Below are 57,671 nucleotides of genomic sequence, written 5' to 3'. Positions count from 1 at the left end.
TTCAAATGGACTTTAAAATCACACAAGATGGGACGCTGAAAAAAGGTGATGTTCTCCGTATTCCAGTTAAATTAACAAATAATGCGTATGGTGCCTATTATTCAAATCTTGGTTCTGGAACATCAGAGCGTATCGAGGGTGTTGGAACAATTAAATTTGTGCACTCAGATCCAAATAATCTGGCCTATGAAATTACATTAGACCAAAGTTTCCAAGATATGCCTCAAAATACTGAAAAGACGGTATCGGTCACTCAAAAAGCAGCGACTATTGGGAAATTTACAGCAAAATCAAGTTATGAAAATATTATTTTAGAAATAAATGGCAATAAGTTTACTTTTAAACCAACACCAAGAACATTTGAGAAAGCACAGGCGCCTTTTGCTGTTTATAATAGTGCAAGTAGCGATAGAGCAAATTCAATAAAAATAGGCACTTCAACTGGGGATGCAAATTATTATAATAATTTATTGTCAAGCGATGGTATCAACCCTGGACAAACAGGAATTCCAAATGGTGATATCATTTCTGTCCATCGTATAAAACCAGGTAATGGGTCAAAAATTGTTAGTATCAAACCAGACCTTAAAAGATATACTTCTACTTTAGCAATTAGTGAGGATGGAAAATATCTTGTTAAAGGAGATACTTCAACTTCTATTAGCATCAATTCAGACCCAGATAACAAATTAGTTGAACTGCCAGCAAATTCAACTGATGAAGAGATTGTTAAGGCATTAAAACAAGCAGGTAAAAACTCTTCGGTTGTTATTGATAATGGAAATGGGACCTACACAGTTGCTATTAATTTAGGAAAAATGACAGGAAATGGTGCTACTACCTATCATGATATTTGGCCAACTGACGACTATGCTCAAATGGGCGATCAGTATCAAGAAATTAATAGAACAGAAGAGGTTAACAGAAAAGTTAGTAGTATTTTAAAAGATGCTAACGTTATTCAAGGTACAGGTCATTCAACTCGGATTACTTTTGCGGATTCATCAATTGAAAATGCTCTAGGTGAAGGGTCTAAGAGTTTTAGTTATAGTGTTGATGACAATGGTACTATAAAAAAGATAAAAGAGGAAAAGCTTTCTGCAAAAACAACCCCATCCGTTGCGCGTGCTGTGGGTCAGAAGAAGATTACAATACACTATGTCGATACAAACGGCAAGGAAATTGAAACTCAGGACTATAAATATGGTTATCCAGCAGGAGGAACTGCCACTCCAACCCCTGATTATAACGCTAATCCAAAAACAATTACAGGCTACACACTTGTAACAGCTGATACGGCAATCGCGTCGTATGGTACACAGTTAAAGACTACTAAACAAATTCCATTCACTAGCAACGACCAAGAATTTTATTATGTCTATTCAGCCAAAAAATCTAGTGCCAAAGTTACGTATATTGACGATGATACTAACGGAGGAAAAGTTCTTGAAACGAAGGATTTGAATGGTTTTTATGGGCAGACTGATCCTTATCGAACAGCTGAAACCATTAAGACGTATACCGATCAAAATTATGAACTTGTTTCAGACAATTATCCAACAAATGGTGTAACCTATAATGAAAATCTTCAAACCTTTGAAGTTCATTTGAAACACAAAAAGACTTCAGTAGCAGAAGAAAAGACGGTTAAGGAAACTATCCATTATACATACGAGGGCGGTGCACCAGCAGCTCCAGACCACACTAGTAGCTTAAAATTCACCAGAACAGCAACAACTGACCTTGTTACAAATGTTACAACTGGTGATTGGACAGCGGAAAATGGAACAAGTTTTGCGGCCGTAACATCACCAACAATCAAAGGTTACACTCCAGATTTAGCGGAGGTTCCAGCAGTTGACAATATTACGGCTAACAGTGCCAATATCGAAAAGACAGTCGTTTACAAAGCTAATCCAGCTAGTGCAAAGGTAACTTATATCGATGACACAACAGGAGAAACGCTTGAAACGAAGGATTTGAATGGTTTTTATGGGCAGACTGATCCTTATCGAACAGCTGAAACCATTAAGACGTATACTGATCGAAATTATGGACTCGTTTCAGATGGTTATCCAGCAACTGGTGTAACCTATAATGAAAATCTTCAAACCTTTGAAGTTCATCTACGTCATAAGGGAGCTGCAGTTCAAGAAACAAAGACAGTCACAGAGACCATCAAGTATGTTTATGAAGATAACACAGAGGCAGCGGATACGAAGGTTCAGACTTTGAAGTTCTATCGGATTAACAACAAGGATCTGGTGACTAATAAGATTGTCTATAAGGGTCCTTGGTTCCCGTCTACCGGAACCTTCCCAGAGGTAGTTTCTCCAAAGATTGATGGTTATACACCAGATAAGGCAACTGTAGCAGCCGTTGAACAGATTACGGGAGATAGCGCAGATATTGAAGAAACGGTTACCTATAAAGCAGATAAGCAAAAAGTAACCTATACCATCATTGACGACACTGCCCAAAAAACGCTGAAAGATAAGGAAGTACTTACCAGCGGAGGCTCTGATACTCCTCTTCCAGACAGTGCCCGAGAAAAATATGATTTAATGGTGAATGCTTATCTAGCTCAAGGTTATGAATTGGTTTCTAAAGACCAGCTTCCAGCTAAGTTCGACCTTGACAGTAGCCACGATCAAAATGTGGTTGTTCACTTGAAGCATGGTACAACTGATATCCAAGAAAGCAAGGATGTAAACTTGACTGTTCGTTACCACGGTGCTGGGGAACAAACACCAGCAGATAAGGTGCAAACAGCGACTTGGACTCGTACAGTAACAAAAGATAAAATCACAGGCACAGAGGTTTCAACAACACCTTGGACAAGCGACAAAGTAAACTATGATGCAGTCCCATCGCCAGTGATTCCAGGCTATAGCGTAGATGTCGAGACAGTTCCGTCTGAAGCAGTTACCCAAGAGAATATTGTTAAGGATGTATATTACACAATCCAAACGCAAAAAGTTACTTACACAGTTGTAGACGAGACAACCGGTCAAACTCTGGAAAACCAAGTGGAATTGACAACAGGTGAGTCAGGTGCAGCTCTTCCAGCCGCAGCACAAACGAAATACGATACCATAGTCGCGGGTTACTTAGCACAAGGTTACGAAGTGGCTTCTAAGGATGAATTGCCAGCCCAATTTGACACCGACAGCAGCGTGGACCAAAACGTGGTGATTCGCTTGAAACACAAAGTGTCAACTTCTACAGAAACCAAGACTGTAACGCAAACGATTAACTACGTCTACGAGGATGACAATACACCTGCAGCTCCAGAGAAGAAAGCTAGTTTGACTTTCACTAGAGAAGTGAAAACAGATGAAGTGACGAAGGATGTTACACCGGGGGCTTGGGCACCATCTACTGGCACCTTCCCAGAGGTAGTTTCTCCAACTGTTGATGGCTACACACCAGATAAGGCTAAAGTTGACGCAGAAAACGTAACTGCTGATCAGGCTGACATCAAGGTTACGGTAAAATACAAGGCAGATAAGCAAAAAGTGACTTATACAGTTATTGATGATACAACTAATACCACTTTGGAAGATAAGCAAGAGCTTACAAGTGGGAACTCTGATACCCCTCTTCCAAATGGTACAGAAGCGAAGTATGATTCAATCGTGGACGCCTATCTAACTCAAGGTTATGAATTGGTTTCGAAAGACCAGCTTCCAGCTAAGTTTGACCTTGATAGTAGTTATGACCAAAATGTAGTGGTTCATGTGAAACACAAAGTGTCAACTTCTACAGAAACCAAGACTGTAACGCAAACGATTAACTACGTCTACGAGGATGACAATACACCTGCAGCTCCAGAGAAGAAAGCTAGTTTGACTTTCACTAGAGAAGTGAAAACAGATGAAGTGACGAAGGATGTTACACCGGGGGCTTGGGCACCATCTACTGGCACCTTCCCAGAGGTAGTTTCTCCAACTGTTGATGGCTACACACCAGATAAGGCTAAAGTTGACGCAGAAAACGTAACTGCTGATCAGGCTGACATCAAGGTTACGGTAAAATACAAGACAGATAAGCAAAAAGTGACTTATACAGTTATTGATGATACAACTAATACCACTTTGGAAGATAAGCAAGAGCTTACAAGTGGGAACTCTGATACCCCTCTTCCAAATGGTACAGAAGCGAAGTATGATTCAATCGTGGACGCCTATCTAACTCAAGGTTATGAATTGGTTTCGAAAGACCAGCTTCCAGCTAAGTTTGACCTTGATAGTGGTTATGACCAAAATGTAGTGGTTCATGTGAAACATGGTACAAGCTCTAGCCAAGAAAATAAAGCAGTAAGCATGACCGTTCGTTACCATGGTGCAGGTAGCCAAACACCAGCTGACCAAGTACAAATAGCGACTTGGACTCGTACCGTGACGACAGACAAGGTGACTGGCTCTGTTGTGAACACCACAGATTGGACAAGTGACAAAGCCAACTATGATGCTGTGCCATCGCCAGTGATTCCAGGTTACACAGTGGATATTGCGACCGTTCCATCAGAAGCAGTTACCCAAGAAAACATTGTTAAAGACGTTCATTATACTGCTCAGAATACAGCTCAAACCCAAAAGGTTACCTACACAGTTGTAGATGAGACAACCGGTCAGACTCTGGAAAATCAAGTTGAATTGACAAACGGTGAGTCAGGTACTTCTCTTCCAGCTGCTGCTCAAACGAAATACGACACTGTGATTGCAAGTTATTTGGCACAGGGTTACGAAGTGGTTTCCAAGGATGAATTGCCAGCTCAGTTTGATACCGACAGTAGCGTAGACCAAAACGTGGTAATTCGCTTGAAACACGAAACTGTTTCAGTTGAGGAAACCAAACAAGTAAGCATGACTGTTCGCTACCATGGTGCAGGTGGTCAAACCCCAGCAGACAAGGTACAAACAGCGACTTGGACACGTACCGTAACGACAGACAAGGTAACTGGCTCTGTTGTGAGCACGACGGATTGGAGAAGCGACAAGGCAAACTACGATGCAGTTCCATCACCAGTGATTCCAGGTTACACTGTGGATGTTGCGATTGTTCCATCAGAAGTTGTTACCCAAGAAAACATTGTTAAAGATGTTCATTATACTACGGTTCCAGTAGCACCAGAAGTCCCTAATACTCCTGATACTCCAGTTAAACCAGGGGCACCAACGACACCGTTCACACCAGAACACCCAGCACATACTCTCCCACGAACAGGTGAATCTCAGGTTGGTTCAAGCCTTGCGACGCTGACAGGTCTAGGCTTGCTTCTATCAGTTCTTGGTTTGGCAGGACGTCAGAAAAAAGAGGACGAATAACTTTTTATGAGTTGTAAAAAGTCAGTTCTTTCATTGAAGAAATACTAGAAATAGTTTAAAGATGAATGATTTAGTGGAAAAATGAGCCCCGCAGGGAACCTCAGTTAGTTGACTTGTGGGGCTTTTCCCTTGTTTTGAGGAATGAGACTCAGAAAGGAGCAAGTGCAAATAGAGACTTTTGGTCGCTGAAATAGAAGCGAGGCGAAATCACTAAATGATTCCGCCTCGTTTCTATTTTAAATCTTGCACGGAGCTTATATCTTTCGGTTTTCCTTACTGTAAAAGGTTCCTGCTAAAAGACCGAGAATAGCTGGTGCTACCGCAATAAGTGTTAGTGAAACCCATTCTGCTGTAATAAACCGTTCACCAAAAACGACAAATGGAATGAGCCAGTTAAAAATCCCTGTAAATGGGAAGAACCATTTATAACAAACCCTTCTTTTACCAGCAGAAAAGCCACATAACAATTCGACACTAGGAGCCAAAAGGTAAAAATAAAGCAGGCTGTAGCCCATCTCTTCCCCTATAATCCTACTTAATCCCCAACAATAGCACGAGGGCATAAAAGGCGTCTTAATCAATTGTTTCGTGTTCAACCTCCTGTCCCAAATCCGGTATAATCATTGTTTCAATAATGTTTTCGACAAGCGAAGTAAATTGCCAAAAGAATAAAGGTAGGGATATTTGCAAGCAAAAAAGTTAAGGAAATCAGACAGAAAATCTCCCACCAGGTTATGTTGTTAGTTAAGGCCAGAGAGAAGATTGTCAATAAAGAAAAGCAATAAGTTATGCCTGGCAGTATGAAACCCAGCCACTTACTTTCTTTTTTGGAGAGAAAAATCTGTAATAGGATTCCTCCAGTCAGGATTGGCAATATGATAAATGAAACAATTACGGTTCTCATTTGTTTCAACTCCCTCCATCATTTTGATATTCAGACGTTACTATGTCAGATGAATCAAAGGAATAGATGTATTGGAGCTTATAAGCACAGTTTCTTTACCTACAGTCTCCAGAATACCCATTTCATATTGGAAATAACACTAAATGAAGTAAAAGTCAATCCATGGGTTATGGTTTAAGAGAGATGGAAGATGGTTTCCTCATATTTCTGAGCTGGAGTAGCTGTTCTTGAAATGATCTCCAAACCGTCTATATAAGATATTTGGAACTGACTATTACCCCCATTTTCTTTTCGGAGTTATCTCTGAGAGCAGGGGGTACAATAGAAAAAAATGACTTGGAAGTGATATAATGAAGCTACAGAGACAGTTTGGAGGTATGACCATGAAAAAGTTACTACTGGTCCTAGGTGCTAGTATGCTAGTCTTATCTGCCTGCCACAGAGTGACAGAGGATGGTGTAACTAGTCCGTCAATACCAAGGGAGCAACAAACCAAGGAAACAACCAACTATTTTCACTATTTAGCAGATTCCTATCAAAAGGCTCTTTCGCACGAAAAAGAAGTCGAGGCTGCAACTGTTCAATCACCGATGGCTGCCACACTTGCAGCCATGGAAGAACTCCAGTTATCTAATCCGACTGATCAAGCCTTGATTATGAAGAACTACTCAGATTTTCAGAAGCTAATCCAATACAACACCGAAAAGTGGGAAGAAGAGTTTGCAAGTTGGGCTTCTTCTATGGGGCAGTCCTATCATAGACTAAAGCATAGAAACTTTGATGAAAAGAATGACCTCATCAAAAAATTAGAAACAACAACTGTCTCTCAGAAAAGTGTCAAATGGAATGTTTTTGGAGTATCGAGTGACAATGCCTATGATTACTTGGTTTTGGATGCCTACTATGACAATCAGGACAAACATTTCTACCTATTTACACTGAAGGGTGGGCAAGCGCAGGTCTTGCATACCGATAAGACACTGGAAACTATCCCTACTGCAAATTTTGAAGAGACTGAGAATACAGATTTAGCGCAACGTTTTAAGGAATTTCTATTAAAAACAAGTGTAACTACAGAGAGCGAGCCAGATACAGATAATAGTTCTTTAATAGACAAGATAAAAACAGCCATGGAATCCTATTCGGATAGTAAAGGTGAAAGATTTAAGTCAACTAACTTAGCAACATATGGTCACTACTATGGACTAGCAGTGCCAGACCAGATAATGCAATTTGGACAAGTAGATGGGGTGAATTATACTTTTAAATGGTATGGGTATATTGCAGGTTCAGGTTCTGGGCGGTTTGAACTCCTAGATTGCTATGTGAATGAAGCAGAGACAGAGGTGATTCTCTTTGGCTACAAGGATGGTAACCCTGCTCTTTTACACACCGAAGGAAGACCAGAGATTGATAAAAATGAATCAGGGGCTATCATAAATGCCCAGGTTCATTTTGTCGAGTTTCATCACCCAATATTAGAACAAGTTTTCAATTAGTAAAGAGGAAATACATTTATCGTATGCAGAGTGTTTCTCGTGAAACCTATTTCTTATAAAAAACTTCTCCACATAAAATAATTTGTGGAGTTTTTTCTATAATTAGTAGTTTAACCTAGCCATCAATTAGGAGTATACTAATAATGTAATCGTTATCAAACCTAAAAATTCGATGAAATCAGTTTTTAGGAATAAAAAGGGAGGAAATTATGAAAAAGTTTTCAAAGACCTTGAGAGATAACTGGATCTTTCTCTTGATGGTTTTACCAGGGGCACTCTGGTTGATTCTATTCTTTTACATTCCAGTATTTGGGAATGTGGTCGCCTTTAAAGACTACCATATGACCAGTAATGGTTTCATAGATAGTATTGTGAATAGTAAATGGGTCGGGTTAGATAATTTCAGATTCTTGTTTAGTTCAAAAGATGCCTTTATCATCACTCGAAATACCGTTCTTTATAATCTCGGCTTTATCTTTATCGGTTTGATTGTATCAGTAGGGATTGCCATCATCCTCAGCGAGCTTCGCTCTAAGAGAATGGTTAAGATTTTCCAAACGTCTATGTTGTTCCCTTACTTCCTGTCATGGGTTATCATCAGTTTCTTTACAGATGCCTTCCTAAACATTGACAAAGGGGTCTTCAACCATTTCCTAACATCCATTGGCATGAAGGAAGTCAACTTCTACGCTGACTTAGGCATTTGGCCATACCTTCTCCTTTTCCTAGGTATTTGGAAAGGCTTTGGATATAGCAGTGTCATGTACTATGCGACGATCATGGGGATTGATCCAACCTACTACGAAGCAGCAACAGTGGACGGGGCTAGCAAGTGGCAACGCATTCGCAACGTAACCATTCCTCAGTTGACTCCGCTTGTAACAGTCTTGACCATCCTTGCAGTCGGAAATATCTTCCGCGCAGACTTCGGTCTCTTCTATCAAATCCCACACAATGCTGGTCAGCTTTACAATGTAACCAACGTTTTGGACGTATATGTCTTTAATGGTTTGACTCAGACAGCAGATATCGGTATGGCTTCAGCAGCCGGTCTTTACCAATCCGTTGTCGGTTTGATTCTGGTTATCCTATCAAACTTGCTTGCAAGACGAGTCGATCCAAACTCAGCTTTGTTCTAGAAAGGAGGAGAATATGGCAGAAAAGAAAATTAAAAAAGAAAAAATCGATAATGTCGGCATTCACTCCTTCAGTAAGAAAGCAGATATCTTCTTTAGTATCATCTCTGGTTTAATCGCTCTTTCTTGTATCTTGCCCTTTATCTTCGTTATCATCATTTCGGTGACAGATGAAAAGAGCATCCTCCAGTATGGATATAGCTTTTTCCCTTCGAAGTTCGGTGTAGATGGATTCCAGTTTCTAGCTCAGTTTAAAGATAAGATCCTCCAAGCGCTCTTTATCTCAGTTTTTGTAACTGTAGTCGGAACAGTGACCAACGTCTTCATTACAACTACTTATGCCTACGCCATCTCACGTACAACCTTTAAGTACCGCAGATTCTTTACGATCTTCGCTCTTCTTAGTATGTTGTTCAATGCTGGTTTGGTACCAGGCTATATCGTGGTTACTCGACTGCTTCAACTTGGTGATACCGTTTGGGCCTTGATTGTTCCAATGCTTCTCTCACCATTCAACATCATCTTGATGCGTTCCTTCTTCAAGAAGACCATTCCAGAAGCCATTCTCGAGTCCGCTCGTATCGATGGTGCCAGCGAAGCTCGGATCTTCTTCCAGATCTGTTTGCCATTGTCACTTCCAGGTATCGCAACCATCACGCTTTTGACAGCTCTTGGTTTCTGGAACGACTGGTTCAACGCCCTTCTTTACATCAAGAGTGACAACTTGTATCCATTGCAATATTTGCTCATGCAAATCCAACAAAATATGGACTACATCGCAAAAGCAGTCGGTCTATCTGGTCAACTGGGAGTTGCTCTTCCAAAAGAAACAGGTCGTATGGCTATGGTTGTCGTTGCAACCCTTCCAATCGCGATTCTATATCCATTCTTCCAACGCTACTTTGTAAAAGGTTTGACCATCGGTGGTGTGAAAGAATAGCACTTGCTGAGAAACACCGTTTCTCTCTTCCCAACTTCATCTTAGTGACTGAAGTTACAAATCATTAAATCGTTTATAAGTTTAAAAACAAAAAAAGGAGTTTTTATCATGAAAAACTGGAAAAAATATGCTTTTGCATCTGCTAGCGTAGTCGCTTTGGCTGCTGGTCTTGCTGCTTGTGGAAACCTTACAGGTAACAACAAAAAAGCTGCTGACACTGCTTCAAGTGAAAAACCTGTTCTTAAAATGTACCAAATTGGTGACAAACCAGACAACTTGGATGAATTGCTAGAAAATGCAAACAAAATCATCGAAGAAAAAGTCGGTGCTAAACTGGATATCCAATACCTCGGATGGGGTGACTACAGCAAGAAAATGTCCGTTATCACATCATCTGGTGAAAACTATGACATCGCCTTTGCAGATAACTATGTTGTAAATGCTCAAAAAGGTGCTTACGCTGACTTGACTGATTTGTACAAGAAAGAAGGAGCAGAGCTTTACAAAGCACTTGACCCAGCTTACATCAAAGGAAACACTGTAAACGGTAAGATCTATGCTGTTCCAGTTGCAGCCAACGTTGCATCATCTCAAAACTTCGCCTTCAACGGAACTCTTCTTGCTAAATACGGTATCGATATTTCAGGTGTCACTTCATACGAAACACTTGAACCAGTTTTGAAACAAATCAAAGAAAAAGCTCCAGATGTAGTGCCATTTGCGGTTACGAAGAACTTTATCCCATCTGATAACTTTGACTACCCAGTACCAAACGGACTTCCATTTGTTATCGACCTTGAAGGAGACACTACTAAGATCGTAAACCGTTACGAAGTGCCTCGTTTCAAAGAACACTTGAAGACTCTTCACAAATTCTATGAAGCTGGATATATTCCAAAAGACGTAGCAACAAGCGACACTTCATTTGACCTTCAACAAGATACTTGGTTCGTTCGTGAAGAAACAGTAGGACCAGCTGACTACGGTAACAGCTTGCTCTCACGCGTTGCTAACAAAGACATCCAAATCAAACCAATCACAAACTTTATCAAGAAAAACCAAACAACACAAGTTGCTAACTTTGTCATCTCAAACAACTCTAAGAACAAAGAAAAATCAATGGAAGTGTTGAACCTCTTGAACACTAACCCAGAACTATTGAACGGCCTTGTTTACGGTCCAGAAGGCAAGAACTGGGAAAAAGTTGAAGGTAAAGAAAACCGTGTACGCGTTCTTGATGCCTACAAAGGAAACACTCACATGTCAGGTTGGAACACTGGTAACAACTGGATCCTTTACATCAACGAAAACGTTACAGACCAACAAATCGAAGATTCTAAGAAACAATTGGCAGAAGCTAAAGAATCTCCAGCACTTGGATTCATCTTTAACACTGACAGTGTGAAATCAGAAATCTCAGCAATTTCTAACACAATGCAACAATTCGATACAGCTATCAATACAGGTACTGTAGATCCAGATAAAGCTATTCCAGAATTGATGGAAAAATTGAAATCTGAAGGTGCCTACGAAAAAGTATTGAACGAAATGCAAAAACAATATGACGAATTCTTGAAAAACAAAAAATCATAAGATCGATTGATTTCGTGTATTCATTCCTAATTCCTAAAAATGTGATCACTGCCTTTCTTAGTTTCCTAGGGGAGGTAGTGATTTTTAGGATGTAAAAATGAAAAGAGTAGTTCTAAGAGTTTTGGAGATGTGATACACATGTATCTACAGGAGGTCCATTATGAAAAAATATCGTCTTCTTTTCAAAATGAGTGCTGTCTTCTCTTATCTATTTTTCGTATTTGGCCTTTCTCAGCTGACGTCTATTGTTCAAAATTATTGGCAATTTTCTTCTCAGGTAGGAAATTTCTTCTGGATTCGAAATATCTTGAGTTTGCTATTTAGCGGAGTCATGATTTGGATTCTGGTTAAGACAGGCCATGGTTATCTCTTTCGCATTCCAAGAAAAAAATGGTTCTGGTATTCAATCCTGGCAGTCCTAGTAGCGGTAGTTCATATATCTTTTAATATTCAGACAGCTAGATATGTTCAGTCAACTGCGGAAGGTTGGGCTCTACTGATTGGTTTTAGTGAGACTAATTTTGCCGAATTGGGTATCTACATATCCCTGTTCTTTCTGGTGCCACTGATGGAAGAGTTGCTCTATAGAGGATTACTTCAACACGCCTTCTTTAAACATTCAAGATTTGGTCTTGATTTGCTCCTTCCTTCTATTTTATTTGCTCTCCCTCATTTTTCAAGCCTGCCTAGTCTGTTAGATATCTTTGTCTTTGCAACATTTGGAATCATCTTTGCTGGTTTGACCCGCTATACCAAGAGCATTTATCCTTCCTATGCGGTGCATGTGATCAATAATATTGTAGCGACATTACCATTTTTGCTGACTTTTTTACATAGGGTGTTTGGGTAAAATACTGGCGAGAGTTAGGAATTATAGTGTTTCAATTTATAAGCGAATTTCAGGAGGGAAATGAGTATGACACCATTAAAATGGTTTGCTGGAGGAAGTGAAAGACGTTGTGAAGCCATGACTATCATTGATCATCTACTGGAAGATATAAAGGATGAGCATCAATTTACTCCCTTGAAAAATCAGTTAGTGATCTATAAAAAACGATTAGAGGACGACGGGACCTCTGTTCCATTTATATTGAGCCAAATGAATGTTGACATCTCGCGTGTATTGATTGAAAACAAGCTAAGTTTGTCAGAAAGTCAAGCTGAGCAGATCAAAAAATTGAGAGAATTATCTGTTATTCGGTATGGTTACTGATGAAGTGCAGTAGCAGGTCTCTCTATATAATTTCCGGTCAAATAAATTGCATTCGTTTTCTCAAGTGGGTATACTAGAATAGTTGAATGAAAAATTCTGAAAATTTAAGAATAGAAAAGAGAACAAATCTTATGGCAAAAGATATTCGTGTCTTACTTTACTACCTCTATACTCCAATTGAAAACGCAGAGCAATTTGCGGCAGACCACTTGGCTTTCTGTAAATCAATCGGCCTTAAAGGCCGTATCCTAGTCGCTGACGAGGGAATCAACGGAACCGTTTCAGGTGACTACGAAACAACTCAAAAATATATGGACTACGTTCACAGTCTCCCAGGCATGGAAGACCTCTGGTTCAAGATTGACGAAGAAAGTGAACAAGCTTTTAAGAAGATGTTTGTTCGCTACAAGAAAGAAATTGTCCACCTTGGTTTAGAAGACAACGACTTTGACAACGACATTAACCCACTTGAAACGACGGGTGCTTACTTGTCTCCAAAAGAGTTCAAAGAAGCACTTCTGGACGAAGATACAGTGGTCCTTGACACACGTAACGATTATGAGTACGACCTAGGACATTTCCGTGGAGCTATCCGCCCAGACATCCGCAACTTCCGTGAGTTGCCACAATGGGTCCGCGACAACAAGGAAAAATTCATGGACAAACGTGTCGTAGTTTACTGTACAGGTGGCGTTCGCTGTGAGAAATTCTCAGGTTGGATGGTTCGTGAAGGCTACAAAGATGTTGGCCAATTGCACGGAGGAATCGCAACTTACGGTAAAGACCCAGAAGTTCAAGGTGAACTTTGGGATGGGAAAATGTACGTCTTTGACGAGCGTATCGCAGTCGATGTCAACCATGTTAACCCAACCATCGTAGGGAAAGACTGGTTTGATGGAACACCATGTGAACGCTATGTCAACTGTGGAAATCCCTTCTGTAACCGTCGTATCCTAACATCAGAAGAAAATGAAGACAAGTACCTTCGTGGATGCTCACACGAGTGCCGTGTTCACCCACGCAACCGTTATGTTTCAGAAAATGAATTGACACAAGCAGAAGTGGTGGAGCGCCTAGCTGCTATCGGTGAAAGCTTGGATCAGATCGCTTCAGTATAAAGCAAACAGCCTTCAGGGGCTGTTTTTCTATGCTTTTTATCTAAAAATCTAAAGTTTGTTTCTGTATCTTTCAGGAAAATAGGGTATACTGTATGTAAACGATTTCAAAGGAGGCCAGTTATGGCGAAAACATTTTTTATCCCAAATAAAGATAGTATTCTAGGACAACAGGAGGTCTTGACTGCCAAGTCCATCTTGGCCTTGGTGGAGGGCTTGGAGTCGCATAGTTATGATGCAGTCTATCTCCGTCAGCCCCTCAATCGTCTCGAATACATGGAGTGTGGGATTGTAGGCCAGTCGCAATTTCTTTTCAAAATCAACTATGCGGATAGTCGAAAAGGCTATCAAGTGGTGATTCCAGATTTTCTTACTAGAGCAGACTGGGAGATTGTAGAAGTTCTCCTCCAAGCCCTATCAAACAAGTTGGGGGAAGCGGTAGAAGGGCTAGAAGACTTTGACTTTGAAGCTTATTTCCGACAAACGGTCAAGCAATATTTAGCGGATAAGGCGGTTCGTTTAGTATATTGCCAAGGACTCTTGGCCCCTATCTATCTCAACAAGGAATACCTCGAGAGCTTTTTGGCTGAGGATGGATTGGCACGTTTTGAAGAGCTGGTCAAGAAGGTTCAAGGCTCTGATGCCTACCTTGCCAGTGTGAAATTTTACCCAGACGCCCAAGGCAAGGTGCACGGTATCTACCACCTAGCCCAGGGAGTCAAGACGATTTTGCCAAAGGAACCCTTTGTACCAGTGCCTTATACCGAGCAGCTGGCAGGCAAGGAGCTTGTTTGGGAGATTGACCTAGTGACGATTTCTGGTGATGGGTCCAAAGCAGAAGACTATGAAGTCATTGCTCGCTTAGATTATGTAAAATTCCTAGAGTCACTACCAGAAGCATTTTACCACCAACTAGATGCCAATCAATTAGAAGTACAAGCCATCCTAGGACAAGATTTTGAAGGATTGGCAACCATCAAGTAGACACTGTTCAAAAAAGAGTAGACATAAAAATCCCTGTCATTAACAAATGGCAGGGATTTTGGTTAAAAGAAGGTCAGGATGCGAAGGTAGTCAACTGTCAGCGCTAACTCTGCAATGAAGAATGGCAAGAGAATAGCACCATCAAGTAAGACAGCGAGCAAGAATCGATAAAATGGGTCGAGGCTACTGGTCTTACTTGGCTTGCTAATCACAAAGAGATTGCCAAGAGCAAAGATGGCCATGCTTAGAAGAGTGAGGATGCTAGCGAATCGCAAGCCACCAAAGAGTGCAAAGAAACTTGCTAGAGCTGTTAGGACAAGTGGGATAGCAAAGAGTCTGCTATACCGATCGAAAGCTTCTTGGAATGTGAAGTCGCTCTCCTGATCCAGCACACGTCGGACAGTAAAGCCTCCCAAAATGATGGAAAAGTAAAATAGAGCGCTAGCGACCAGAATCGAAAGTCCAGCAAAGAGATCTAAAGGTGGGAGCTGATTAGGAGAACTATTAGCAATAGAGACCATATAGCCATAGTAGAGGCGCTTGATATGATAGATACTAAAGAAAAGGTTGATTGACGACAGCAAGGTGAGTAGGGCAAAGACACTGTAACGATGCTTTTGGTCCGTAGTCTTGCTGGCAGTTGGTTCTTGGATGGCCTCCAGCAGCCAAGACCAAAATAGTGCGATTTCTTCCTTTAATCGGGTAGTTTTACGAGGGTCAATATCTGGGATATAGGGGCTTTCTAAAGCCTTGCTGAGGATACTTTTCTCTTTTACAGTTTTTTCTTGCTTGTGTCCCTCTTCAGCTTTCCCTTCTCCCTCTTCCTCGGTTTGGACTTCTTCTATCGTTTCGGGAGCTTCCTCCTCATGCCTTTCCGACTCTTTAGATAAGATAGGAGTTTTTTCGCTTGCTTGTAGTTCGGTCTCTACAGTTTCCGAAGTCTCTGGTTGGTCGGGCTGGATTTCCGATTTCGTCTGAGCTGATTTCTTCTCAAGATCGGCGCTTTCAAACCATTCTTGTGTCATGGTGGAACCTCCTTTTTAATGGTCGTTTTCTATTTTTAGATTAGCAGATGAAAGCGTTTTTGTCAATGATTGCTAGGTGGAGCAGAGTACTCTTCTTCCTTGGGGAGGTAGATATCCTGATTGGCTTTTATAATGAGCAGGTCCTTGACATCTGCTTTTTCCGTTTTATAAGGGTTGGCAAGTTCATTCTCTTTTTGTTTAGGATGCTCTCTTTGTGCTTTACGATAAATACCGCCGTGCTTAGAAGACATATCTAGATTGATTCGATCGAATTCTGTCTTAGAAAGAAAGAGTCTTAAGTCGTTATAAGAGTCTAGTTCTACCTTACCGCGGACCTTGATATTTTCAGCATAGATGTGTGCTCCCTCCGTCTTGACCTGACTATCTGTCAATTCGGCATCAAAGATATTGATGATATGAGATGCCGTTAGTGTGCTGTTCTTGATAGAACTTTCTGTTAGTCTTAAGAGATAGCCTTTTGTTTTGATGGTTGCATTTTCAAGGTTGGCTTGACGAATATTAGTTTGTCCACGATTGGCTGAGACGGTGATAGCTTGCAGCTTTCTTCCTTTAGGTAGGGAGAGAACGACTTCGTCAAAACGATTAGAATAGTTGCTGGCGATACGAAGTAGGCTTTCGATTCCTGAACCGAGAAAACGATGTTGGGAGGCTTGTTTGTCAGTGACGCTCAGTGTTTTGTCACTCATGCCAGTAGTCAGATCGTGACGACCAGACACGGAAGGATGATAGGTGATGTGGATCTTGTCATCTACAGACTCTGTGATGGTTAGGCTATGTTCCTCAAGGGCTAAATCAAGTTTTTCCACTTCATTTCCAAAGGTCACTTCTTCGATACGATTGTCATAGACGGGGTCTTTTGACATGGCAAGTAAACTTTGAATACCATTGGACTGGGCGCCTACAATGATCATGATAAAACCAAGGATTGTAGAAACCACACCAAAGATGAGAAATCCTTTCGTCAATTTACGCATGTCTGTCACCTCTCTTTCCTTTTTTAAGAATCCATTGCACCAAGCGGACGACCAGAAGTCCAAAGAAACGAGCTACATAGGAGATGCCTAGTAGAACAAGAGAAGAAGCACCGATAGCAAGCAAACCAGCCCCGAAAATCAAGATAAAGGCAGATTTGGCTTCGACCAGGACGCTAAAACTCTCTACAATAAAGAGTCCACCCAGTAGGATACCCGTCACCGAAACGGTGAAAAAAGCTAGAATGACGGAGACAGCCGCGATAAAAAGCCCGATGATGGCCATGAGGATGCCGATCCCGACCGGAATTCCGATAGGGGCTGCTAGTAAGGCAAGTAGGGCAATGTGTAGCAGTTGACGGTCATTCTTTTGAGCAGGGGCTTCATTAACTTTTTTATCGAGGAGGTTAGAGAGGACATCATGAGCTGCTTCTTTTGGTGTTCCCAGACTAGCAATGAGTTCTTCTTCGCCCTCTGAACCTGCATCGTCAAATAGTTCCTTAAAGTAGTCCATAGCTTCGATGCGGTCAGCTTCAGGTAGTTTATGGAGATAGGTTTCTAACTGAGTCAGATAGTCAGTTCTTGTCATGGCGGATACTCCCTTCTATGATGCCGTTGACGGTGTCGGTATAGAGCGTCCACTCTTCCTTTAGAGTAACGAGCTGCTCTACGCCCCGATTGGTTAAGGAGTAGTATTTGCGCATACGCCCCTGAAACTCTCTAGAGTAGGTGGTCAGAAAGCCACTGGCTTCCAATTTTTTGAGAATGGGATAGAGCGTAGATTCTTTGATATTGGCGATGAGTTTAATGGTTTGACTAATCTCATAACCATAAGAATCCCCCTGCTCCAGTACAGCCAAGATGAGAAACTCAATCAAGGCAGAGGATGTTGGGAAGTACATGGGAAACCTCCTTTATATTATATAAAAATTTTATATATACTCTTTTCAAATATATTGTATCTCAATATGAAAGCCCTGTCAAGAAATATGTATAAAAATTTTATATATAAAAAACTCCTAGTAAAAACTAGAAGTTTAGAGGAACTAACATCAGCTATTTCACAGAAATTTATATTTTAAAGATAAGCTAGAATAATGATTTATAATCTAGGATATTATCTCTTATGCCGTCTAGCAAAGGGATAAACTCAGTAAAATCGAATTCTTTATAATTCTTTAGAACATACTTTGAAAAAATTTCTTTTCCATAATGATTATCACCACCATCTTTATGAAATTCCTTTCCTTTTAAAATAGGTAGTGAATTTTGAGACGATGAAAATAATAAATCTTCAATATCAGAGGACTTACCGTCATTCATGTGAGGCATTAAAGGTGTCGCCATTATATATAGGCTATCCTTTTTATTAATTCGCCAAGGTTTATCTCTTCTAACTTTTTCTAAATTGTCTGAAATTTTCTCTTCTAATTTTATATTCTTTGAATCTTCCAAGTCTTTATTCTTTGGGATCATTAAGTCTTTTGCATGACTCGCAAATAAAAATAAAGCCGATTTATCATTGCCATTTCTATTATTCGATTCATTATCAAATAAAAATATTGTTGGATAATTGGGAAGACTATTGGTTAATTGTTTGAAATAAGTAATGTAGTTTGTGTATAAAATTCTTTCTTCTGAATTTAGTGCAAAAAATTTTTTTTCTTTTTTTCTCATTATAGTAAAATTTATCAGAAAAATAATTATACCAAAATTTAAAACCTTCTCCCCCTTCTGGAACATTAAAAAGGTATTCTATCGTATTGCTACGATTCAGAAATTCAATTTTAAATATAAAGTTATTTCCCTCTTTTTCAATAAGTTCCGGATACTTTTGATAAAGATTTTTTAAAGCTGCTTTAATATATCGTGGATCGGTCTTTCCCTCTGTTACAATTATTGGTTTGTCATTCCCGAAAAAATATTTATAAAATAGAAATTTTTTGTACTCTTTTTCTCTAGAATTAAATAAAGACATGTACGTTTTCTTTTCTTCTTTACCGATACTGTAAAATTCTGTAGGTAAATTATATGTATGATGTTTGGTGTTGTGTAACAATTCTTTTTGTAGGTCTTTATTATAAAAGATATACTTCCAATAATATTTCGACTCTGATTTTCTTGATGAATTTCTTCCTAATAAATATTTTTGCGAATCTAGATTATTTTGCATCAAAGATTTTTTATAAAGTAAATAGTTGTTGTATTGTTCTATTTGAAAAATAAAAGCAAAGCGTCCCGTTAGTTGATTGATCGTTCCTGGTGTTTTATCTATTTCAAAAGCTCCATCTTTGTATAATCGAAAGGCCATTGCGCGAGTATTTTTTACGTATTCTCTTTTTACATTTATTTTTTTGTTGACAACCAGTCCAGTAACTTCTTGACGCTGCATGTTATTACTCAATCGTGTTTTTTTAGGATTGATTTCAAAACCAGATGAGATTATTAAGTCTTCTAATTCCGTTAAAAAGTTTTCTAATTCTTTGCTTGCTCTCAATTTATTAGAGTTTAATTCACGATTTGTTGAAAAAGTCAAATCATCGGCATATCTAGAATATGTAAAACGATATTTTTTAGCAATTTTGACAATCCGATAATCTAATATTCTAGTGATTAAATTTGTGATGATAGGAGAAGACGGAGCTCCTTGCGGTAGCTTACCTTGATAACACGCAATTTGTGCGATTACAGTAGCAATTTCTGGTGAAACGGCAAAATCCCTGTCTTTTATAAAGAAACCTCTTACTCTTCCGAAATTAAAAGAATCAAAAAAGTTTTTCAAGTCAATGTTCAGAATGTATTTCTTGTTTCGATGCATCTGAGAGTTGGTAATAATGCTTTTACCCTTTTCAAATGCGTGAGACAGAACAGGTGTTTTAAAGTTCTTATCCTTAGATTTAGATTCTATGCTTTCAAGGTAACATTCCCACAAAACATTAGACAATTTTTTCTGAAGGAACTTCAACTCTTTTTTGGGGGCATGTATAACTCTTTCTCCACCATTCTTTTTAGGGATAGTGAAAGAGTTATATAAATTATCAGTTTTTATATTGTACAATAAATAATTGATGTATTTGGCACTTTTCAAGCCAAGTAGCTTAGCAAAATCATCCTTTGTCTGTAGTTGATTAAATTTGGTCATCATTTTTCCTCATACAAAAAGCGTATGATAACTCTTACGCGAACAAGATTGCCAGTAGAAATCCTAATGAATCCTGAAGCTAATAACACCAGATGAAGCCAAACACTCCTATAACGTTGTTGTTAATACTTGCGAACACACAAGTCAAAAATCTAATCATACGCAACTTTATTCTATCACAAAATAACCTGTTAATCTAGAATTAAGACATCTTAGACTATAAATTTTTATCAACACCTCAAAAAACCAGACAGAGTCTGGCTTTGCATTGTTTATATCTGAGAAGTATTTTAGAATAATTAAAGAATCTTATCAGCCCGATCCACCATAAAGAGTGAGACGGTCATGATGATATCGATGACTAGAAGGGCAAGGACAGCTGGGATCCAAGATTGGAAAAGTTCAAAACTGTAACCAAACAAGGTAGGACCAAAAGCTGCTAAGATGTAGCCCCCTGTTTGCGCTAGTCCTGATAGCTGAGCCGTCTTTTCAGGCGAACTGGTTTTAAGAGAAAAACAAACCATGAGGTAGGGGAAGAGGGCGCTGCAGGCCGTTCCAATCAAGAGGTGGACGACTAACCAGTAGAGGAAACTGCTACTTGGATACAAGAGCATGGCAATTCCTGTCATCCCAGCGATAGAGATAATTGTTAGCATGATTCGACGGTGGCCGTCTGACAGATGAGTCGTCAGACTTGGAACAGTCATTGAAAAAGGAATGCTGATCAGCGAGAAGATAGAAGCGAGGAGGGCCGCATCTTTATTAGAAAGACCAGCACTAATAGCAATCGTTGGCAGCCAGGTCATGTTCGTATAAAAGAGCAAGGACTGAAGACCACCAAAGATAATGATGGCCCAGACATCTTTACTTTTTAGAATGTTTTCTTTGACTTGCTTTTCTTTTTGGCCTTCTAGGTAGTGGTTGTGGCGATGATTTGGCAACCAGATTAGCAGAGTGACCAGACAGAGAAAGCTGAGAACGAGGATCAGTCCTTTCCAAGAACTGGCTTGGGTGATAGGGACGGATAGATAAGAAGCGATGGCTGTCGAAATTCCCATGGCAGTGACATAGAGAGTTGTTAGGAAACTGATTTTTTGAGGTTGATTTGCCTGGATCATACTTGGGAGGAGTACATTGAAAATGGCGATGCTCGCTCCGATGATTAGAGTTCCTAGATAGAGAAGGGGAAGATTGAAAATCCGAATGGCAGAGCCAACAGTTAAGAGGAGGAGACAGTAAGTGAAGAGGTGTTCCAACCCGATTTTTTGAGCCAAGCGGCTTGCAAAAGCAGAGAAAAGAGCAAACATCAAGAGAGGGAGACTGGTTAAAATCCCAAGAGAACTAACCTCCACTCCTAGTCCTTGAGCGATATCTCCTAAAATGGTTGGAAGAGCAGTGAAAGGAGAGCGTAAAACAGTCCCGATTAAGACAATTCCTAGGATAAAAAAGAGTGATTGTTTTTTCATAAAAACCTCGAATAGATGATTTTATTAACAGCTTATTTTAAGGTTTTTTCTATATAATGTCAAGTAATGACAGCTAAGAAAGTTCGATTGATTTAAGCGAGAATAGAGTGAAAGGAGATACATTTCTTTACTAGAATTTTCCTTGATTTGATATAAAAATAGGAAAGTGAGAAAATTTGTGATAAAATAGTGGAAGGAAATCTATATATTGGAGAAAAACGGTGCCTGAAAAGCAAAAAATCAGCGTCTTGATGTCGGTCTATGTAAAGGAAAGCCCGACGTTTTTGAGAGATGCTATCAAAAGTGTTCAAAATCAAACCTTGAAACCGAGTGAACTTGTTCTTGTTGAGGATGGGCCCCTCACGCCAGAGCTCTATCAGGTGCTAGATGAAGTGGAAGCTCAGTCAGACATTCCAGTGAAACGGTGCCCCTTAGAGCAAAATCAAGGTTTAGGCTTGGCTCTTCGATACGGTGTTTTACAGTGTCAGTATGACATTATTGCACGGATGGATACGGACGATTTAGCCGTTCCGGATCGTTTTGAGAAACAGCTTCAGCTAATGGAGAAAGAAGATCTCGATCTCTTAGGTGGGCAGATTGCAGAGTTCATTGACAATCCAGATGAGATTGTGTCTTATCGTCGTGTTCCAACTCAGCACGCAGACATTGTGGCTTATCAGAGAATGAGAAGTGCTTTTAACCATATGACAGTCATGTTCAAAAAGGACATGGTCCTCAAGGCGGGCAACTACGAAGACGGGCTTTATATGGAGGATGATCTCCTTTGGCTCAATATGATTACGGCAGGTGCCAAGACTGGCAACCTAGATCAAATCTTGTGTAAGGTTCGCGTAGGTTCCGGGATGTTTGAGCGTCGAGGTGGCTTGCGTTACCTTAAATTCTATCGTCAAGCTCGCCAACGGATGCTGGAGCGAGGGCAAATTTCTTACATGGAATATGCTAAAAGTATATTCATTCAGGCAATTGTTGCACTTTGTCCAGGTTTTGTACGTCAGTTTATCTTTGTCAAACTTTTAAGAAAGAGCAAGTAAGACCTGATAGATTGAACGATTCGGGTTATCATAACAATAGTATCATCTGACTCTTTTAAGGGGGAGTAAATTCCTATGAATAAAAAACTAACAGATTACGTGATTGATCTGGTTGAAATTTTAAATAAACAGCAAAAACAAGTATTTTGGGGGATATTCGACATTCTGAGTATGGTGGTTTCCATCATCGTATCTTATATCTTGTTTTATGGCCTTATAAATCCTGCGCCTGTGGATTATGTGATCTACACTCTTTTAGCCTTCCTTCTCTATCAAATCATAATTGCATTTTGGGGGCTGAATGCTAGTATTAGTCGCTACAGTAAGATTACGGATTTTATGAAAATCTTTTTTGGAGTGACGCTCAGTAGTGTTCTTTCTTATGGAATCTGCTATGCCTTTCTTCCATTATTTTCTATCCGTTTCATCGTGCTCTTCATTTTGTTGAGTACCTTCCTCATCTTGCTTCCTCGCATCACCTGGCAGTTGATTTATTCCAAACGTAAAAAGGGTAGTGGAGATGGAGAGCATCGCCGTACCTTCTTGATTGGTGCGGGAGATGGTGGCGCCCTTTTTATGAATAGCTACCAACATCCAACCAGTGAGCTTGAGATAGTGGGGATTTTGGATAACGATGAAAAGAAAAAAGGGCAAAAACTGGGTGGAGTCCCAGTCTTAGGCTCTTATGACAATCTACCTGAATTGGCCAAACGTCACCAAATCGAGCGTGTTATCGTAGCAATCCCTTCGCTTGATCCATCAGAGTATGAACGTATCTTGCAGATGTGTAATAAACTAGGTGTCAAATGTTACAAGATGCCTAAAGTTGAGACAGTTGTTCAAGGTTTACATCAATCGGGTAGTGGTTTCCAAAAAATTGATATCACAGACCTCTTGGGCCGTCAGGAAATTCGCCTTGACGAATCACGTCTGGGTGCAGAAATTACAGGTAAGACCATCTTGGTGACAGGAGCTGGTGGTTCGATTGGTTCTGAAATTTGTCGCCAGATTAGCCGCTTCAACCCAGAGCGTATCGTCTTGCTCGGTCATGGTGAAAATTCAATCTACCTTATTTATCATGAGTTGATTCGTAAATTCCAAGGGATTGATTATGTTCCTGTCATTGCAGATATTCAGGATTATGATCGTCTTTTACAAGTGTTTGAACAGTACAAACCAGCTATCATCTACCATGCTGCAGCACACAAACATGTTCCAATGATGGAGCGCAATCCAAAAGAAGCCTTCAAGAACAATATCCTCGGGACCTACAATGTTGCCAAGGCTGTTGATGAGGCCAAAGTACCTAAGATGGTCATGATTTCGACTGACAAGGCGGTCAATCCACCGAATGTTATGGGGGCGACTAAGCGCGTGGCAGAGTTGATTGTTACTGGCTTTAACCAACGTAGTAAATCAACCTACTGTGCAGTTCGTTTTGGGAATGTTCTCGGTAGCCGTGGTAGTGTGATTCCTGTCTTTGAACGTCAGATTGCTGAAGGTGGTCCTGTAACGGTGACAGACTTCCGTATGACCCGTTACTTTATGACCATTCCAGAAGCTAGCCGTCTGGTTATCCATGCTGGTGCTTATGCCAAGGACGGAGAAGTCTTTATCCTTGATATGGGCAAACCAGTCAAGATCTATGACTTGGCTAAGAAAATGGTCCTTCTAAGCGGGCACACGGAAAGTGAAATTCCAATCGTTGAGGTCGGTATCCGACCAGGTGAAAAACTCTATGAAGAACTCTTGGTTTCGACCGAATTGGTTGATAACCAAGTCATGGATAAGATTTTCGTTGGTAAGGTTAACGTCATGCCTCTAGAAGCCATCGATCAGAAGATTGAAGAATTCCGTTCACTCAGCGGAGATGAGCTCAAAGAAGCGATTATTTCCTTTGCAAATGAGACAACCCACGTTGAGTAAGAGTGTCCAACCAATTAATTATAAATAGAAAGCCAAGGTTCTGTTTGTACAGAACCTTGGCCTTTTTACTCTGTAATTTCAAATCGTTGTATTATTTATAGTTGCTTAATGATGTCGTCAATGGTATGGGCAATCCAGTCAGGTTGATAGCTGAGTAAATCAGCCTCTTCTCCAAATCCCCAAGTAACAGCGAACTTTTTAATGCTAGTTTCTTGGGCTCCAATCATATCAAACTTGGTGTCCCCGATGATGAGGACTTGGTCTGCAGGGAGTTGATGCGTTTGCAAGGCGTAACGGATGACATCCGCCTTGTGTGGCGTTTCAGGACTAGAGCCGTAAATGCCATCAAAGAAATGATGGATTCCCAGATTTTTAGTCATATCATGAGCAGTAGGAGTATTCTTGGTTGTAGTGATGTAGAGAGGGTAGTTTTGTGAAAGTGCTTGAAGCAATTCCGTCATTCGGGGGAAGAGCTGCGCTTCGTGGATTCCTTTTTCCTTGTAGTAAGAACGGTAGATTTGAACAGCCTCCGAGATTTGCTCCTTGGGAAGACACATTGCAAAACTACTTTCAAGTGGCGGTCCCATGAAACCACGAATGGTTTTAGCATCAGGAGTCGGAACTCCCAGTTGTTCAAAGGTATGGGTAAAGGAATTGTGGATCCCGATAGAACTGTCAACCAGAGTTCCGTCTAGATCAAAAAAGATTGCTGAGATAGAGGGCATAGTTTCTCCTAATAGATAAGCTTATTCTCCGAAGATTTCTTTTTGTAGGCGGCGACCAGTAGGAGTGGCAGCGAGTCCACCCTCAGCCGTTTCACGAAAGGCAGTTGGAAGGCTGGATCCGACCTGGTACATGGCATCGATGACTTCGTCAACAGGGATCTTAGATTCGATACCTGCTAAGGCCATATCTGCCGCTATAAAGGCAAAGCTGGCTCCCATGGCATTTCGTTTGACACAGGGAACCTCAACCAGACCAGCGACAGGGTCACAGATGAGACCCAGCATATTTTTAATGACAAAGGCGATGGCTTGGCTAGCCTGATAGGGGGTTCCACCTGCAGCCAAGGTCAAGGCTGCGGCACTCATGGCAGAGGCAGAGCCGACTTCGGCCTGGCAGCCACCTTCAGCACCTGAGATAGAGGCGTTGTTTGCGATAACCAATCCAAAGGCACCAGCAGCAAAGAGGAAATCCAGCTGTTCTTCGTGGCTAAGGTCTAATTTTTGGATAGCGGCAGTGAGAACGGCTGGCAAACAACCAGCACTTCCTGCGGTTGGGGTGGCACAGACCAAACCCATTTTAGCGTTGTGTTCGTTGACCGCGATGGCATTACGGGCTGCTGATAGGATGGTAAAGTCAGACAAGGCCTTGCCACTTTTGAGATGGCGGTCTAGTTTGGCAGCATCGCCACCCGTTAAGCCACTACGGGATTTATTTTCACTGAGACCGAGCTCAACAGAGGCTTTCATGACTTCTAGATTGCGTTCCATGAGGAGGAGAACTTCTGGCCGTTCTCGACCGGTTAATTGATATTCTGTCGCAATCATGAGTTCTGCGACATTTCCTTGGAAGTCTAGATCTGCCTGCTCGACCAATTCTTTGATAGAATAAAACATGTTTCCTCCTACTTAAAGAAATTGACATTGTGGAGATGAGGGATTTTTCGAATTTCTTCAATCGCCTCTTCGCAACTTCGACTATCGACTTCGATAATCATAATGGCTTTTTCTCCAGCTTTTTCTCGAGTCACATTCATCTGAGCGATGTTGATATCGAAACGAGAGAGGGCTTCAGTAACATGGGCAATCATACCTGGAACATCCTGATGCACGATGATGATGGTCGGTGTGTTCATGTTGAGAGAGACAGCAAAGCCGTTAAGCTCCGTAACTTGGATATTTCCCCCACCGATAGAAATACCTGTCACGCTAATGGACTTATGGTCATTCTTTATAGTGATTTTGGTGGTGTTTGGGTGAGGAGCGTTGCTGTCTTTCTGAATGGTCCAGACAATCTTGATACCACGCTTATGGGCAATCTCGAGACTATTTGGAATGTTGGGGTCATCCGTATCCATACCTAAAATACCAGCGACGAGAGCAAGATCCGTTCCATGACCACGGTAGGTCTTGGCAAATGAGTTAAATAATTGGAATTCTACCTCTGTTGGCGTATCGTCAAAAATGGATGAGACGATTTTCCCGATACGAACGGCACCAGCTGTATGGCTACTTGATGGGCCAATCATGACAGGTCCGATAATATCAAAGACAGATTGAAAACGAAGTGAGTGCATCTGTTTCCCCTTACAAAGATTCTTGTTTCTATTATATCAAAGAATGAAGTTCTGTGCTTATTTCCCTTATAAAACTGAAAAAATGGATAAAAATAGTATAAAATCTTGTCTTTTATGACAAAAATATCAATGTTTCAGTAAATATAAAATATTTTTGTAATATTTCTACATAAAACCGTTAAACAACGGTAATATTTAAAAGGTATCATAGATATATTCAATGGAAGGAGAATTTTTAGATATGTCATTAACAACTAAAAAAATCAAAACAACTATCGCAGGAGTAGCAGCTTTACTTGCTTTCTTTGCCCCAGCTCTTGCATCTGCACAAGAAACTGTAACTTACACCGTTAAATCAGGTGATACTCTTTCAGAAATTGCTGAGAAGTACAACACGACTGCTGAAAAATTAGCAGCAAAAAACAATATCAAAGATATCCACCTTATCTATGTTGACCAAGTTTTGGTCATCGAAGGGACAGCTTCTACTGCAGCTCCAGCAGCAACAACGGAAGAAACAGCTCCAGTAGCTACAGAAACAGTTGAAGAAGCTCCAGCTGCAACTACAACTTATGAAGCACCAGCAGCAGAAAGCAACACTGTAGCAACATCTACTGTAAGTGGTTCTGAAGCAGAAGCCAAAGAATGGATCGCTCAAAAAGAATCAGGCGGTAGTTACACAGCTACAAATGGCCAATACATCGGACGTTACCAATTGACAGATTCATACTTGAACGGTGACTACTCAGCTGAAAACCAAGAACGTGTAGCAGATGCCTACGTTGCAGGACGCTACGGCTCATGGACAGCTGCCAAGAACTTCTGGCTTAACAACGGTTGGTATTAAGAATACAAGAGTCCTTTAGGGCTCTTTTTTGTTTCTCTATAACAAAAGGTGTAACGATCTTCTCAGTAATGCTCTATTTGTATAATTTCAACAAAATCCTTCAAATTGTTTTAAAATTCAAATAGTATAAATAAGCTTATTATATGTAAAAATATATCATATAATAAGCTTTTTCTTGATTAAAATGAAATAAAATACAGTTTTTTCTTGACAAATGAGAACGAGAAGAGTATTATTTATACAATAATAAAGTATAAAAATAAAAGGAGGCTCTTCTATGAATAAAGTGAAGAAGGTGTTGATGACGATGTTTGGTTTGCTTATGTTTCCCTTATTATTTGCTTGTAGTAACACTCAATCCCAAGGTGTTGAAGCCATTAAGGCTAAAGGAAAATTGGTGGTGGCCCTAAATCCAGAGTTTGCTCCATTTGAATACCAGAAATTGGTCGATGGGAAAAATCAGATTGTAGGTTCAGATGTTGAACTAGCCAAAGCCATCGCAAAGGAACTAGGTGTAGAAGTGGAGTTCTCTCCAATGAGTTTTGACAATGTACTGGCTAGTCTTGATTCGGGCAAGGCCGATCTTGCCATATCAGGAGTTTCTAAGACGGAGGAGAGAAGTCAAGTTTACGATTTTTCAATTCCCTACTACACTTCTAAAAATAAGATTATCGTAAGAAAATCTGAATTAACGAATTACCAATCTGTGAAGGATTTGGCTCAGAAAAAGGTTGGAGCGCAGAAAGGTTCTATCCAGGAGACTTTGGCCAAAGAAACCTTACAGAATTCTTCTCTCGTTTCACTTCCTAAAAATGGAAATTTGATAACAGATTTAAAATCTGGACAACTAGATGCGGTTATCTTTGAGGAACCAGTGGCGAAAGGATTTGTAGAGAATAATCCAGACCTAGCCATTGCTGAGTTTGATTTTGACAATGCTACAGAAGATTCCTACGCTGTTGCGATGAAGAAAGACAGTAAAGAATTAAAAGAGACGGTTGATAAAATCATCCAAAAGTTGAAGGATTCTGGGGAATTGGACAAATTGATTGATGATGCTTTTAAAGCCTCTATCGAAAAATAGAAAGAAGGAAGAGAAATGAGTAAGGAAAAAGTTATTTTAGCCTATTCAGGTGGATTGGATACATCAGTTGCTATTACATGGTTAAAAAAAGACTATGATGTGATCGCTGTTTGTATGGATGTGGGCGAAGGAAAAGATCTGGAATTCATCCATGATAAAGCTCTCAAGGTTGGGGCTGTAGAGTCTTATGTCATTGATGTTAAGGAAGAATTTGCGAATGACTATGTTTTAGTGGCCCTTCAGGCTCATGCCTACTATGAACAAAAGTATCCCTTGGTATCTGCTCTGAGTCGCCCTCTTATTTCAAAAAAACTCGTTGAAATAGCTCATCAGACGGGGGCAACCACAATTGCCCATGGTTGTACAGGTAAGGGAAACGACCAAGTTCGGTTTGAAGTCTCTATCGCAGCTTTGGATCCCAATCTAAAGGTAGTTGCGCCTGTTCGTGAGTGGAAATGGTCTCGTGAAGAAGAAATCCAATATGCCAAAGAAAACGGTGTTCCAGTTCCTGCTGACCTTGACAATCCTTACTCTGTCGATCAAAATCTTTGGGGACGTGCAAATGAATGTGGTGTTTTGGAAAATCCTTGGAACCACGCGCCAGAAGAAGCATTTGGAATCACATCTTCGCCAGAAGAGGCGCCAGACAGTCCAGAATTTATTGACATTGAGTTTAGCTGCGGGGTGCCCATTTCCCTCAATGGAGAAAAGATGAAAGTGGCGGCTTTGATTCAAAAGCTCAATGAAATTGCAGGCAAACACGGTGTTGGTCGTATTGACCATGTTGAAAATCGCCTAGTCGGTATTAAGTCAAGAGAGATTTATGAGTGCCCAGGTGCTGTGACTTTATTGGCAGCTCATAAGGAGATTGAAGATTTGACTCTTGTGAGAGAAGTGGCTCATTTCAAACCTATTATCGAAAATGAGTTGTCCAATCTCATCTATAATGCCTTGTGGTTTAGCCCAGCAACTCAGGCTTTGATTGCCTATATCAAGGAGACACAGAAAATTGTCAATGGAACTGCAAAAGTTAAACTCTATAAGGGGAATGCTCAGGTAGTGGCTCGGAAATCTCCAAATTCTCTTTACGATGAAAATTTGGCGACCTATACTAGTGCGGATACTTTTGACCAAGATGCCACTGTTGGATTTATCAAGCTTTGGGGGCTTCCGACTAAGGTTTATTCAGAAATTCAGAAAAATGTTGAGTAGTGACGCGATAGAAAGGGACGACAGGATATGTCGAAAAATACAAAATTATGGGGTGGTCGATTTGAAGGCACTGTGGAAGAGTGGGTAGAACAGTTCGGTGCGAGTATTTCCTTTGACCACCAGCTGGCAAAATTTGATTTGATGGGTTCCTTAGCTCATGTTCAAATGCTAGGACAGACTGGCATTTTAAGCTTGGAAGAGGCAGAGCAGATCCAAGATGGTCTGAAAGCTTTGTTGCGAGATTTAGAGGCAGGAGGGCTTCATTTTGATATTGCAAATGAAGATATTCATATGAATATGGAAGTGTTGCTGAAAGAGAAAATCGGTCCTCTGGCTGGGAAATTGCACACGGCTCGTTCTCGGAATGACCAAGTCGCAACGGATATGCACTTATATCTAAAGGAGCAACTTGGCCATGTCTTGGATAAGTTGGCGAATCTGAACAGTGTTTTGCTGGATTTGGCTGAAAAACATGTGGAAACCATCATGCCAGGCTATACCCATTTACAGCACGCCCAACCGATTAGCTTTGCCCACTATCTCATGGCTTATTACAATATGTTCCAAAGGGATAGCGAGCGCTTTGCATTTAACTCGAAACATACGGACCTATCTCCCCTGGGTGCGGCTGCTTTGGCGGGGACAACTTTTCCAATCAATCGTCAATTATCGAGTGATTTATTGGGTTTCCAACAACCCTATACCAATTCCTTGGACGCAGTGGGTGACCGTGATTTTATCTTAGAATTTCTGTCAAATGCCAGCATTTTGATGATGCATATGAGTCGTTTTTGTGAGGAAATCATCAATTGGTGCAGTTTTGAGTATCAGTACATCAGCTTGTCTGATAGCTTTTCAACGGGTTCGTCTATCATGCCCCAGAAGAAAAATCCTGATATGGCCGAATTGATTCGAGGGAAGACAGGAAGGGTTTACGGGAACTTACTTGGACTATTGACCGTCATGAAGTCTTTACCTCTGGCCTATAATAAGGATTTGCAAGAGGACAAGGAAGGCATGTTTGATACAGTAGACACGATTTTAAATTCTCTGGAAGTGTTGGCGGGTATGCTATCGAGCATGCAGGTTAATAAGGCCAAAATGCAGCAATCTACAGAGAATGATTTTTCGAATGCGACCGAACTGGCAGATTATTTGGCTGAAAAAGGCCTCCCTTTTAGAGAAGCGCATGAAATAGTAGGGAAATTGGTTCTAGACTCTATCAAGCATAGTAAAAATATCCAAGATTGGGATTTGGAGGAGTTGCAAGTCTACCATCCCTTGATTGAAGAGGATATTTATATCTACTTGCACCCAGAAACCGCTGTTCAGAGACGGAATTCCTTAGGAGGAACCGGCTTTGAGCAAGTGAAATACCAGATAGAACAAGCGAAGAAAGAACTTAAAGGGGAAAATTGATTCGTTTGCAAAGTAAGAAAGAGAGGTTGAGATGATTTATCAGCCTCTTTCTTGTCTTCTTCTTTAAAGCATGCTATAATGAATCTTGCTCAAGCGACCTTCAATCGTTGAAGCACACACGACCTTCAATCGTGAATAAACGAATAGATGGGAGACTTACCATGAGTGATAACTCTAAAACACGTGTTGTTGTGGGGATGAGTGGTGGTGTTGATTCGTCGGTGACGGCTCTCTTGCTCAAGGAGCAGGGCTACGATGTGATCGGTATCTTCATGAAGAACTGGGACGACACAGATGAAAACGGCGTCTGTACGGCGACCGAAGATTACAAGGATGTGGCTGCGGTGGCAGACCAGATCGGCATTCCTTACTACTCTGTTAATTTTGAAAAAGAGTACTGGGACCGCGTCTTTGAGTATTTTCTAGCGGAGTACCGTGCAGGGCGCACGCCAAATCCAGACGTTATGTGCAACAAGGAAATCAAGTTTAAGGCCTTTTTGGACTATGCTATGACCTTGGGAGCAGACTATGTGGCGACTGGGCACTATGCTCGAGTAGCGCGTGATGAGGATGGTATCGTTCACATGCTTCGTGGCGTGGACAATGGCAAGGATCAGACCTATTTCCTCAGTCAACTTTCGCAAGAACAACTCCAAAAAACCATGTTCCCATTGGGGCATTTGGAAAAGCCTGAAGTACGAAAACTAGCAGAAGAAGCAGGTCTTGCGACTGCCAAGAAGAAAGATTCGACAGGGATTTGCTTTATCGGAGAAAAGAACTTTAAAAACTTTCTCAGTAACTACCTGCCAGCCCAGCCTGGTCGCATGATGACTGTGGATGGACGCGATATGGGTGAGCATGCAGGTCTCATGTATTATACAATCGGTCAGCGTGGCGGTCTCGGTATCGGTGGGCAACACGGCGGTGACAATGCCCCTTGGTTCGTTGTCGGAAAAGACCTAAGCAAGAATATCCTCTATGTCGGTCAAGGTTTCTACCATGATTCGCTCATGTCAACCAGCCTAGAGGCCAGCCAAGTCCACTTTACTCGTGACATGCCAGAAGAGTTTACGCTCGAATGCACGGCTAAATTCCGCTACCGTCAGCCTGACTCTAAGGTGACTGTACATGTCAAAGGAGACAAGGCAGAAGTCATCTTTGCAGAACCGCAACGCGCGATTACGCCAGGACAGGCAGTTGTCTTTTACGATGGCGAAGAGTGTCTAGGTGGCGGTTTGATTGACAATGCCTACCGCGATGGACAAGTTTGTCAGTACATTTAGATTGACAAATTTTCTCAATTTGCTACAATAATAAAAGCAATAGAAATGATGGTCAAAGCTCATGGATGTTGCAGGCTTTTTTGTCCTGCACTTCTTACGAGTTTTGACTGTTTTTGTGTCGTTTAAGGGAAAGGATAAAAATGACTCAACAAGACTTTCGGACAAAAGTGGGAAATACAGTTTTTGGTGTTCGGGCGACAGCCTTGATTCTCCAAAATGGCAAGCTCCTAGTTACCAAAGACAGGGGCAAGTATTACACTATTGGCGGTGCGATTCAAGCCAATGAAAGCACGGAAGACGCGGTAGTCCGCGAAGTGAGGGAAGAACTGGGTGTCAAAGCTCAAGCTGGTCAGCTAGCTTTCGTGGTTGAAAATCGTTTTGAACAGGACGGTGTTTCCTATCACAACATTGAGTTTCATTATCTGGTGAACTTGCTTGAGGATGCCCCATTGACCATGCAGGAAGATGAGAAAAGGCAGCCTTGTGAGTGGATTGATTTGGATCAGCTCCAGAATATCCAGCTCGTTCCAGCTTTTTTAAAAACAGCCCTACCAGATTGGGACGGCCAACTAAGACACATCCATCTTGAGGAATAGGAGAGAAAATGACTTATAATTTTACGGAAGAATACGATATTATTGTAATCGGTGCGGGGCATGCTGGGGTGGAGGCATCTCTAGCTGCTAGTCGTATGGGCTGCAAGGTCTTGCTAGCGACTATCAACATTGAAATGCTGGCTTTCATGCCTTGTAATCCCTCTATCGGTGGTTCTGCTAAGGGGATTGTCGTGCGTGAAGTCGATGCTCTGGGTGGTGAAATGGCTAAGACCATTGACAAGACTTACATCCAGATGAAGATGCTTAACACAGGGAAGGGGCCAGCTGTTCGCGCCCTTCGTGCGCAGGCTGACAAGGAACTCTACTCTAAGGAAATGCGCAAGACAGTTGAAAATCAAGAAAATCTGACCCTTCGTCAAACCATGATTGATGAGATTTTGGTGGAAGATGGCAAGGTTGTCGGTGTGCGTACGGCGACCCATCAAGAGTATGCTGCCAAGGCTGTTATCGTGACCACAGGAACTGCTCTCCGTGGGGAAATCATCATCGGAGATCTCAAGTACTCATCAGGTCCTAACCACAGCCTAGCTTCTATTAACCTTGCTGACAATCTCAAGGAACTGGGCCTCGAAATTGGTCGTTTCAAGACAGGAACACCTCCACGTGTCAAGGCTTCTTCTATCAATTACGACGTGACAGAGATTCAGCCAGGGGACGAAGCGCCAAATCACTTCTCATATACTTCACGTGATGAGGACTATGTCAAGGATCAAGTGCCATGCTGGTTGACCTATACCAATGGTACCAGTCATGAAATTATCCAAAATAACCTCCATCGTGCGCCTATGTTTACAGGTGTGGTCAAGGGAGTGGGACCTCGTTACTGTCCATCTATTGAGGACAAGATTGTTCGCTTTGCGGACAAGGAACGTCACCAACTTTTCCTCGAGCCAGAAGGGCGCAATACAGAGGAAGTCTATGTTCAAGGACTTTCAACCAGTCTTCCTGAGGATGTCCAACGTGACTTGGTGCATTCCATCAAAGGTTTGGAAAATGCTGAAATGATGCGAACAGGTTACGCCATTGAGTATGACATGGTCTTGCCTCACCAGTTGCGTGCGACACTTGAAACCAAGAAAATCTCAGGACTCTTTACTGCTGGTCAGACAAATGGGACGTCAGGTTACGAAGAAGCTGCTGGTCAAGGGATTATCGCTGGTATTAATGCGGCTTTGAAAATCCAAGGCAAGCCTGAATTGATTTTGAAACGAAGCGACGGTTATATTGGGGTCATGATTGACGATTTGGTGACCAAGGGAACCGTTGAACCTTACCGTCTCTTGACCAGCCGTGCTGAATACCGTCTCATCCTCCGTCATGACAATGCCGATATGCGTTTGACAGAGATGGGGCGCGAGATTGGCCTTGTGGACGATGAACGTTGGACTCGCTTTGAGATTAAGAAAAACCAATTTGACAATGAGATGGCTCGTTTAGATAGCATCAAACTCAAGCCAGTCAAGGAAACCAATGCTAAGGTTGAAGCGATGGGCTTCAAGCCGTTGACTGATGCCGTGACCGCCAAGGAATTTCTCCGTCGACCAGAAGTCTCTTACCAAGACGTGGTGGCTTTTATCGGGCCAGCTGCAGAGGACTTGGATGACAAAATTATCGAATTGATTGAAACAGAAATCAAGTACGAAGGTTATATTTCCAAAGCCATGGACCAGGTTGCCAAGATGAAACGCATGGAAGAAAAACGCATTCCAGCCAATATCGACTGGGATGATATTGACTCGATTGCGACAGAAGCCCGTCAGAAGTTCAAACTTATCAATCCAGAAACCATCGGTCAAGCTAGCCGTATTTCGGGAGTAAATCCAGCAGATATTTCTATTTTGATGGTGTATCTGGAAGGTAAAAATCGTAGTATTTCTAAAACTCAAGAAAAGAAAGCATAGAGAAAAACAGCTCCGAAGATGGGGCTGTTTTATAATTTATTCTTCATCTGGTGTGAGGATCATCGGGATGATAATCGGTTCACGTTCTGTATTTTCATAGAGGAAGGGGCGAATGGCGTTGACAATGGCGCCATTGACAGATTGGACGCTGGCGTCCTTGTTTTTCAGTGCGATACGAATAGCATTGAAGAGGATGCGCTGGCTTTGGCGAATCAAGTCGCCAGACTCTCTCATGTAGACAAAGCCTCGGCTGAGGATGTCTGGGCCAGACAGAATCATCTGCGATTTGAAGTCAACAGTTGCGACTGCTAGAACGACACCGTCTTCAGATAGATCACGACGGTCTTTGAGGACGGCTGCACCGATTTCGCCGATACGATTTCCATCGACATAGATGTCTTGGGCGTTGAAATGGCCTGCAATACGAGCAGAGTTAGCAGTAAGGGCAAGCACATCACCATTGCTCATGATAAAGATATTGTCCTTCTCGACACCAGTATCCACCGCTAGTCCAGCGTGGACTTTTTGCATACGATATTCACCGTGGACAGGCATGAAGTATTTGGGTTTAATCAAGCGGAGCATGAGTTTTTGCTCTTGCTGACCACCGTGTCCAGATGTATGGATATTGTTCACTTTACCGTGGATAACTTCGACACCAGCTTCAGAAATAGTGTTAATCAATTTGTTGACGCTAGTGGTGTTTCCAGGGATTGGGCTAGAAGAGAAGATAACGGTATCGCCGGGTTGGAGTTGTACCTGACGGTGGGTTCCGTTGGCGATACGAGAGAGGGCTGCCATAGGCTCACCCTGACTACCTGTACAGAGGATGAGAATCTCGCCTGCAGGGTAGTCTTTGATTTCATTTGGCTCGATAAAGGTTCCCTTAGGAGCTTTGATGTAGCCAAGCTCGATTCCGTTGACAATGGCTTTTTCCATAGAACGTCCAAAGACCGCAATCTTACGCCCAGTCTTAACAGCGGCATCCGTTGCTTGCTGGAGACGGAAGATATTTGAGGCAAAGGATGCAAAGATGATACGTCCTTCAATGCCTTGAATGATCTTCATGATGGACTGGCCAACGACTTTTTCAGAGTTGGTAAAGGTTGGCACTTCTGCATTTGTCGAGTCAGAGAGGAGACAGAGCACGCCTTCTTCCCCAAGGGCTGCCATACGGTGCAAGTCCGCAGGTTCTCCAACTGGCGTGAAGTCGAACTTGAAGTCACCCGTACAGACGATTTTTCCTTGAGGAGTATGGATGACAATCCCCAAAGGCTCTGGAATGGAGTGAGTGGTTCTAAAGAAAGTTGCCTTGAGATTTTTAAAGGTCAACTCAGTGTTGTGGTTGATTTCGTAAAGTTTGGCGTTGCGCAAGAGGCCGTGTTCTTCGAGTTTTCCACGGATCAAAGCCAGGGCAAGCGGTCCAGCGTAGATAGGGACATTTGCTTGTTTGAGCAGGAAAGGAATCCCACCGATGTGGTCCTCGTGTCCGTGTGTGATCAAAACAGCCTTGACGCGGTCAATATTGTCTACGATGTAAGAATAATCAGGAATGACATAGTCGATACCAAGCAAGTCATCTTCTGGAAATTTAATCCCAGCATCGACGATGATAATCTCGTCTTGGTATTCAATTCCGTATGTGTTTTTCCCGATTTCTCCCAGACCACCGATGGCAAAAACGCCGACTTCTTCAGGTTTAAGAGTATAGGCCATATTAGAACTCCGTGATTTCGAAGACGCCAGTTTCTTTTTCGTAATCTAGCAATTTGTCAGACAAGAGTTCGATATACTCGATGTTGTACTCTGGGCGGTTTTCTTCGACAAGTTGGCGAGCAGCGATACGGCCCTCAAGTTCTGAGCTGGCATCGATGTCTAGGTAAAGTGCGCGTGTTGTTTCACGACGTGGGCTACGTTCTTTTGTTTCTTGATAAAAAACTTTGTAAATCATATAGTTCCTTTCTATTTACAGGTCAGCTTATTCCAAACTTTTAGTATAGATTTGCTTGATTTCATTCCATTTTGTGTCTAGATTGACCTTGATTCGTTACAATTATTTCAATTATACCACAAAATGAAAAATTAGTAAAAGACGGAAATGGAGAAAGTAGGGAGGGTAAGAAGGAGCAAAAAGACAGGTAGGATTTGGTCGGAGAGCACTTAGGTGTTATAATGGAAAGAGAAAGGGAAGTTTATGGATGGGAATATTCCCTATAGCTTTTAAAACAAGGAGGATTAAGAATGTTTAGTTTGTTTGAATTTGCAGTAGGGGTTCGCCTCTTGATGTTTATAGTCTTTGTAGCCTGTGTCTATGGGGGGAATGCCCTGTTTGTGCATCTGGAACACCGCAAAACAAAATTCCTTTGGAAGCTTGCTTTTGTGACGCTTTATTCGATTTTTCTCCTCCTTGTAACCTATGTTGTCTGGTTTGTTTTTTACTTTGGTTTAAATGCTTAAGCTTCAGTACTCATCTAAATATAGAGAAAATCCACCTCGTCTTGATAGATGGGATGGACTTTTTCTATTTTTAGGTGCTATCTTTATTGTTATGACGATGTTCTCTCGTATCGAAAATCGAATTGAAACATATATGCCTGATCCAAATTTTTTACGAAGAACCTTTCAATTTCCTTGTTCACTTTTCTATTCCAAAAGCTACAACTTTTTTTAAATTTTTGTGCAGAATTGTTTTTCTAAGTGACAGGCCCTTTTGTTTCAAAACAAAGAAAATTTCCATGCGCTGGCTTTTGTAGTATAATAGTAAACAGACAAAAAGATAGGAATGTGTTATGAAAGTATTAGCTTTTGATACGTCTAGCAAGGCTCTTTCTCTCGCTATTTTAGAGGATAAGCAGGTTCTTGCCGAGACCATAATCAATATCAAGAAAAATCACAGTATTACTCTCATGCCTGCCATCGATTTTTTGATGGCAAGTTTGGATTGGACACCCAAGAACTTGGACCGCATCGTGGTGGCAGAGGGACCTGGTAGCTACACAGGTTTACGAATTGCGGTAGCAACTGCCAAGACCTTGGCTCATACTCTGAACATCGAGTTGGTTGGTATGTCAAGCCTCTTGGCTCTGGTGCCACGCCAACAAGAAGGCTTACTTGTTCCCCTGATGGATGCACGTCGCAACAATGTTTATGCAGGGTTTTATGAAAATGCTCAGCCTGTCTTGCCAGAAGCGCACTTGTCTTTTGCGGAAGTGCTAGAGCAGGTCAAGGATGCTGAACAGGTAACCTTTGTCGGAGAAGTTGGAGCCTTTGTGGAACAAATCCAAGAACAACTACCACAAGCCAGCTACCAAGAAACCTTGCCAAATGCAGCCAATCTAGCTCTTTGGGCCTGGGATAAGGAAGCAGACTCCTTGCACGACTTTGTGCCCAATTACCTCAAACGAGTTGAGGCTGAGGAAAACTGGCTCAAGAACCACACCGAGTCTGGCGGGTCCTACATTAAACGCCTATGATAAAGATCAAACGAATCCAACAGCAACCTGACTTGGCTCAAGCTATCTATGCTGTTATGGTAGATGTTTACCCAGTCAGCCCTTGGACGCTGGAACAAATCCAAGCAGACTTGTCCCAAGATCAGACTTGGTATGCTCTGGCTTACGATGGGGGAGAAGTGATTGGCTTTCTAGCCGTTCAGGAGAATCTTTTTGAAGCAGAAGTCCTACAAATCGCTGTCAAAAAAGTCTATCAGGGTCAGGAAATTGCGTCAGCCTTGTTTGCTCAATTGCCGACAGATAAGGAGATTTTCCTTGAAGTCAGAAAGTCAAACCAACGAGCGCAAGCATTTTACAAGAAAGAAAAGATGGCGGTCATCGCTGAGCGAAAGGCCTACTACCATGACCCAGTCGAGGACGCCATTATCATGAAGAGAGAAATAGATGAAGGATAGATATATTTTAGCATTTGAAACATCCTGTGATGAGACCAGTGTCGCCGTACTGAAAAACGATGATCAGCTCTTGTCCAATGTCATTGCGAGTCAAATTGAGAGTCACAAACGTTTTGGGGGCGTAGTGCCAGAAGTAGCCAGTCGTCACCATGTTGAGGTTATTACAGCCTGTATCGAGGAGGCACTGGCAGAAGCAGGAATTACCGAAGAGGACGTGACAGCTGTTGCAGTTACTTATGGACCGGGCTTGGTTGGAGCCCTGCTAGTTGGTTTGTCAGCTGCTAAGGCTTTTGCTTGGGCGCATGGACTTCCGCTGATTCCCGTTAACCACATGGCTGGTCACCTCATGGCAGCTCAGAGTGTGGAGCCTTTGGAGTTTCCTTTGTTGGCACTCTTGGTCAGCGGAGGACACACCGAGTTGGTCTATGTGTCAGAGGCTGGCGATTACAAGATTGTTGGGGAAACGCGAGATGATGCGGTTGGTGAGGCCTATGACAAGGTCGGTCGTGTCATGGGCTTGACTTATCCAGCCGGTCGTGAGATTGATGAGTTGGCCCATCAAGGTCAGGATATTTATGACTTCCCTCGTGCCATGATTAAGGAGGACAATCTAGAGTTTTCCTTCTCAGGTTTGAAGTCTGCCTTTATCAATCTTCACCACAATGCCGAGCAAAAGGGAAAAAGCTTGTCTACAGAGGATTTGTGTGCTTCCTTCCAAGCAGCTGTCATGGATATTCTTATGGCCAAAACCAAGAAGGCTTTGGAAAAATATCCTGTTAAAACCCTAGTCGTGGCAGGTGGCGTGGCAGCTAATAAAGGCCTCAGAGAACGCCTAGCAGCTGAAATCACAGATGTCAAGGTCATTATCCCATCCCTGCGCCTATGCGGAGACAATGCAGGAATGATTGCCTATGCCAGCGTTAGCGAGTGGAACAAAGAAAACTTTGCAGGCTTGGATCTCAATGCCAAACCGAGTCTCGCCTTTGATACCATAGAATAAAGAGTCAGCTAGAGGCTGGCTTTTTAACTCCGAAAAATGTCAGAATATTTTGACATAACTGTAAAAATGATGATATAATATGTAAAAATTAGGAGGTGCTCAGATGATTGAGAGAATGGAATTGGGAGAATTTTACAAGGAATTGCGGCTGGCGAGAAAGCTCAAGCAGTCAGATGTGGCTTGTGAGGGTCTAACAGCATCCCAGCTATCTAAGTTTGAACTAGGGCAGTCTATGCTGTCTGCGGATAAACTGATACTAGCTATCCAAGGGATAAATGTGACCTTCGATGAGTTTGGACACAAGCTTAATAATTACCAGGAATCCCCACATATGCGAATCGGTCGAAAGGTTGTAAATCGTTTTGCCCATCAAGATATAGCTGGCTTAGAGAAACTATTAGAGGAAGTCGAGCAAGAACAGATGGCACATACCTATCGTCGTTTAAATGCTATTGTGATCAAAGATGCCATTCATTCCTTGGATAAAAACTATCTGCTAGAAGAGGAGGATAGCGAGTTTTTGACTACTTACCTCTATGCTATTGAATCTTGGACCTGGTTTGAACTCTATCTTTTTTGCAATACCATGCCCTTCTTGAGTAATCAAGATCTGATCTTTTTATCAACCTCCTTACTCGAAAAATCCAAGGAATTTAAAGAGTTAGTACACAATCAATTGTATATGAAAAGTGGTTATCTGAATATCATCTCAGAGCTCATGGAGCGCAAACTTTTTTCCTATATCCCAATCTTTGAAGCCGAGTTGGGGAGCATGCTCCGACCATATGATGTTTTCGAGAAAGTATCATTGCAGTTTTTAAAGAAATTGAGCATTTTCCTTCAAACCAAAGGAAGCAATCAAAAAGAGATTGAAAACTTTATCCAATCTCTGCAAGTATTAGAAAATCCCCAATTAACAGCCCTTTTTGAATTACGCTTCCAGCAATACAAAGAACTCATCGACTAATCCACTATCGCAAATGAGAGATTTCTATGAGAAAAAATGTCAAATATGCGATTTTCTAAAATGAGCTAATTTCCGTGTTATACTATCCTTATTTCATAGTATAGGAGAAAATAGAATGAAAAAGATAATCTCACGTCACTACTTTATTATGGCTTTTCTACTAGTTATTGCTGACCAGAAGTTCAGTGGTCTAGTTTTACGCAGCAACCTTGTTACTGGTCTATCTGACTTTACCTATTATCTGTCGGATATGATGTTGAATTTTCTTGTGGTTTTATTTGCTCTTATTGCTATGATTTGGTCGGGAAAATGGCAACAAATCAACAGTAGAAAGTTTAAAGGATCCTATCTTGTCTATTCATTTTTAGCTCTGCTTGCTTTTGTTATTTGGAATTTCGTTACCTTTTTTCTTTTCCCACCTACTCGAAATGAAATTTCTTATCAACATGCTGCTCCTACTTTTACAGGAGCTACGGCATTTTTAATGTATTTTTTCTATCCTGTAATTGCAGGTCCCATTTTTGAAGAGATAATTTATCGTGGGTTGGTGATGACCGCTCTGGAAAAAGGGAAGAAATGGGGACTGGATGTGCTCGGTTCGGCTGCTTTGTTTGGAATCTTGCACATTAGTAATCATGGTTGGGTTTTGACAGACTTTTTCTCATATATGGGTGGTGGTCTCATATTTGCAGTCTTATTTAGAGTGACAAAGTCCATTTATTGGCCTATTGGACTGCACATAGTCTACAATGGCATTGGTCAAATTTTATCGTTGCTGTAATTTTAGGTGCTCAGTAATATCGGTCTATCTTGCGGGGGAAAAGTTCCCATTTGAACTCAAAAAGGAGTTGCGATGAAAGTATTTATTCAAAATAGAGATTTTAGGCAATTAACCATCAACCAGTGGATTTCGACGGTTGGGGATACGATTTTTTATCTTGCTTTTTTGAATTATGTGGCAGATGCTTCGTTTGCCCCCTTGGCAATTTTACTCATCACGATTTCAGAGACTGTTCCTCAAGTTCTACAAATCTTTCTGGGAGTTTTGGCGGATTTTCAACATCATCGTGTTCTAAAATATACAATTATTAGTTTTGCAAAATTTTTGCTTTACTCTATAGTTTCTTTATCACTTTCAGGGCAATCCTTTTCCTTGTTATTAGTAGCATTTATTTGTCTGATTAATCTTTTATCTGATACATTGAGTTATTTTTCAGGCGCCATGCTCACTCCGATTTTCATTAGAATTATTGGGCAAGACCATCTGGCAGAAGCTATTGGATTTAAACAGTCAACTGTTAGTTTAGTTCGGACAATCAGTAATATTCTAGGAGGGATTTTACTAGGAATTCTTTCCATTCAGTTTATTTCCTTGCTAAACGCTCTTACGTTTCTGATAGCATTTGTAGGTATTCTCTTCATAAAAAATGATCTTTTGAAAGTTGAAAAAACAATTAGCTATCAAGAAGGTCTTTCTGTAAAATCGTTTTGCCAGCATTTGTTCCAATCATCGAAATTGATCGGGAATATGGATAGAGTGATCTTCATTTTATTTATCGTCTCTATCAGCCAAGCTGTGATCAATGTCACTGTTCCTATTTCGACTCTTTTTTTAAGAAACCAACCTTTTTTGAATTTACAAACTGGTCAATCTCTCGCTTTGTTATCAACACTAGAATTATCAGCACTTATTGTCGGAAGTCTTGTAAGTGGCTATCTGAAAAATACGATTTCTATAAAAATAGCTCTATATGCCTCAGTTGTCATCCAGTTACTCCTTCTAGTAGGATTTGCCACAAGTCATTTTGGTTTGATTTTGCTTTTCAGCTCCTTGGATGCCTTCATCGCAGGGTTACTCTCTCCTAGATTGCAAGAACTCGTCTTTAAACAAATACCTGAGGAGTCAATGGGAGCGGTTCAATCCTCTATTGGTGCTATTACGGTTGTTTTACCAAGTCTATTCACAATTGTTTTCGTAACAATTGCTACAAGTTTTGGAACCCTAGCGGTCAGCTTTATTCTATTGCTATTACTCCTAACCGCATTTGTCATGCTCTTGAATATTCGTGAGAGCATTTAGCGGAAAATTTGTATAATAGGTGTTTGAGACTGGATTGCCAGTCTTTTTATGATGGCCAAAATCAGCAGACTTTTTTCTCTTCTTTGAATATGTTATAATAGTCAGTGCTGTGGCTGTGATGACGAACAGACTCAATTGGAGAGAATATGAGGAGAAAGATGAAAGAAAAAGGATTCTGGGAAGGTGCACAGGCAGCCATGCCAACGGCCCTTGGTTATGTCAGTATCGGACTGGCCTGTGGGATTATCGGTGCGCCCTATGTGACACCTGTTGAGATGGGCTTGATGAGCCTCTTTGTTTATGCTGGGAGCGCCCAGTTTGCCATGTTGGCCTTGATTGCGGTCCAAGCGCCTGTCGCAGCTATTGCTATGACGGTTTTTCTAATCAATTTGCGTCTCTTTTTGTTGAGCTTACACGCATCGACCTATTTCCGTCATACTAGTCTCTGGCAAAATATCGGCATGTCCAGTCTCCTGACAGATGAAACTTACGGGGTTTTGATGGGAGAATTAGCCCATACAGACAAGGTCAATCCTATGTGGATGCACGGGAACAATCTCAATAGTTATATAGCCTGGTTTATTGGGACAGTTGCGGGGACAGCTTTAGGTGGGCTTCTTCCAAATCCTGAGGTCTTTGGATTAGACTTTGCCCTTGTTGGGATGTTTATCGGGATTTTTACCTCGCAATTTCAGATTATGCAAAGACGGGTTCCTGTACGGAATCTGCTGCTGATCCTAGCCGTTGTTGCGGTGTCCTTCTTTTTGCTCTTGACAGTGGTGTCTCAGTCGCTAGCTGTTCTTTTTGCGACCTTGCTAGGTTGTACCATGGGGGTGGTCTTAGATGGTCAGTAAATATCTTTTGTTAGCCGTTATATTTTCAGGCCTAGTGACTTGGATTCCCCGCATGATTCCCTTCATCTTGGTTAAGTACAAGGGGTTGCCAGCTATCGTTGAGCGTTTTTTGAAGTTCTTGCCTGTTTCCATTATCTTTGCCTTGATCCTTTCAAGCGTAGTGACTGGCAAGGTTGGCAGCCTTCCTCAGATCAAATGGTTGGACTTTTTAGCAGTCTTTCCAACGGCTTGGGTAGCCTTTCGCTACCGCAATCTAGTGGGTACGGTTCTTTTTGGAGTGGTCTTGGTTGCAGTCTTGCGTTTGGTTTTTTAAATCAGTCATAGAAAAAACTTATCACCGATATAGATATCATATAATGGCGTAAATTTCTTTTTTCTGTTAAGATAATACAGTATTCTATTTTGGAGGAAATGACATGAAAAAAATCGTTAAATATTCATCTCTTGCTGCCCTAGGGCTTGTTGCCACAGGTCTACTAGCAGCGTGCTCAGGTGGAGATAAGAAAGATGCAGCATCAGGTGAAGCAACATCAGGTAAAAAAGAAATCGTCGTAGCAACTAACGGTTCACCAAAGCCATTTATCTATGAAGAAAATGGTGAATTGACTGGTTACGAGATTGAAGTGGTTCGCGCGATCTTTAAAGACTCAGACAAGTATACTGTCAAGTTTGAAAAGACAGAGTGGTCAGGGATTTTCCCAGGACTTGATAGTGACCGTTATCAAATGGCTGTTAACAACCTTAGCTATACCAAAGAACGTGCAGAAAAATACCTTTACGCAGCTCCAACTGCTAAAAACCCTAACGTTCTCGTTGTGAAGAAAGACGACGATAGCATCAAATCGCTCGATGATATCGGTGGAAAATCTACTGAAGTCGTTCAAGGAACAACCTCAGCTAAACAATTGGAAGCATATAACACAGAACATGCAGACAATCCAACGGTTCTTAACTACACCAAGGCAGATTTCCAACAAATCATGTCTCGTTTGAGTGATGGACAATTTGACTACAAGATTTTTGATAAGATTGGTGTTGAGACAGTTATCAAAAACCAAGGTTTGGACAATTTGAAAGTCATCGAACTTCCAAGCGACCAACAACCTTATGTTTACCCACTACTTGCTAAAGGTCAAGATGAGTTGAAATCATTTGTGGACAAACGCATCCAAGAACTCTACAAAGATGGAACACTTGAAAAATTGTCTAAACAGTTCTTCGGGGACACTTACCTACCAGCAGAAGCTGATATTAAATAATCGTATGAAATCATCCAGTCTGAGAAAGGCGGATGATTTCTCAATTTTTAGGTATATAGTTTCAAACTATATGTCTGCCTATCTAATAACAATTTGCTAAATCAAATAAAGTATGAGATACTAGTACGGTATTATTTTTAAAGGAGATAGAATCATGAAAATCAAAAAATGGCTCGGTGTAGCAGCTCTTGCTACAGTCGCAGGTTTGACTCTAGCAGCTTGCGGAAATTCAGAAAAGAAAGCAGACAACGAAACAGTTGTTAAAATCGCAACAGTTAACCGTAGTGGTTCTGAAGAAGCACGTTGGGACAAGATTCAAGAGTTGGTTGAAAAAGATGGAATTAAATTGGAATTCACAGAGTTTACTGACTACTCTCAACCAAACAAGGCAACTGCTGACGGCGAAGTTGACTTGAACGCTTTCCAACACTACAACTTCTTGAACAACTGGAACAAAGAAAACGGGAAAGACCTTGTAGCGATTGCAGATACTTACATCTCACCAATCCGCCTTTACTCAGGTAAAAATGGAGAAGAAAACAAGTACACTAAAGTGGAAGAAATCCCAGATAACGGTGAAATCGCCGTACCAAACGATGCAACAAACGAAAGCCGTGCGCTTTACTTGCTTCAATCAGCTGGTTTGATCAAATTGGATGTTTCTGGAACTGCTCTAGCAACAGTTGCTAACATCACAGAAAATCCAAAGAACTTGAAGATTACTGAATTGGACGCTAGCCAAACAGCTCGTTCATTGTCATCAGTTGATGCTGCCGTTGTAAACAATACCTTCGTTACAGAAGCAAAATTGGACTACAAGAAAGCACTCTTCAAAGAACAAGCTGATGAAAATTCAAAACAATGGTACAACATCATCGTTGCGAAAAAAGATTGGGAATCATCACCTAAAGCGGATGCCATCAAGAAAATTATCGCGGCTTACCACACTGATGAAGTGAGAAAAGTCATCGAAGAAACATCAGACGGTTTGGACCAACCAGTTTGGTAATAAGACACAGGGAGGTGGGAGAGAGTTTCCACCTCTTGCTTTTGTATAGAGAGTTGATTTTAAAGAGGAACTTGTTGTCGTTTTGAAGACGCAAGTACGTAGTAGAAAGAGAGAGAAAATGGTTTTTCCTAGCGAACAAGAGCAGATTGAAAAATTTGAGAAGGATCATGTGGCCCAACATTATTTTGAAGTCTTGCGCACCTTAATTTCCAAGAAATCAGTCTTTGCCCAGCAGGTTGGACTCAAGGAAGTCGCAAACTATCTGGGTGAGATTTTCAAGCGTGTGGGGGCTGAAGTGGAGATTGATGAGAGCTACACGGCTCCCTTTATCATGGCGCATTTCAAGAGTTCGCGTCCGGATGCCAAGACCTTGATCTTCTATAACCACTATGACACTGTGCCGGCGGATGGTGACCAGGTGTGGACAGAGGATCCTTTTACCCTTTCTGTGCGAAATGGCTTTATGTATGGGCGTGGGGTTGACGACGACAAGGGCCATATCACGGCTCGTTTGAGTGCTCTGAGAAAGTATATGCAGCACCATGATGACCTGCCTGTCAATATCAGCTTTATCATGGAGGGAGCGGAGGAATCCGCTTCTATGGATCTAGATAAGTATTTAGAGAAACATGCAGACAAACTTCGTGGGGCGGACTTGCTAGTCTGGGAACAAGGGACCAAGAACGCCTTGGAGCAGCTAGAAATCTCTGGTGGGAACAAGGGGATTGTGACCTTTGATGCCAAGGTAAAAAGCGCTGATGTCGATATCCACTCTAGTTATGGTGGAGTTGTGGAATCAGCTCCTTGGTATCTCCTTCAAGCCTTACAGTCTCTTCGTGCTGCAGATGGTCGTATCTTGGTCGAAGGCTTGTACGAGGATGTCCAAGAGCCGAATGAACGAGAATTGGCCTTGGTGGATACTTACGCCCAACGAAATCCAGGGGAAATTAGTCGCATTTATGGTTTGGAATTGCCTCTCTTACAAGAGGATCGTGTAGCCTTCCTAAAACGTTTCTTTTTTGAGCCAGCCCTTAATATCGAAGGGATTCAGTCAGGTTATCAAGGGCAAGGGGTTAAAACGATTTTGCCAGCAGAAGCTAATGCCAAGTTAGAAGTTCGTTTGGTTCCTGGCCTAGAACCTCACAATGTCCTGGAAAAAATTCGGAAACAGCTAGACAAAAATGGCTTTGATAAGGTAGAATTATACTATACCTTGGGAGAGATGAGCTATCGAAGCGATATGAGCGCACCAGCCATTCTCAATGTGATCGAATTGGCCAAAAAATTCTATCCACAGGGCGTTTCAGTCTTGCCGACTACAGCAGGGACAGGACCTATGCATACGGTCTTTGATGCCCTAGAGGTACCAATGGTGGCCTTCGGTCTAGGAAATGCCAATAGCCGAGACCATGGTGGAGATGAAAACGTGCGAATCGCCGATTACTACACCCATATTGAATTAGTAGAGGAGCTGATTAGAAGCTATGAGTAGAGATATTATCAAGTTAGATCAGATCGATGTGACTTTTCACCAAAAGAAAAGAACCATCACAGCGGTCAAAGATGTGACTATTCACATCCAAGAAGGGGATATCTACGGAATCGTTGGATATTCTGGAGCAGGGAAATCAACCCTTGTACGGGTGATTAACCTCTTGCAAAAGCCATCTGCAGGAAAAATTACCATTGATAACGACGTCATTTTTGATGGCAAGGTGACCTTGACAGCAGAGCAGTTGCGTCGTAAGCGTCAAGACATTGGGATGATTTTCCAGCATTTTAACCTGATGAGTCAAAAGACAGCAGAGGAGAATGTGGCCTTTGCCCTCAAACACTCTGGGCTCAGCAAGGAAGAAAAGAAAGCAAAAGTAGCTAAGTTGTTAGACTTGGTTGGTTTGGCAGATCGTGCTGAAAACTACCCTTCACAACTATCAGGAGGGCAAAAACAGCGTGTAGCCATTGCGCGTGCCTTGGCCAATGATCCAAAAATCTTGATTTCAGACGAGTCAACTTCTGCCCTTGACCCTAAGACAACTAAGCAGATTTTGGCCTTATTGCAAGATTTGAACCAAAAATTAGGCTTGACCGTTGTTTTGATTACGCATGAAATGCAGATTGTCAAAGACATTGCCAATCGTGTAGCAGTTATGCAGGATGGGCATTTGATTGAAGAGGGAAGTGTCCTTGAAATCTTCTCAGACCCTAAACAACCTTTGACCCAGGACTTTATTTCAACAGCTACAGGAATTGACGAAGCCATGGTTAAGATTGAGAAGCAAGAAATCGTAGAACATTTATCTGAGAACAGTATCTTAGTGCAGCTCAAGTATGCAGGGGCTTCGACAGACGAACCACTTTTGAATGAATTGTACAAACATTACCAAGTAACGGCCAATATCCTTTATGGAAATATCGAAATTCTCGATGGCACTCCTGTTGGAGAATTGGTTGTGGTCTTGTCAGGTGAAAAAGCAGCGCTAGCAGGTGCTCAAGAAGCTATTCGTCAAGCAGGCGTACAGCTAAAAGTATTGAAGGGAGGACAGTAAGATGGAATCATTGATTCAAACCTATCTACCAAATGTCTATAAAATGGGCTGGGCTGGTCAGGCAGGCTGGGGAACAGCCATCTACCTAACCCTTTATATGACAGTTCTTTCCTTCATTATCGGAGGATTCTTGGGGCTTGTTGCAGGTCTTTTCCTTGTCTTGACAGCGCCAGGTGGTGTTTTAGAGAATAAGGTCGTTTTTTGGATTTTAGACAAGATTACCTCTATTTTCCGTGCGGTTCCTTTCATCATCCTCTTGGCAATCATGTCGCCACTTTCTCACTTGATTGTCAAGACTAGTATCGGTCCAAATGCAGCCCTTGTGCCACTTTCTTTTGCGGTCTTTGCCTTCTTTGCCCGTCAGGTGCAGGTGGTCTTGGCTGAACTGGATGGCGGTGTCATTGAGGCGGCTCAAGCGAGCGGAGCGACCTTCTGGGATATCGTGGGTGTTTACCTATCAGAAGGTCTTCCAGATTTGATTCGTGTGACGACAGTGACCTTGATTTCCCTTGTTGGGGAAACAGCTATGGCGGGAGCAGTTGGTGCTGGTGGTATCGGTAACGTGGCCATTGCCTATGGCTTCAACCGTTACAATCACGATGTGACTATCTTAGCAACCATCATTATCATCTTGATTATCTTTACGATCCAGTTCTTGGGAGATTTCTTGACCAAGAAATTAAGTCATAAATAAATGGAAGGAGCCCAACGGGACTCCTTTTTGTTTTCTCACCGAAATGCAAGAAGAGTAAAGCTTCTTTTTAGAAATATGCTATAATAAAGAAAGGTCCCTCAATTAGCAAATCGGAAAGTTTGCTGTAGGAGGGATGATAATGTAAAGGAGTCTAGCTGGTATGAATTATTTCGAGGGAAATGAGTTTTTCCTTCTCTTATTTGTAGTTTTACTAATTGGTTTTGTGGTAAACTTTTTTGAAAAACGTAAGGACTACTATATTTTGGTGCTCTCTCTCTTATTTGCAGGAGCTATCTATGGTAAGAGTCGAGCGATGATGGTCTATTTGCTCGCCTTTATCGTTTACCAGTATTTTCTGGTTTTTCTAGCACAGCGGATAGAGGCAAAGTGGCTGAAACCACTGGTTTTCCTTTCCATTCTTCCTTTGGTGATCAATAAAGTCTTTGCCCTGACTTCTCTGCATTTGTTGGCCTTTATTGGAATTTCTTACATGTCCTTTAAGACCATTCAGATCATGCTAGAGATATCGGATGGCTTGATCAAAGAAAAAATCAGTGTAAAAGATTACTTACAGTTTTTGCTCTTTTTCCCAACAGTTAGTGCTGGTCCGATTGATCGGAGTAGGAGATTTTTAAAAGAGATAAACGAGGTCATGCCTCGAAAAGAGTATCTAGAGTTAGCAGGGGACGGTGTGTATCGTATCGTTCTAGGCCTTCTTTACAAGGTTGTTTTATCAACCTATGTTTACCAGATGTTACTCACTCTAAATAATACTGGCACAGTCGTTTACTCAATCAAGTATATGTACCTTTACACCCTGTATCTATTCTTCGACTTTGCAGGCTATAGTCTAATGGCCGTTGGAAGTAGTAATATTCTAGGTATTCAGACACCGATGAACTTTAACAAACCTTTCTTGAGTGTTGATATCAAGGATTTCTGGACTAGATGGCATATTACCTTGTCGACCTGGTTGAGAGATTTTGTATTTTCAAGAGTATTGATGCAGGTTATCAGGAAAAAATGGTTTAAAAACAGGCTACACAATGCAACCTATGCCTATATGGTCAATATGTTGGTCATGGGTTTTTGGCATGGTCTTAGTGTTAGCTACATTCTTTATGGTTTTTACCATGGTGTCTTGATGGCTGGATTTGAAGTGTATCAAAAGAAAAGCAATTTTTATAAGAAAAATAAAAATAAAAACTGGTATAAGCTACTAAGTTGGTTTGTAACCATGAATTTGGTTATGATTGGTTTCTTTATCTTTTCAGGTGAACCCTATAAAATCTTACTTACGATTTTAAAGAGATAAGAGATTGAAAAGAAGTCTGCCAGACCGAAGGGATAGGATAAAACGAGATGATTAAATTAAAAGCATTTTTACTATCGCTTGTGCTCGTAATTGCGACGCTTGCCCTTTTAAATGTGACGTATGTCAAGAAGATTGATGATTATTATAAAGTCAAGGATAACAGTATTCGTTATAGCACCTCGTATGAAAAGTATAAAAGTAGAGATATTATAACAAGCAATATCACCCCCAATACACTGGTTCTAATGGGTTCTTCAGAGTTGGTTGCGACGATAAATGAAGACTATCATCCAAATAAAATTTTTAACTACAACGATTTTAATATCATGCAGATTGGGACCAGTTATTCTCAAAACATCATTCAGGCTTCTACTTTAGCCTCTATTGAAGGATCTATGAGTAAGCGAAAAGTAGCTATAGTAGAGTCTGTTCAGTGGTTTGAAAAAGATGGGACTCATCAAGATGCCTTTTTGAACAAGGCTTCTCAGGAACATATTTTTCACATGCTAGATAATGACAAGATTAGTAAAGAAACGAAAGAAAAACTAATCAATCGCATTATCGAGATTACCAAGGGGAACAAGCAACAAAATGACATCTACAAAAAATACAAAAGTTATTTCATAGATGGAAAAGGAACCATTGTTGATAAAAAACTATTAGAATTAGATAACGCGATGTATTCCTTTAAGCTCAAACGAAAATTTTATGAAAATCATGAGAAATCAGATTATCCCTCATCAGGAGATAAAACCCCAGACTATGATTGGCAGAAAATGACGAATCAGTTTGTGGAAGAGGTCAAAAAGAAAACAGACAATAATGACTATGCTGTTGATAATAACTACTACAATACTTACTTAAAAGATCGCTATGCATCGCTGAAAGATTCCAATAAAGATTTGAGCTATCTGGAGTCACCAGAATATTCAGATATGGAACTCTTCTTGACAGTTGCCAAAGAATTGGGCATTGAAGTTGAGGTTATTATTTTCCCAGTAAACGGGAAATGGAACGACTACACTGGTGTCTCAAGAGAAATGCGAGAAAAAACTTATAAAAAAATAGAAGATGTCGCAAAAAGCCATGGTGCAACGGTACTAAACTATGGAAACAGAGAGTATGATGATTACTTTTTATTTGACGTGATGCACGTTGGAGTGAAAGGATGGATGGAAGTTGAAAAAGAACTTTACAAATTTGCAAACCAAGCTAACTAACACACACCGTTTAATCTTGTGGACGCTATTTTTCTATACGGTTATCTTGAGCATCGTGATTTACTGTTTTGTGACCGATTTTTCGAATATTCAAGAATTTATCTATAGTGAATTTTAGGATTGTATACAAAAAGGCCCTGGAACTAGGCATTGCTAGTCTTCAGGGCCTTTAGCTTATAGTTTATCAGCTATTTTTTGACTTAGAAATTGGCCAATAACAGCTCCCATCAAGGCGCCTAGGAGGATACTTATGACAAAGAGAAGGATTTTGTCCAACTCTGGAGCGACCATGATACGGTCAATGTATTCTTGGGATTTTCCACGCGCGAGTAAGGTGGCCACGTAAGCTTTGGGGCTGATCCACATGAGGAGGATAGGGCCACTTGTGCTAAAAGCAAAGACGAAGAAGGAGAGGGTGTTTTTGATTCGATCTTTGTAGTTACCGAGACGAGCGATGGCATCTGCTGCAAGACCACAGGCGACTCCTGGGAGAAAGGCACCAGCGCCATGCTTGCTAGCTAGGAAAAAAAGTGCCATAAAAAGGCCTAGAGTTGTAATAGCGCCAAAACGAGGGACCTTCGTCAAAAGAAGCATGTAGACACTGCCACCGACAAGGGCAGAAAAGGCAGGCGCGTAGAACATATTGCCTGTCTGGTCGACCAGGTGTCCTAGGAAGACTCCAATCCCTACACAGAGAAAGTAGAGGACGGCGGCCAAGAGGGTGGTTAAGATATTTTTCTTCATGAGAATCTCCTTGATGCGAATTAACAAAACCAATTGTATCACGCTTTTTAAGGATTGTAAATGGAAACTCTATATTTTTGAAAACGCTTGAAATATGATATAATGGTTACATTGTTAGTTTAAGGAGAGTAACATGGGAAAATTTCTAGAATTCGTCTTTAATCGTATCTTTTTGGGAATGATTGCGACGGCTTATTTCTGGCTATTAACACTGGCAGGAGGAGTGGTCTTTGGTTTGGCACCAGCTAGTGCCACCCTTATGAGTTTGTATGCGGAGCATGGTTATACCTATCGAGCCTACCATTTGAAGGAAGCTTGGGAATTGTATAAGAGCAATTTTGTCAAGAGCAATCTAGCTTTCTATAGTTTTGTGTTTGTGGATCTTGTTCTAGTTTATGGTTTGTATCTTCTAGTTCAATTGCCCCATCAGACGATTTTCCACCTCTTGGCGACCTTTCTCAATGTCCTTGTAGTTGCTCTTGTCTTTCTAGCCTATACTGTTTCCTTGAAACTTCAGGTGTACTTTGATTTATCCTACCGAAATACCTTGAAACTGTCCCTTATCGGGATTTTCATGAGCTTACCTGCGATTGCCAAGGTTTTACTCGGGACGACTCTCCTTGTAGGAGTTGGTTATTATATGCCTGCCTTGCTCTTTTTTGTAGGAATTGGAATGTGGCATTTCTTTATCAGTGATATGTTGGAACCTATTTATGAAAGTATCCATGAAAAATTGGCGACAAAATAGAATGAAGCAGTTCTGGCTTCACTCTCTTTTACGGATTTATAGTTTGGTTATGATCGTGGTCATTGCCAGTTTTGCGATTATGCTATCGTATGCTGACTGGGACTCGCGTGAGAAAGAGGCCCAACGGGTTGCAGAACGTGTGACCACTCGGACAGTGAGTGAAGTGGAATATTATCACAGAGAGTCAACTCAACTCGCTCAGTCTTTGGTTGAAAATCAAGCCCGAATTGAAGGAATTTACAAGTATTTCAGTCTTAGCACCCCAGACTATTTCTATTGGCAATTAGAGCGTAAAACTTCGCCTTATATTTCTGTATCCTTGTATGAAAATATTGATAATATCTATGTTCGGAATGATTTTGTGACTGGAGTGGCGATTGTCCTTCAGGACTATAAGGAAGTGTATGTTTCGACTAGAGAAAAACGCAGCGGAGAGAAAGTCCCTGCGGAGGATTTTAAGCCGACAGCCAACAGTTTTGCCATTCCCGTTTCCGATCCTGTGTCTGATAAGGATTTAGGAGTTATCTATATATCCCTATCCCCAGATGTTCTACATGGCGCTATTGACAATACAAGGGGCCATATCCCGATGGCTGTAACAGTAACTTCTCCTTTTGAGACCGAGATGTTCCATATTGGGGAGAAGGTATCAGCCGAGCGAGAAAACTGGTTTGTAGGTGTCACCTCTCACGGTTATCAGGTTCGAGCTGCTGTTCCTAAAAATTTTGTTCTTACTGGAACTTTGACGAGTTCAGCTATCATTATTGGGCTAAGTATTCTCTTTATCATCATTTTGTACGTGACTCTTAGACAGACTTTTTCAAATTACCAAAAGCAGGTCGTAGACCTAGTAGATTCGATCGAGGTGATTGCTCAAGGAGAAGAAGGCCTTCGAATCGATACCTCTGAAAAAGACCAAGAGTTGCTTCTCATTGCAGAAACAACCAATGATATGTTGGATCGCCTGGAAAAAAATATTCACGATATCTATCAGCTAGAGCTCAGTCAAAAGGATGCCAATATGCGAGCCCTACAAGCTCAAATCAATCCTCACTTTATGTACAATACTCTGGAGTTTTTACGGATGTATGCCGTTATGGAAAGCCAGGATGAACTGGCAGATATTATCTATGAATTTAGTAGCTTGTTACGCAACAATATCTCCGACGAGCGGGAAACCACGCTGAAGCAGGAGTTGGAATTCTGCCGAAAATATAGCTATCTCTGCATGGTGCGTTATCCAAAGTCAGTTGCCTATGGTTTTAAGATTGCACCCGAATTAGAAAATATGAGGATTCCCAAGTTTACGCTCCAACCATTGGTCGAAAACTACTTTGCCCATGGTGTTGACCATCGCAGAACAGATAATGTCATCAGTATCAAAGCCTTGAAGGGTCAAGGATTCGTTGAAATCTTAGTAGTAGACAATGGTCGGGGAATGTCCTCTGAGAAACTAGCTAGCTTGCAAGAAAAATTAGCTCAACGAAGTTTTGAACACGAGGCAAGCTATAGTGGGGAGCGGCAATCAATTGGAATAGTAAATGTACACGAACGCTTTGTTCTCTACTTTGGGGATCGCTACCAAATCAGTGTAGAGTCAGCTGAGCAAGAAGGTGTTCGTTACCATATCACTATCCAGGATGAATAGAAAGGGTAGAAATGTATAAAGTTTTATTAGTAGACGATGAGTACATGGTGACAGAGGGGCTCAAGCGATTAATCCCCTTTGAAAAATGGGATATGCAAGTCGTCGCGACAGCTAATCACGCAGATGATGCTTTGGACTATGTTAAGAAAAATCCAGTGGATGTGATCATTTCCGATGTCAACATGCCAGATAAGACAGGACTTGAGATGATTAGGGAAATGAAAGAGCTACTTCCAGATACCTATTATATCTTGCTGTCTGGTTATCAGGAGTTTGATTATGTCAAAAAAGCCATGAACCTTAGTGTCGTGGATTATCTGGTCAAGCCAGTAGACAAGGTGGAGTTGGGCAATTTACTAGAAAAGATTGCGCTACAGCTTCAAGAAAAGGTGGAGCAAAGTCAGACCCTCAGTCAAGAATTAGATGAAGAAGGCTTTATCAGTTTCTTAGCAGGTAAAGAAAACTGGTGGATAGGACTTTCAAAGGAAAAGCAAGGCTCTTTTACCATTCCTTACTATGTTTTGGGGCAAGACTGGCAGATTTTCATCTCTGATCAACCGCTCGATGGCATCGTCGTGACACCATTTGAAGCACCCTACCAGCAGTCCTTTGAGAATTGGAAGATCAATGCTGAAAAAGCCCTCTTCTACGGTTCAGTCAATCTAGAAAAATCCGAGAGTTTGTTTGCTTATTACGAGCCGATTTATCGGGTGATTATCCAAGGGAATATCAATCAAATCATTGAAGAATTAACCCTGCTAGAGAAGGTTGTTTTGAAGAATACCCCGCGCGTTGCCATCACGAAGCAGCTTTTCACTCAGTTTGTCATGGATGTCTTTCATTTGTTTGAACATCTAAAAGCAGATGATATGACGGAGATTGTCAAAGCCATCCATGCCATTAACTCCTTTGAAGAATTGGTTGCCTATATCAAAGAAACCTTGACCAAGTTCTTTGGCCAGTACCGCATGAATGAAAATGTGGTGAGCGTTCTGGAGGTGATTGGGCGTGATTATCAGAAAGAGCTCTCACTTAAGGATATCAGTAAGGATCTCTTTATCAATCCTGTCTATCTCGGTCAGCTAATCAAGAGAGAAACCAACTCAACCTTTGCGGAATTGCTCAATAAACAGCGAATTAAGGCAGCACAACAGCTCTTGCTTTCAACCAATGATAGTATTGAAGATGTTTGCTATGCAGTTGGCTACAGTAATGTTGGATATTTCTACAAGGTTTTCCGTAAATTGTGCGGAAAATCACCAAAAGCTTATCGTAAACAAGTCGAAACCAGCTTGTAAAAGTTGTATTCCTGTACAAAAAATGCTATAATGTTCAAAATATCTTATGGAGGAAAACATGAAAAAGAATCCTATTTATCTTTGGGTCTTGCTAGTCCTATCAGCCCTTATTTCATCTATGTCACTATTTGGAATCTTGAGTCCATTGCCAAGTAAAGATGCTCTTCGTGCTAGCCTGGCGAATAGCGGGACGCTCACTGCCCAGCAATTAGAAGACACGGTCAACTATACTTACAAAGTGTCAGAATCCTCTCACTCTATTTTTAATATGTTGTTGATTATTTTATCTGCAATTTTAGTTGTAGTAGCCTTTGTATTTCTCGTACGTAAAAATGTGCAACTTGCAAACTATACTTATATTGGCTATGTTTTACTAGCTATTGTTGGTTTGGTTTATAGCTATATGAACATTCAAGATGCAGTTCAATTAATCAAAGATAGTGCCCTTGGCTTAGGAATGGGAGCATTAGCAAAAGGGACGGATATTTTGTTCATCATCATCAATGTTCTCTTTTTAGCCTTAGTCTTTTACAAGATGTGGCGTCAACAAAAGGACTTGACTGAGGAAGTCGAAGCAGAAGAGGCTGCGTATGTGTCCTAAATTGGGAGAATTGAATAAATAACATTGAGAGAACGTGAATAGCGTTCTCTTTTGTTTTTCTCAATTTAATCTCAGGAGGTCACAAATGATATCAAAAGAAAAAGAAACACGTGAATTGATTATTTCATTCTTGATGAAACAGACAGGGATAACCCGTCAAGAATCAATAGACAACATTAAAGAACTAGAATCTTTTGGATTGATTGCTTTTAATTCAAAAGGTGATCTTAGATTTAGGGAGGTTTAGGTATGGAAAGAATCTCACTTGCACAGGTTAATAACGGAGAAAGATTCTTCCGTGTACCAAAGTTACTTTTTGAGTCTGAACTCTATAAAAAGATGTCTGCTGAATCTAAATTGCTTTATGCCATCCTAAAGGATAGATTTGAGTTATCAGTAAAAAACAACTGGATTGATGCTGATGGAAATATCTATTTCATCTTTACCGTTGAAGAAATTGGAGAGATGTTAGGTTACGGAAAAGATAAGGTTATTAAGCTGAAAAAAGAGCTGAAAAAATATGACCTACTCGAAGAAGTTCGCCAAGGTTTAAACAAACCAAATTTGATTTATCTTGGTTCTTTAAAGGTTGAAAATGTGGCTAAACCCTTGATACCAGCGGAATTCGGAAATTCCGACTTCCAGAATTCTGAAATTCCGAATTCTGGAACTCTGGAAAACAGAATTCAAGACTTCGGAATTTCAGAACCTAATGATACTGATTCTAGTGAGCCTGAGTTTAGTGATACTGATTTTAGTTTAGAGGAGGAAGAAGAGAAAGCCCCTCAAAATTCTGAAGGAA

General features: G+C 41.2%; 52 protein-coding genes and 1 pseudogene (2 of these 53 only partly in view). 40 read left to right on the top strand and 13 right to left on the bottom strand.

Translation table 11 applies throughout. The features are described from left to right. Positions 1 to 5,330, top strand: the 3' portion of a protein-coding gene (locus tag M9H69_RS09575; RefSeq protein ID WP_250315490.1) for a mucin-binding protein. 622 nt of this gene lie to the left of the window's left edge; only the last 5,330 of its 5,952 coding nucleotides appear in the window; its start codon lies beyond the left edge, outside the window; its stop codon occupies positions 5,328 to 5,330. Between the two features lie 254 nt (positions 5,331 to 5,584). Here the strand turns inward: M9H69_RS09575 and M9H69_RS09570 are convergent, their stop codons facing one another. After that, positions 5,585 to 5,845, bottom strand: a complete 261-nt coding sequence (locus tag M9H69_RS09570) for a hypothetical protein (protein ID WP_250315489.1) — start codon at positions 5,843 to 5,845, stop codon at positions 5,585 to 5,587. A 772-nt stretch (positions 5,846 to 6,617) separates the two neighbouring features. Here M9H69_RS09570 and M9H69_RS09565 point away from each other — a divergent pair. The 8 genes from M9H69_RS09565 to M9H69_RS09530 all read left to right on the top strand — a co-directional run bounded on the left by M9H69_RS09565 (position 6,618) and on the right by M9H69_RS09530 (position 14,714). Further along, positions 6,618 to 7,733 (top strand): DUF4767 domain-containing protein, encoded by a 1,116-nt coding sequence (locus M9H69_RS09565; RefSeq protein ID WP_250315488.1) that lies wholly within the window; start codon positions 6,618 to 6,620, stop codon positions 7,731 to 7,733. 209 nt (positions 7,734 to 7,942) lie between these two features. Continuing rightward, positions 7,943 to 8,872 (top strand): ABC transporter permease, encoded by a 930-nt coding sequence (locus M9H69_RS09560; RefSeq protein WP_000714584.1) that lies wholly within the window; start codon positions 7,943 to 7,945, stop codon positions 8,870 to 8,872. Positions 8,873 to 8,885: 13 nt separating this feature from the next. Beyond that, positions 8,886 to 9,809, top strand: coding sequence for a carbohydrate ABC transporter permease (locus M9H69_RS09555; protein ID WP_000818344.1), 924 nt, complete (start codon positions 8,886 to 8,888; stop codon positions 9,807 to 9,809). Positions 9,810 to 9,917: 108 nt separating this feature from the next. Continuing rightward, a complete protein-coding gene (locus M9H69_RS09550) occupies positions 9,918 to 11,402 on the top strand; it encodes an ABC transporter substrate-binding protein (RefSeq protein WP_000800395.1) in 1,485 nt (494 codons plus the stop codon). Between the two features lie 160 nt (positions 11,403 to 11,562). Further along, complete coding sequence (locus M9H69_RS09545) at positions 11,563 to 12,252, top strand: CPBP family intramembrane glutamic endopeptidase (RefSeq protein WP_250315487.1); 690 nt, start codon at positions 11,563 to 11,565, stop codon at positions 12,250 to 12,252. A 66-nt stretch (positions 12,253 to 12,318) separates the two neighbouring features. Further along, entirely contained in the window at positions 12,319 to 12,615 is a 297-nt protein-coding gene (locus M9H69_RS09540; protein ID WP_250315486.1) for a bacteriocin immunity protein, read from the top strand. A gap of 131 nt (positions 12,616 to 12,746) precedes the next feature. Further along, the gene (locus tag M9H69_RS09535) at positions 12,747 to 13,733 is read left to right on the top strand and encodes a rhodanese-related sulfurtransferase (protein ID WP_250315485.1); all 987 of its coding nucleotides are present in this window, start codon (positions 12,747 to 12,749) and stop codon (positions 13,731 to 13,733) included. Positions 13,734 to 13,853: 120 nt separating this feature from the next. Then, positions 13,854 to 14,714, top strand: coding sequence for a DUF4299 family protein (locus tag M9H69_RS09530; RefSeq protein ID WP_250315484.1), 861 nt, complete (start codon positions 13,854 to 13,856; stop codon positions 14,712 to 14,714). Between the two features lie 62 nt (positions 14,715 to 14,776). Here the strand turns inward: M9H69_RS09530 and M9H69_RS09525 are convergent, their stop codons facing one another. The 6 genes and pseudogenes from M9H69_RS09525 to M9H69_RS09495 form a co-directional block, all read right to left on the bottom strand. Next, on the bottom strand, positions 14,777 to 15,739 hold the full coding sequence (locus M9H69_RS09525; protein ID WP_250315483.1) for a DUF6574 domain-containing protein: 963 nt from the start codon (positions 15,737 to 15,739) through the stop codon (positions 14,777 to 14,779). Positions 15,740 to 15,801: 62 nt separating this feature from the next. Beyond that, complete coding sequence (locus M9H69_RS09520) at positions 15,802 to 16,734, bottom strand: DUF4097 family beta strand repeat-containing protein (RefSeq protein ID WP_221160308.1); 933 nt, start codon at positions 16,732 to 16,734, stop codon at positions 15,802 to 15,804. Beyond that, positions 16,727 to 17,320: a DUF1700 domain-containing protein gene (locus M9H69_RS09515; protein WP_221160309.1), complete on the bottom strand. Its 594-nt coding sequence runs from the start codon at positions 17,318 to 17,320 to the stop codon at positions 16,727 to 16,729. Before M9H69_RS09515 ends, M9H69_RS09520 begins: the two co-directional genes overlap by 8 nt. Next, a complete protein-coding gene (locus M9H69_RS09510; protein ID WP_000273860.1) occupies positions 17,307 to 17,633 on the bottom strand; it encodes a PadR family transcriptional regulator in 327 nt (108 codons plus the stop codon). Before M9H69_RS09510 ends, M9H69_RS09515 begins: the two co-directional genes overlap by 14 nt. Before the next feature lie 187 nt (positions 17,634 to 17,820). After that, positions 17,821 to 19,873, bottom strand: a pseudogene (locus M9H69_RS09500) (retron Ec67 family RNA-directed DNA polymerase/endonuclease). A gap of 299 nt (positions 19,874 to 20,172) precedes the next feature. After that, positions 20,173 to 21,339, bottom strand: a complete 1,167-nt coding sequence (locus M9H69_RS09495; RefSeq protein ID WP_250315480.1) for a CynX/NimT family MFS transporter — start codon at positions 21,337 to 21,339, stop codon at positions 20,173 to 20,175. Between the two features lie 221 nt (positions 21,340 to 21,560). Here M9H69_RS09495 and M9H69_RS09490 point away from each other — a divergent pair, with 221 nt between their 5' ends. Together M9H69_RS09490 and M9H69_RS09485 are read left to right on the top strand one after the other, a co-directional pair. Beyond that, positions 21,561 to 22,391: a glycosyltransferase gene (locus tag M9H69_RS09490; RefSeq protein WP_250315479.1), complete on the top strand. Its 831-nt coding sequence runs from the start codon at positions 21,561 to 21,563 to the stop codon at positions 22,389 to 22,391. Positions 22,392 to 22,466: 75 nt separating this feature from the next. Then, complete coding sequence (locus M9H69_RS09485) at positions 22,467 to 24,317, top strand: polysaccharide biosynthesis protein (RefSeq protein ID WP_250315478.1); 1,851 nt, start codon at positions 22,467 to 22,469, stop codon at positions 24,315 to 24,317. A gap of 95 nt (positions 24,318 to 24,412) precedes the next feature. On the opposite strand, the gene M9H69_RS09480 is transcribed toward M9H69_RS09485, so the two are convergent. From M9H69_RS09480 to sdaAB, 3 genes are read right to left on the bottom strand one after another with little or no spacing between them, the layout of a single operon-like run. Continuing rightward, on the bottom strand, positions 24,413 to 25,042 hold the full coding sequence (locus tag M9H69_RS09480; RefSeq protein ID WP_250315477.1) for an HAD-IA family hydrolase: 630 nt from the start codon (positions 25,040 to 25,042) through the stop codon (positions 24,413 to 24,415). Positions 25,043 to 25,063: 21 nt separating this feature from the next. Next, positions 25,064 to 25,936, bottom strand: a complete 873-nt coding sequence (sdaAA, locus tag M9H69_RS09475; protein ID WP_000500031.1) for an L-serine ammonia-lyase, iron-sulfur-dependent, subunit alpha — start codon at positions 25,934 to 25,936, stop codon at positions 25,064 to 25,066. Positions 25,937 to 25,944: 8 nt separating this feature from the next. After that, the gene (sdaAB, locus tag M9H69_RS09470) at positions 25,945 to 26,616 is read right to left on the bottom strand and encodes an L-serine ammonia-lyase, iron-sulfur-dependent subunit beta (protein ID WP_250315476.1); all 672 of its coding nucleotides are present in this window, start codon (positions 26,614 to 26,616) and stop codon (positions 25,945 to 25,947) included. Positions 26,617 to 26,857: 241 nt separating this feature from the next. Between sdaAB and M9H69_RS09465 the strand changes: the two genes are divergently transcribed. The 7 genes from M9H69_RS09465 (at position 26,858) to mnmG (ending at position 34,979) form a co-directional block, all read left to right on the top strand. Then, positions 26,858 to 27,463, top strand: coding sequence for a LysM peptidoglycan-binding domain-containing protein (locus M9H69_RS09465; protein WP_000060311.1), 606 nt, complete (start codon positions 26,858 to 26,860; stop codon positions 27,461 to 27,463). A gap of 277 nt (positions 27,464 to 27,740) precedes the next feature. Then, positions 27,741 to 28,547 carry an ABC transporter substrate-binding protein gene (locus M9H69_RS09460; protein ID WP_250315475.1) on the top strand — a complete coding sequence of 269 codons (807 nt, stop codon included), beginning with the start codon at positions 27,741 to 27,743 and terminating at the stop codon, positions 28,545 to 28,547. A gap of 15 nt (positions 28,548 to 28,562) precedes the next feature. Continuing rightward, positions 28,563 to 29,759 carry an argininosuccinate synthase gene (locus M9H69_RS09455; protein WP_250315474.1) on the top strand — a complete coding sequence of 399 codons (1,197 nt, stop codon included), beginning with the start codon at positions 28,563 to 28,565 and terminating at the stop codon, positions 29,757 to 29,759. Between the two features lie 27 nt (positions 29,760 to 29,786). After that, on the top strand, positions 29,787 to 31,178 hold the full coding sequence (gene argH / locus M9H69_RS09450) for an argininosuccinate lyase (protein WP_250315473.1): 1,392 nt from the start codon (positions 29,787 to 29,789) through the stop codon (positions 31,176 to 31,178). Between the two features lie 161 nt (positions 31,179 to 31,339). Next, positions 31,340 to 32,461: a tRNA 2-thiouridine(34) synthase MnmA gene (gene mnmA / locus M9H69_RS09445; RefSeq protein WP_001282938.1), complete on the top strand. Its 1,122-nt coding sequence runs from the start codon at positions 31,340 to 31,342 to the stop codon at positions 32,459 to 32,461. Between the two features lie 140 nt (positions 32,462 to 32,601). After that, positions 32,602 to 33,057 (top strand): NUDIX hydrolase, encoded by a 456-nt coding sequence (locus M9H69_RS09440; RefSeq protein ID WP_250315472.1) that lies wholly within the window; start codon positions 32,602 to 32,604, stop codon positions 33,055 to 33,057. Positions 33,058 to 33,065: 8 nt separating this feature from the next. After that, positions 33,066 to 34,979 (top strand): tRNA uridine-5-carboxymethylaminomethyl(34) synthesis enzyme MnmG, encoded by a 1,914-nt coding sequence (gene mnmG / locus M9H69_RS09435; RefSeq protein WP_250315471.1) that lies wholly within the window; start codon positions 33,066 to 33,068, stop codon positions 34,977 to 34,979. A 36-nt stretch (positions 34,980 to 35,015) separates the two neighbouring features. Here the strand turns inward: mnmG and rnjA are convergent, their stop codons facing one another. After that, complete coding sequence (rnjA, locus tag M9H69_RS09430) at positions 35,016 to 36,695, bottom strand: ribonuclease J1 (protein WP_000331964.1); 1,680 nt, start codon at positions 36,693 to 36,695, stop codon at positions 35,016 to 35,018. A 1-nt stretch (position 36,696) separates the two neighbouring features. Continuing rightward, positions 36,697 to 36,930 (bottom strand): DNA-dependent RNA polymerase subunit epsilon, encoded by a 234-nt coding sequence (locus M9H69_RS09425; protein ID WP_033584763.1) that lies wholly within the window; start codon positions 36,928 to 36,930, stop codon positions 36,697 to 36,699. Positions 36,931 to 37,220: 290 nt separating this feature from the next. Here M9H69_RS09425 and M9H69_RS09420 point away from each other — a divergent pair, with 290 nt between their 5' ends. From M9H69_RS09420 to dltD, 16 genes are all read left to right on the top strand, one after another. Beyond that, complete coding sequence (locus M9H69_RS09420; protein WP_250315470.1) at positions 37,221 to 37,436, top strand: hypothetical protein; 216 nt, start codon at positions 37,221 to 37,223, stop codon at positions 37,434 to 37,436. Positions 37,437 to 37,768: 332 nt separating this feature from the next. Beyond that, a complete protein-coding gene (gene tsaB, locus M9H69_RS09415; RefSeq protein ID WP_250315469.1) occupies positions 37,769 to 38,452 on the top strand; it encodes a tRNA (adenosine(37)-N6)-threonylcarbamoyltransferase complex dimerization subunit type 1 TsaB in 684 nt (227 codons plus the stop codon). Continuing rightward, the gene (gene rimI / locus M9H69_RS09410; protein WP_250315468.1) at positions 38,449 to 38,886 is read left to right on the top strand and encodes a ribosomal protein S18-alanine N-acetyltransferase; all 438 of its coding nucleotides are present in this window, start codon (positions 38,449 to 38,451) and stop codon (positions 38,884 to 38,886) included. The genes tsaB and rimI overlap by 4 nt, the downstream gene beginning before the upstream one ends. After that, positions 38,876 to 39,886 carry a tRNA (adenosine(37)-N6)-threonylcarbamoyltransferase complex transferase subunit TsaD gene (tsaD, locus tag M9H69_RS09405; protein WP_250315467.1) on the top strand — a complete coding sequence of 337 codons (1,011 nt, stop codon included), beginning with the start codon at positions 38,876 to 38,878 and terminating at the stop codon, positions 39,884 to 39,886. The genes rimI and tsaD overlap by 11 nt, the downstream gene beginning before the upstream one ends. A gap of 103 nt (positions 39,887 to 39,989) precedes the next feature. Next, positions 39,990 to 40,853, top strand: coding sequence for an XRE/MutR family transcriptional regulator (locus M9H69_RS09400; RefSeq protein WP_250315466.1), 864 nt, complete (start codon positions 39,990 to 39,992; stop codon positions 40,851 to 40,853). A gap of 115 nt (positions 40,854 to 40,968) precedes the next feature. After that, positions 40,969 to 41,634: a CPBP family intramembrane glutamic endopeptidase gene (locus M9H69_RS09395; protein WP_250315465.1), complete on the top strand. Its 666-nt coding sequence runs from the start codon at positions 40,969 to 40,971 to the stop codon at positions 41,632 to 41,634. 72 nt (positions 41,635 to 41,706) lie between these two features. Further along, on the top strand, positions 41,707 to 42,933 hold the full coding sequence (locus M9H69_RS09390) for an MFS transporter (protein WP_250315464.1): 1,227 nt from the start codon (positions 41,707 to 41,709) through the stop codon (positions 42,931 to 42,933). A gap of 158 nt (positions 42,934 to 43,091) precedes the next feature. Next, entirely contained in the window at positions 43,092 to 43,787 is a 696-nt protein-coding gene (locus tag M9H69_RS09385) for an AzlC family ABC transporter permease (RefSeq protein WP_080980337.1), read from the top strand. Continuing rightward, positions 43,777 to 44,100, top strand: a complete 324-nt coding sequence (locus M9H69_RS09380) for an AzlD domain-containing protein (protein ID WP_033605725.1) — start codon at positions 43,777 to 43,779, stop codon at positions 44,098 to 44,100. Before M9H69_RS09385 ends, M9H69_RS09380 begins: the two co-directional genes overlap by 11 nt. A gap of 103 nt (positions 44,101 to 44,203) precedes the next feature. Next, positions 44,204 to 45,046, top strand: coding sequence for an amino acid ABC transporter substrate-binding protein (locus M9H69_RS09375; protein WP_049536862.1), 843 nt, complete (start codon positions 44,204 to 44,206; stop codon positions 45,044 to 45,046). 154 nt (positions 45,047 to 45,200) lie between these two features. Beyond that, a complete protein-coding gene (locus tag M9H69_RS09370) occupies positions 45,201 to 46,055 on the top strand; it encodes a MetQ/NlpA family ABC transporter substrate-binding protein (RefSeq protein WP_007520850.1) in 855 nt (284 codons plus the stop codon). Between the two features lie 118 nt (positions 46,056 to 46,173). Then, positions 46,174 to 47,547, top strand: a complete 1,374-nt coding sequence (locus M9H69_RS09365; protein WP_007520849.1) for a M20 family metallopeptidase — start codon at positions 46,174 to 46,176, stop codon at positions 47,545 to 47,547. Beyond that, positions 47,540 to 48,601, top strand: a complete 1,062-nt coding sequence (locus tag M9H69_RS09360; RefSeq protein WP_057488845.1) for a methionine ABC transporter ATP-binding protein — start codon at positions 47,540 to 47,542, stop codon at positions 48,599 to 48,601. The genes M9H69_RS09365 and M9H69_RS09360 overlap by 8 nt, the downstream gene beginning before the upstream one ends. A 1-nt stretch (position 48,602) precedes the next feature. Continuing rightward, entirely contained in the window at positions 48,603 to 49,295 is a 693-nt protein-coding gene (locus M9H69_RS09355; protein ID WP_038805871.1) for a methionine ABC transporter permease, read from the top strand. A gap of 160 nt (positions 49,296 to 49,455) precedes the next feature. Next, positions 49,456 to 50,610, top strand: a complete 1,155-nt coding sequence (gene dltB / locus M9H69_RS09350) for a D-alanyl-lipoteichoic acid biosynthesis protein DltB (protein WP_250315463.1) — start codon at positions 49,456 to 49,458, stop codon at positions 50,608 to 50,610. Positions 50,611 to 50,657: 47 nt separating this feature from the next. Then, the gene (gene dltD, locus M9H69_RS09345) at positions 50,658 to 51,830 is read left to right on the top strand and encodes a D-alanyl-lipoteichoic acid biosynthesis protein DltD (protein WP_250315462.1); all 1,173 of its coding nucleotides are present in this window, start codon (positions 50,658 to 50,660) and stop codon (positions 51,828 to 51,830) included. 174 nt (positions 51,831 to 52,004) lie between these two features. On the opposite strand, the gene M9H69_RS09340 is transcribed toward dltD, so the two are convergent. Beyond that, positions 52,005 to 52,574, bottom strand: a complete 570-nt coding sequence (locus M9H69_RS09340; RefSeq protein WP_250315461.1) for an MptD family putative ECF transporter S component — start codon at positions 52,572 to 52,574, stop codon at positions 52,005 to 52,007. A 133-nt stretch (positions 52,575 to 52,707) separates the two neighbouring features. On the opposite strand from M9H69_RS09340, the gene M9H69_RS09335 reads away from it, so the two are divergent. The 6 genes from M9H69_RS09335 to M9H69_RS09310 all read left to right on the top strand — a co-directional run. Continuing rightward, a complete protein-coding gene (locus M9H69_RS09335) occupies positions 52,708 to 53,322 on the top strand; it encodes a YesL family protein (RefSeq protein WP_250315460.1) in 615 nt (204 codons plus the stop codon). Next, the gene (locus tag M9H69_RS09330) at positions 53,300 to 54,970 is read left to right on the top strand and encodes a sensor histidine kinase (RefSeq protein ID WP_250315459.1); all 1,671 of its coding nucleotides are present in this window, start codon (positions 53,300 to 53,302) and stop codon (positions 54,968 to 54,970) included. The genes M9H69_RS09335 and M9H69_RS09330 overlap by 23 nt, the downstream gene beginning before the upstream one ends. Positions 54,971 to 54,981: 11 nt before the next feature. Next, positions 54,982 to 56,268: a response regulator transcription factor gene (locus M9H69_RS09325; protein ID WP_250315458.1), complete on the top strand. Its 1,287-nt coding sequence runs from the start codon at positions 54,982 to 54,984 to the stop codon at positions 56,266 to 56,268. A 58-nt stretch (positions 56,269 to 56,326) separates the two neighbouring features. Then, positions 56,327 to 56,869 (top strand): ABC transporter permease, encoded by a 543-nt coding sequence (locus M9H69_RS09320; RefSeq protein ID WP_250315457.1) that lies wholly within the window; start codon positions 56,327 to 56,329, stop codon positions 56,867 to 56,869. Positions 56,870 to 56,954: 85 nt separating this feature from the next. Beyond that, positions 56,955 to 57,116: a hypothetical protein gene (locus M9H69_RS09315; RefSeq protein WP_000623739.1), complete on the top strand. Its 162-nt coding sequence runs from the start codon at positions 56,955 to 56,957 to the stop codon at positions 57,114 to 57,116. Positions 57,117 to 57,118: 2 nt separating this feature from the next. After that, positions 57,119 to 57,671 carry the 5' portion of a replication initiator protein A gene (locus tag M9H69_RS09310; protein WP_250315268.1) on the top strand. Its footprint extends 275 nt past the window's final position, so 553 of the gene's 828 nt are visible here — the first part of the coding sequence; it begins with the start codon at positions 57,119 to 57,121; the stop codon falls past the right edge of the window.

It is taken from the genome of Streptococcus oralis (assembly GCF_023611505.1).
GTDB classification, from domain to species: Bacteria; Bacillota; Bacilli; order Lactobacillales; family Streptococcaceae; genus Streptococcus; species Streptococcus oralis_CT.
The sequence above is the reverse complement of the archived record's forward strand: the minus strand, read 5'-3'. Positions and strand labels throughout refer to the sequence as shown.

Bases quoted from the DNA above. Each gene is read 5' to 3' on its own strand.
- M9H69_RS09375 (WP_049536862.1), top strand. From the start codon at position 44,204: ATGAAAAAAATCGTTAAATATTCATCTCTTGCTGCCCTAGGGCTTGTT.
- M9H69_RS09495 (WP_250315480.1), bottom strand. From the start codon at position 21,339: ATGAAAAAACAATCACTCTTTTTTATCCTAGGAATTGTCTTAATCGGG.
- rnjA (WP_000331964.1), bottom strand. From the start codon at position 36,695: ATGGCCTATACTCTTAAACCTGAAGAAGTCGGCGTTTTTGCCATCGGT.
- dltD (WP_250315462.1), top strand. From the start codon at position 50,658: ATGATTAAATTAAAAGCATTTTTACTATCGCTTGTGCTCGTAATTGCG.
- M9H69_RS09425 (WP_033584763.1), bottom strand. From the start codon at position 36,930: ATGATTTACAAAGTTTTTTATCAAGAAACAAAAGAACGTAGCCCACGT.
- M9H69_RS09510 (WP_000273860.1), bottom strand. From the start codon at position 17,633: ATGTACTTCCCAACATCCTCTGCCTTGATTGAGTTTCTCATCTTGGCT.
- M9H69_RS09550 (WP_000800395.1), top strand. From the start codon at position 9,918: ATGAAAAACTGGAAAAAATATGCTTTTGCATCTGCTAGCGTAGTCGCT.
- M9H69_RS09355 (WP_038805871.1), top strand. From the start codon at position 48,603: ATGGAATCATTGATTCAAACCTATCTACCAAATGTCTATAAAATGGGC.
- M9H69_RS09330 (WP_250315459.1), top strand. From the start codon at position 53,300: ATGAAAAATTGGCGACAAAATAGAATGAAGCAGTTCTGGCTTCACTCT.
- tsaD (WP_250315467.1), top strand. From the start codon at position 38,876: ATGAAGGATAGATATATTTTAGCATTTGAAACATCCTGTGATGAGACC.
- M9H69_RS09420 (WP_250315470.1), top strand. From the start codon at position 37,221: ATGTTTAGTTTGTTTGAATTTGCAGTAGGGGTTCGCCTCTTGATGTTT.
- mnmG (WP_250315471.1), top strand. From the start codon at position 33,066: ATGACTTATAATTTTACGGAAGAATACGATATTATTGTAATCGGTGCG.
- M9H69_RS09545 (WP_250315487.1), top strand. From the start codon at position 11,563: ATGAAAAAATATCGTCTTCTTTTCAAAATGAGTGCTGTCTTCTCTTAT.
- M9H69_RS09485 (WP_250315478.1), top strand. From the start codon at position 22,467: ATGAATAAAAAACTAACAGATTACGTGATTGATCTGGTTGAAATTTTA.
- argH (WP_250315473.1), top strand. From the start codon at position 29,787: ATGTCGAAAAATACAAAATTATGGGGTGGTCGATTTGAAGGCACTGTG.
- M9H69_RS09560 (WP_000714584.1), top strand. From the start codon at position 7,943: ATGAAAAAGTTTTCAAAGACCTTGAGAGATAACTGGATCTTTCTCTTG.
- M9H69_RS09480 (WP_250315477.1), bottom strand. From the start codon at position 25,042: ATGCCCTCTATCTCAGCAATCTTTTTTGATCTAGACGGAACTCTGGTT.
- M9H69_RS09530 (WP_250315484.1), top strand. From the start codon at position 13,854: ATGGCGAAAACATTTTTTATCCCAAATAAAGATAGTATTCTAGGACAA.
- M9H69_RS09315 (WP_000623739.1), top strand. From the start codon at position 56,955: ATGATATCAAAAGAAAAAGAAACACGTGAATTGATTATTTCATTCTTG.
- M9H69_RS09370 (WP_007520850.1), top strand. From the start codon at position 45,201: ATGAAAATCAAAAAATGGCTCGGTGTAGCAGCTCTTGCTACAGTCGCA.
- tsaB (WP_250315469.1), top strand. From the start codon at position 37,769: ATGAAAGTATTAGCTTTTGATACGTCTAGCAAGGCTCTTTCTCTCGCT.
- mnmA (WP_001282938.1), top strand. From the start codon at position 31,340: ATGAGTGATAACTCTAAAACACGTGTTGTTGTGGGGATGAGTGGTGGT.
- M9H69_RS09455 (WP_250315474.1), top strand. From the start codon at position 28,563: ATGAGTAAGGAAAAAGTTATTTTAGCCTATTCAGGTGGATTGGATACA.
- M9H69_RS09535 (WP_250315485.1), top strand. From the start codon at position 12,747: ATGGCAAAAGATATTCGTGTCTTACTTTACTACCTCTATACTCCAATT.
- M9H69_RS09385 (WP_080980337.1), top strand. From the start codon at position 43,092: ATGAAAGAAAAAGGATTCTGGGAAGGTGCACAGGCAGCCATGCCAACG.
- rimI (WP_250315468.1), top strand. From the start codon at position 38,449: ATGATAAAGATCAAACGAATCCAACAGCAACCTGACTTGGCTCAAGCT.
- dltB (WP_250315463.1), top strand. From the start codon at position 49,456: ATGAATTATTTCGAGGGAAATGAGTTTTTCCTTCTCTTATTTGTAGTT.
- M9H69_RS09515 (WP_221160309.1), bottom strand. From the start codon at position 17,320: ATGACAAGAACTGACTATCTGACTCAGTTAGAAACCTATCTCCATAAA.
- M9H69_RS09325 (WP_250315458.1), top strand. From the start codon at position 54,982: ATGTATAAAGTTTTATTAGTAGACGATGAGTACATGGTGACAGAGGGG.
- M9H69_RS09380 (WP_033605725.1), top strand. From the start codon at position 43,777: ATGGTCAGTAAATATCTTTTGTTAGCCGTTATATTTTCAGGCCTAGTG.
- M9H69_RS09365 (WP_007520849.1), top strand. From the start codon at position 46,174: ATGGTTTTTCCTAGCGAACAAGAGCAGATTGAAAAATTTGAGAAGGAT.
- M9H69_RS09460 (WP_250315475.1), top strand. From the start codon at position 27,741: ATGAATAAAGTGAAGAAGGTGTTGATGACGATGTTTGGTTTGCTTATG.
- M9H69_RS09525 (WP_250315483.1), bottom strand. From the start codon at position 15,739: ATGACACAAGAATGGTTTGAAAGCGCCGATCTTGAGAAGAAATCAGCT.
- M9H69_RS09555 (WP_000818344.1), top strand. From the start codon at position 8,886: ATGGCAGAAAAGAAAATTAAAAAAGAAAAAATCGATAATGTCGGCATT.
- M9H69_RS09395 (WP_250315465.1), top strand. From the start codon at position 40,969: ATGAAAAAGATAATCTCACGTCACTACTTTATTATGGCTTTTCTACTA.
- M9H69_RS09465 (WP_000060311.1), top strand. From the start codon at position 26,858: ATGTCATTAACAACTAAAAAAATCAAAACAACTATCGCAGGAGTAGCA.
- M9H69_RS09520 (WP_221160308.1), bottom strand. From the start codon at position 16,734: ATGCGTAAATTGACGAAAGGATTTCTCATCTTTGGTGTGGTTTCTACA.
- M9H69_RS09320 (WP_250315457.1), top strand. From the start codon at position 56,327: ATGAAAAAGAATCCTATTTATCTTTGGGTCTTGCTAGTCCTATCAGCC.
- sdaAB (WP_250315476.1), bottom strand. From the start codon at position 26,616: ATGCACTCACTTCGTTTTCAATCTGTCTTTGATATTATCGGACCTGTC.
- M9H69_RS09565 (WP_250315488.1), top strand. From the start codon at position 6,618: ATGAAAAAGTTACTACTGGTCCTAGGTGCTAGTATGCTAGTCTTATCT.
- M9H69_RS09400 (WP_250315466.1), top strand. From the start codon at position 39,990: ATGATTGAGAGAATGGAATTGGGAGAATTTTACAAGGAATTGCGGCTG.
- M9H69_RS09570 (WP_250315489.1), bottom strand. From the start codon at position 5,845: ATGGGCTACAGCCTGCTTTATTTTTACCTTTTGGCTCCTAGTGTCGAA.
- M9H69_RS09540 (WP_250315486.1), top strand. From the start codon at position 12,319: ATGACACCATTAAAATGGTTTGCTGGAGGAAGTGAAAGACGTTGTGAA.
- M9H69_RS09335 (WP_250315460.1), top strand. From the start codon at position 52,708: ATGGGAAAATTTCTAGAATTCGTCTTTAATCGTATCTTTTTGGGAATG.
- M9H69_RS09360 (WP_057488845.1), top strand. From the start codon at position 47,540: ATGAGTAGAGATATTATCAAGTTAGATCAGATCGATGTGACTTTTCAC.
- sdaAA (WP_000500031.1), bottom strand. From the start codon at position 25,936: ATGTTTTATTCTATCAAAGAATTGGTCGAGCAGGCAGATCTAGACTTC.
- M9H69_RS09340 (WP_250315461.1), bottom strand. From the start codon at position 52,574: ATGAAGAAAAATATCTTAACCACCCTCTTGGCCGCCGTCCTCTACTTT.
- M9H69_RS09440 (WP_250315472.1), top strand. From the start codon at position 32,602: ATGACTCAACAAGACTTTCGGACAAAAGTGGGAAATACAGTTTTTGGT.
- M9H69_RS09390 (WP_250315464.1), top strand. From the start codon at position 41,707: ATGAAAGTATTTATTCAAAATAGAGATTTTAGGCAATTAACCATCAAC.